This window comes from Ignavibacteriota bacterium (assembly GCA_016713565.1).
Classification (GTDB): Bacteria; Bacteroidota; Ignavibacteria; order Ignavibacteriales; family Melioribacteraceae.
The window spans coordinates 1-57,671 of sequence record JADJOX010000006.1; the positions used below are offsets into that span (position 1 = coordinate 1).

Annotated in this window: 51 protein-coding genes and 2 tRNA genes (1 of these 53 running past the window's edge); 29 read left to right on the forward strand and 24 right to left on the reverse strand. The window is 30.6% G+C overall.

All coding sequences use genetic code 11. The annotated features are described in order from the left end of the window. The first annotated feature begins 439 nt into the window (after positions 1–439). The 3 genes from IPK06_06205 to IPK06_06215 all read left to right on the forward strand — a co-directional run bounded on the left by IPK06_06205 (position 440) and on the right by IPK06_06215 (position 1,264). Entirely contained in the window at positions 440–637 is a 198-nt protein-coding gene (locus IPK06_06205; protein MBK7979586.1) for a hypothetical protein, read from the forward strand. Positions 638–708: 71 nt separating this feature from the next. Next, a complete protein-coding gene (locus tag IPK06_06210) occupies positions 709–900 on the forward strand; it encodes a hypothetical protein (GenBank protein MBK7979587.1) in 192 nt (63 codons plus the stop codon). A gap of 133 nt (positions 901–1,033) precedes the next feature. Further along, positions 1,034–1,264, forward strand: coding sequence for a hypothetical protein (locus IPK06_06215; protein MBK7979588.1), 231 nt, complete (start codon positions 1,034–1,036; stop codon positions 1,262–1,264). Positions 1,265–2,543: 1,279 nt separating this feature from the next. Here IPK06_06215 and IPK06_06220 read toward each other — a convergent pair. The 20 genes from IPK06_06220 to IPK06_06315 form a co-directional block, all read right to left on the reverse strand. Then, positions 2,544–2,792 (reverse strand): hypothetical protein, encoded by a 249-nt coding sequence (locus IPK06_06220; protein ID MBK7979589.1) that lies wholly within the window; start codon positions 2,790–2,792, stop codon positions 2,544–2,546. A 1,095-nt stretch (positions 2,793–3,887) separates the two neighbouring features. Then, positions 3,888–3,976 (reverse strand) — tRNA-Ser (locus tag IPK06_06225). 75 nt (positions 3,977–4,051) lie between these two features. Beyond that, positions 4,052–5,221: an ABC transporter permease gene (locus IPK06_06230; protein MBK7979590.1), complete on the reverse strand. Its 1,170-nt coding sequence runs from the start codon at positions 5,219–5,221 to the stop codon at positions 4,052–4,054. A gap of 54 nt (positions 5,222–5,275) precedes the next feature. Continuing rightward, complete coding sequence (locus IPK06_06235) at positions 5,276–6,433, reverse strand: ABC transporter permease (GenBank protein MBK7979591.1); 1,158 nt, start codon at positions 6,431–6,433, stop codon at positions 5,276–5,278. A gap of 11 nt (positions 6,434–6,444) precedes the next feature. After that, entirely contained in the window at positions 6,445–7,134 is a 690-nt protein-coding gene (locus IPK06_06240) for an ABC transporter ATP-binding protein (protein MBK7979592.1), read from the reverse strand. 19 nt (positions 7,135–7,153) lie between these two features. After that, positions 7,154–8,155, reverse strand: a complete 1,002-nt coding sequence (locus IPK06_06245; GenBank protein MBK7979593.1) for an efflux RND transporter periplasmic adaptor subunit — start codon at positions 8,153–8,155, stop codon at positions 7,154–7,156. Continuing rightward, a complete protein-coding gene (locus IPK06_06250; GenBank protein ID MBK7979594.1) occupies positions 8,065–8,334 on the reverse strand; it encodes a hypothetical protein in 270 nt (89 codons plus the stop codon). Before IPK06_06250 ends, IPK06_06245 begins: the two co-directional genes overlap by 91 nt. Before the next feature lie 241 nt (positions 8,335–8,575). Continuing rightward, a complete protein-coding gene (locus IPK06_06255; protein ID MBK7979595.1) occupies positions 8,576–9,406 on the reverse strand; it encodes a patatin-like phospholipase family protein in 831 nt (276 codons plus the stop codon). Positions 9,407–9,410: 4 nt separating this feature from the next. Next, positions 9,411–9,719 (reverse strand): hypothetical protein, encoded by a 309-nt coding sequence (locus IPK06_06260; GenBank protein MBK7979596.1) that lies wholly within the window; start codon positions 9,717–9,719, stop codon positions 9,411–9,413. Between the two features lie 10 nt (positions 9,720–9,729). Then, positions 9,730–11,289 carry a citrate lyase subunit alpha gene (gene citF, locus IPK06_06265; protein MBK7979597.1) on the reverse strand — a complete coding sequence of 520 codons (1,560 nt, stop codon included), beginning with the start codon at positions 11,287–11,289 and terminating at the stop codon, positions 9,730–9,732. Next, positions 11,276–12,493, reverse strand: a complete 1,218-nt coding sequence (locus tag IPK06_06270; GenBank protein ID MBK7979598.1) for an HpcH/HpaI aldolase/citrate lyase family protein — start codon at positions 12,491–12,493, stop codon at positions 11,276–11,278. Before IPK06_06270 ends, citF begins: the two co-directional genes overlap by 14 nt. A gap of 135 nt (positions 12,494–12,628) precedes the next feature. Further along, positions 12,629–14,062: an MmgE/PrpD family protein gene (locus IPK06_06275; GenBank protein MBK7979599.1), complete on the reverse strand. Its 1,434-nt coding sequence runs from the start codon at positions 14,060–14,062 to the stop codon at positions 12,629–12,631. Positions 14,063–14,380: 318 nt separating this feature from the next. Further along, entirely contained in the window at positions 14,381–15,283 is a 903-nt protein-coding gene (locus IPK06_06280; protein MBK7979600.1) for a metallophosphoesterase, read from the reverse strand. Between the two features lie 20 nt (positions 15,284–15,303). Further along, positions 15,304–17,274: a homoaconitase gene (gene lysF, locus IPK06_06285; GenBank protein MBK7979601.1), complete on the reverse strand. Its 1,971-nt coding sequence runs from the start codon at positions 17,272–17,274 to the stop codon at positions 15,304–15,306. A gap of 107 nt (positions 17,275–17,381) precedes the next feature. Next, on the reverse strand, positions 17,382–17,492 hold the full coding sequence (locus tag IPK06_06290) for a hypothetical protein (protein MBK7979602.1): 111 nt from the start codon (positions 17,490–17,492) through the stop codon (positions 17,382–17,384). 136 nt (positions 17,493–17,628) lie between these two features. Next, entirely contained in the window at positions 17,629–18,174 is a 546-nt protein-coding gene (locus tag IPK06_06295) for an HD domain-containing protein (GenBank protein ID MBK7979603.1), read from the reverse strand. 97 nt (positions 18,175–18,271) lie between these two features. Next, positions 18,272–18,565, reverse strand: coding sequence for a four helix bundle protein (locus tag IPK06_06300; protein MBK7979604.1), 294 nt, complete (start codon positions 18,563–18,565; stop codon positions 18,272–18,274). Between the two features lie 32 nt (positions 18,566–18,597). Continuing rightward, positions 18,598–19,776, reverse strand: coding sequence for an isocitrate/isopropylmalate dehydrogenase family protein (locus tag IPK06_06305; protein MBK7979605.1), 1,179 nt, complete (start codon positions 19,774–19,776; stop codon positions 18,598–18,600). 122 nt (positions 19,777–19,898) lie between these two features. After that, entirely contained in the window at positions 19,899–21,767 is a 1,869-nt protein-coding gene (locus IPK06_06310) for a helix-hairpin-helix domain-containing protein (protein ID MBK7979606.1), read from the reverse strand. Between the two features lie 79 nt (positions 21,768–21,846). Then, positions 21,847–22,644, reverse strand: coding sequence for a hypothetical protein (locus IPK06_06315; protein ID MBK7979607.1), 798 nt, complete (start codon positions 22,642–22,644; stop codon positions 21,847–21,849). A gap of 211 nt (positions 22,645–22,855) precedes the next feature. On the opposite strand from IPK06_06315, the gene IPK06_06320 reads away from it, so the two are divergent. Further along, positions 22,856–23,737 carry a DUF4835 family protein gene (locus IPK06_06320; protein MBK7979608.1) on the forward strand — a complete coding sequence of 294 codons (882 nt, stop codon included), beginning with the start codon at positions 22,856–22,858 and terminating at the stop codon, positions 23,735–23,737. Here the strand turns inward: IPK06_06320 and IPK06_06325 are convergent. Together IPK06_06325 and IPK06_06330 are read right to left on the reverse strand one after the other, a co-directional pair. Beyond that, entirely contained in the window at positions 23,734–24,858 is a 1,125-nt protein-coding gene (locus IPK06_06325) for a GNAT family N-acetyltransferase (GenBank protein MBK7979609.1), read from the reverse strand. The genes IPK06_06320 and IPK06_06325 overlap by 4 nt on opposite strands. Positions 24,859–24,918: 60 nt before the next feature. Next, a complete protein-coding gene (locus IPK06_06330) occupies positions 24,919–26,055 on the reverse strand; it encodes an aminotransferase class I/II-fold pyridoxal phosphate-dependent enzyme (GenBank protein MBK7979610.1) in 1,137 nt (378 codons plus the stop codon). A 155-nt stretch (positions 26,056–26,210) separates the two neighbouring features. Between IPK06_06330 and IPK06_06335 the strand changes: the two genes are divergently transcribed. Continuing rightward, positions 26,211–27,200 carry an NAD-dependent epimerase/dehydratase family protein gene (locus tag IPK06_06335; GenBank protein ID MBK7979611.1) on the forward strand — a complete coding sequence of 330 codons (990 nt, stop codon included), beginning with the start codon at positions 26,211–26,213 and terminating at the stop codon, positions 27,198–27,200. Here IPK06_06335 and IPK06_06340 read toward each other — a convergent pair. Further along, positions 27,131–27,598, reverse strand: a complete 468-nt coding sequence (locus IPK06_06340; GenBank protein ID MBK7979612.1) for a GIY-YIG nuclease family protein — start codon at positions 27,596–27,598, stop codon at positions 27,131–27,133. The two genes, IPK06_06335 and IPK06_06340, sit on opposite strands and share 70 nt — an antisense overlap. Further along, positions 27,573–27,977, reverse strand: a complete 405-nt coding sequence (locus tag IPK06_06345) for a hypothetical protein (protein ID MBK7979613.1) — start codon at positions 27,975–27,977, stop codon at positions 27,573–27,575. Before IPK06_06345 ends, IPK06_06340 begins: the two co-directional genes overlap by 26 nt. A 149-nt stretch (positions 27,978–28,126) precedes the next feature. Here IPK06_06345 and IPK06_06350 point away from each other — a divergent pair, with 149 nt between their 5' ends. The 24 genes from IPK06_06350 to IPK06_06465 form a co-directional block, all read left to right on the forward strand. Further along, positions 28,127–32,617 carry a hypothetical protein gene (locus tag IPK06_06350; protein ID MBK7979614.1) on the forward strand — a complete coding sequence of 1,497 codons (4,491 nt, stop codon included), beginning with the start codon at positions 28,127–28,129 and terminating at the stop codon, positions 32,615–32,617. Positions 32,618–32,672: 55 nt separating this feature from the next. Beyond that, positions 32,673–34,166, forward strand: coding sequence for an OmpA family protein (locus tag IPK06_06355; protein MBK7979615.1), 1,494 nt, complete (start codon positions 32,673–32,675; stop codon positions 34,164–34,166). 3 nt (positions 34,167–34,169) lie between these two features. After that, positions 34,170–35,636, forward strand: coding sequence for a PEGA domain-containing protein (locus IPK06_06360; GenBank protein MBK7979616.1), 1,467 nt, complete (start codon positions 34,170–34,172; stop codon positions 35,634–35,636). A 112-nt stretch (positions 35,637–35,748) separates the two neighbouring features. After that, positions 35,749–35,822: transfer RNA gene (locus tag IPK06_06365), tRNA-Pro, on the forward strand. A 41-nt stretch (positions 35,823–35,863) separates the two neighbouring features. Further along, on the forward strand, positions 35,864–37,342 hold the full coding sequence (locus IPK06_06370; protein MBK7979617.1) for an amidophosphoribosyltransferase: 1,479 nt from the start codon (positions 35,864–35,866) through the stop codon (positions 37,340–37,342). Further along, positions 37,332–37,535 (forward strand): hypothetical protein, encoded by a 204-nt coding sequence (locus tag IPK06_06375; GenBank protein ID MBK7979618.1) that lies wholly within the window; start codon positions 37,332–37,334, stop codon positions 37,533–37,535. Before IPK06_06370 ends, IPK06_06375 begins: the two co-directional genes overlap by 11 nt. Positions 37,536–37,550: 15 nt before the next feature. Further along, positions 37,551–39,368 (forward strand): S8 family serine peptidase, encoded by a 1,818-nt coding sequence (locus IPK06_06380; GenBank protein MBK7979619.1) that lies wholly within the window; start codon positions 37,551–37,553, stop codon positions 39,366–39,368. Positions 39,369–39,375: 7 nt separating this feature from the next. After that, complete coding sequence (locus tag IPK06_06385) at positions 39,376–41,526, forward strand: hypothetical protein (GenBank protein ID MBK7979620.1); 2,151 nt, start codon at positions 39,376–39,378, stop codon at positions 41,524–41,526. Between the two features lies 1 nt (position 41,527). Next, positions 41,528–42,088: a CDP-alcohol phosphatidyltransferase family protein gene (locus tag IPK06_06390; protein ID MBK7979621.1), complete on the forward strand. Its 561-nt coding sequence runs from the start codon at positions 41,528–41,530 to the stop codon at positions 42,086–42,088. Between the two features lies 1 nt (position 42,089). Next, entirely contained in the window at positions 42,090–43,028 is a 939-nt protein-coding gene (gene ftsY / locus IPK06_06395) for a signal recognition particle-docking protein FtsY (GenBank protein ID MBK7979622.1), read from the forward strand. A gap of 375 nt (positions 43,029–43,403) precedes the next feature. Continuing rightward, positions 43,404–43,592 carry a hypothetical protein gene (locus IPK06_06400; protein MBK7979623.1) on the forward strand — a complete coding sequence of 63 codons (189 nt, stop codon included), beginning with the start codon at positions 43,404–43,406 and terminating at the stop codon, positions 43,590–43,592. A 127-nt stretch (positions 43,593–43,719) separates the two neighbouring features. Further along, the gene (gene mnmA, locus IPK06_06405; protein ID MBK7979624.1) at positions 43,720–44,787 is read left to right on the forward strand and encodes a tRNA 2-thiouridine(34) synthase MnmA; all 1,068 of its coding nucleotides are present in this window, start codon (positions 43,720–43,722) and stop codon (positions 44,785–44,787) included. 19 nt (positions 44,788–44,806) lie between these two features. Then, positions 44,807–45,355 (forward strand): HNH endonuclease, encoded by a 549-nt coding sequence (locus tag IPK06_06410; protein ID MBK7979625.1) that lies wholly within the window; start codon positions 44,807–44,809, stop codon positions 45,353–45,355. Positions 45,356–45,487: 132 nt separating this feature from the next. Continuing rightward, a complete protein-coding gene (locus IPK06_06415) occupies positions 45,488–47,644 on the forward strand; it encodes a T9SS type A sorting domain-containing protein (protein MBK7979626.1) in 2,157 nt (718 codons plus the stop codon). Between the two features lie 3 nt (positions 47,645–47,647). Then, entirely contained in the window at positions 47,648–49,240 is a 1,593-nt protein-coding gene (locus tag IPK06_06420) for a cellulase family glycosylhydrolase (protein ID MBK7979627.1), read from the forward strand. 189 nt (positions 49,241–49,429) lie between these two features. Beyond that, the gene (gene trpS, locus IPK06_06425) at positions 49,430–50,383 is read left to right on the forward strand and encodes a tryptophan--tRNA ligase (GenBank protein MBK7979628.1); all 954 of its coding nucleotides are present in this window, start codon (positions 49,430–49,432) and stop codon (positions 50,381–50,383) included. 3 nt (positions 50,384–50,386) lie between these two features. Beyond that, a complete protein-coding gene (locus IPK06_06430) occupies positions 50,387–51,106 on the forward strand; it encodes a segregation/condensation protein A (GenBank protein ID MBK7979629.1) in 720 nt (239 codons plus the stop codon). Beyond that, positions 51,099–51,752 carry an SMC-Scp complex subunit ScpB gene (scpB, locus tag IPK06_06435; GenBank protein ID MBK7979630.1) on the forward strand — a complete coding sequence of 218 codons (654 nt, stop codon included), beginning with the start codon at positions 51,099–51,101 and terminating at the stop codon, positions 51,750–51,752. The genes IPK06_06430 and scpB overlap by 8 nt, the downstream gene beginning before the upstream one ends. Next, entirely contained in the window at positions 51,745–52,440 is a 696-nt protein-coding gene (locus tag IPK06_06440) for an rRNA pseudouridine synthase (GenBank protein MBK7979631.1), read from the forward strand. Before scpB ends, IPK06_06440 begins: the two co-directional genes overlap by 8 nt. A gap of 24 nt (positions 52,441–52,464) precedes the next feature. Beyond that, entirely contained in the window at positions 52,465–53,973 is a 1,509-nt protein-coding gene (lysS, locus tag IPK06_06445) for a lysine--tRNA ligase (GenBank protein MBK7979632.1), read from the forward strand. Positions 53,974–54,096: 123 nt separating this feature from the next. Next, positions 54,097–55,029, forward strand: coding sequence for a DUF2279 domain-containing protein (locus IPK06_06450; GenBank protein ID MBK7979633.1), 933 nt, complete (start codon positions 54,097–54,099; stop codon positions 55,027–55,029). 1 nt (position 55,030) lies between these two features. Then, positions 55,031–55,762 carry a glycosyltransferase gene (locus tag IPK06_06455; protein ID MBK7979634.1) on the forward strand — a complete coding sequence of 244 codons (732 nt, stop codon included), beginning with the start codon at positions 55,031–55,033 and terminating at the stop codon, positions 55,760–55,762. Between the two features lie 12 nt (positions 55,763–55,774). Next, positions 55,775–57,439, forward strand: coding sequence for a hypothetical protein (locus tag IPK06_06460; GenBank protein ID MBK7979635.1), 1,665 nt, complete (start codon positions 55,775–55,777; stop codon positions 57,437–57,439). 13 nt (positions 57,440–57,452) lie between these two features. Beyond that, positions 57,453–57,671: the beginning of a S41 family peptidase gene (locus IPK06_06465; GenBank protein MBK7979636.1), read on the forward strand. Its footprint extends 1,386 nt past the window's final position; only the first 219 of its 1,605 coding nucleotides appear in the window; the start codon lies at positions 57,453–57,455; the stop codon falls past the right edge of the window.

A 57,671-nucleotide genomic window follows, 5' to 3' on the forward strand; every position in this document is an offset into this window, starting at 1 on the left:
TTGTAATTATTCATTAAAAAATTTCCCAAAGGTAGAAAGCAAAGAACCTTGGTTAATCAATGAATATAAAAAGTTACGAGATAATTATTTGGAGTTAAGATTACAAGTTAAAAAGGTAATTAAAGCATTACGAAATTTAATAATTATATCAAAAATAAACTCAATTTTTCAATAAAATTATTTGCAAACATAAATAAAATAACTTATGAAAATCGAAACAAAAAAGATGCATTTGAGAAAACCTAAAAAAATTAGAGATATAAAACAGCTCGAAGATTTTTAGCAAACCTAATTTATGAGTTTCAACAAAATAATATTACTGATCAGAAAGTAAAAACACTAGCTTATTTGTTAATCAAATATGCTGAATTGTACAAAGTTGAATCATTAGAAGATATTGAATTGAGACTTCAGAAATTAGAAGAGGCAAAATAAAATTATGTTAGAAAAATTTAAAAGCAGAATTAACTATTTAGAAAAAAAGAATTCTAAATATTCCGGAGTTATTGTGTTTAGTAATGAATCAGAAAAAGAAAGAAGATTTACTTATTCCATTGATGAAAATTGCAATTACAAATATTATGATAATAAAATACAAATACCGGACTGCGAACTAATACACAAAAATAATTATTGATTCAATTTATTAACAAACATTAGGTTATAAAATGAGCAGAGAATTTCACCCACAAACTAAACAAAATTAAAATGCGTATTCTTAAACATCAAGACAATGTATTTTTCTTCAAAATAGTTGATAAAAATTCAGTCGATTCCGAAATAGGTTTTAAATGCATCAAAGATGAAAGCGGAAAGCTAACATTTTGCAAAAATGGAATTCTAATATCAAACGAGCCGTTAAAAAAATCTATTTACGTAATTGATAACATATTAAATTAATTTATTGTAAATAACGAATAATAACGATTTTTGAAATCAGCAATTAAACTTAATAATTTAAATTATTGTAAATAACGGGTTTTAACGGGTTAATAAAAAACAGAAATTAACACTAAACTAAATGAGTAAAAAAATGAGTAGAGAATTTTATCACAGATTAAGCAAACTTGAAAAGAAAGTAATTAGAAACCAAGACAAAGTATATTTCTTTGAACAAGTTGAAAGAGATTCCACAGCTTTAAGTATTGGTTATAAATGCACAAAAGACGAAAACGGAAACACAGAATTTTTTGAAAATGGAACATCAATTCCGGCGGTTAAGTTAGAAAATTGTATTTGTTTTATCGAAGATGTTACAGAATAAATGATAAAAAATGATAGTTAGGGAAATTTTATATAATTGTTTGTAAAATATTTGTGCAAAATATCTGTAAGTAATTGTTATTAAATATTCGTTCTAGAGAACTTAGGACTTATATAATTTATTTTATTAAATTATTATTAGAAATAAGATAATTAATTATTGAATTTATAAAGATTTTTATAAATTATATGAAATAATAATTGAATTCCTTGAAATTATTTTAATTCCAAAATAATTATTTCTTTAAGAAAATCTGAGGCTTGAAATGGAACCTAAACGAGATGAAGTTTCAGCCGAGCAAAGGTTATAGTTACTTTCTTTATTTTAATTATTGTTATAATAGCATTCTATTTAGCAACTCATGAAAGTAAGGATTGGACAGAAACAAATAATTCATTTGAAGCTTATGTCTCAGCTCAAATGTTTATTGAACCAATGTTAAAAGCACCTTCCACAGTTGATTTCCAACACATTCAAGTATAGAATATAGTATTAAAAGAACGGATTAACATATACTATTGATTCATATTTTGATTCACAAAATGGATTTGGAGCTATGATTAGAACTAATTATGTAGCAATATTAAAACAAAAAAGGAATCAAATTTTGAGTTAGTTGATATTAAATTTTATGAATAATTCTTTCTTTATTCAAAATAAGCATGAATTAAATTATTATTCTAAAATAAGATTTTACAAAATGATAAAAAATGAGAATTTCCAACAATAATTAAATTGATTAGTTATTGATCTTCTCAATTTATTTGCAATTATTTCCTTAGTGCAAATTTGGTTTAAGAAAAATATTTGATAAATTACCGGATTAGAAAAGGTAAATAATCAATAATTGAGTTATCAGTGAAACATAATAATTTAATAATTTTCATTAGTAGAATATTAAATTTTAGGCATGATTTTACTTACATCGGCTTTTAATGCCGCTTCTAATAAAATCTGATCAAATTACCTTTCCGAAAAACAAATCGAAAAAGTTATTTATTGCAAAGAATAGGTAATTTATAATTAAAATTTTACAGTTATTTTTGATAAATATAGTTTATGTTAAATAATATTTTTAGATTTTTTCTCTGATACACTGGTTTTATTTTTGCAACAGTTCTATTTACAGAATATGGTATTTGAAGATTTTAAGTGGAAATCCACTTAGTTTTTCTTTAAAAATTCCTCTAAATTGCAATCGCTTGATCATTCAAATATATATAATTTTCATTCACAGGATCTAATTCATTATTCAAAATATTTAATTCATCCGCAATTTTCAAAACAGAAAAGTTATTTCTTCTACAAGTTTAAAACTAAATAGATTTTTTATTTCAGTTGAATTAAGGATCAAAGTAACAACAAAAACAATTATATTTTCTTCTATACTAATTTTTACATCAATTTTGAAATTTGCTTTGTACTTTATATCTTTAGCAATATTCTTAGTAATTGGATATAGAACTTTAGAATTGAATTCTATAGTTTTAATTGAAGTGACACTAAGCTTTGAAATCAAATTCGACATCTTGAACAACTCCCATGTTCTTTAACTTTTTAGGAATATAATTTTGATTTTCAAAATGTTCTTCCTTTATACGAAATTCTGAATTAAGAGTATTGGCAATATGTATATATTTAGTTGAAAAAATAATTGGCTGCTCTTTTTAACAAATAAAATTTGTGTATCTAAAACCTGTTCAATTTTAGAAATAGTCTTTTTATAGAAAAATTATGATCACCGCTCAGAATTTTGAAATTTCTGACTCATATTTTCCAAGAGCTTCAGCAAAATCTTTTCTTTTCCATTTTTTCTATCTAATTCTGATTTTATTTGATCTACGATTGCCATGCTATGATCAATAAATCGATCAGTTTCATTCAAGGGGGGAGTTTAATATTTCTTCAATTATATTTTTTTTCATATTTACCCTAATTTAATAATCAACATGTAATTCAAATTCTAAATTACCAGAAATATTTTTCTTGTTAACTAAAATTTCACCTTTATTTATTCTATTATCGATTATCATGGAAATATTTTCAAGAACAGACATCTGAGTAATTTAAATTGGATCGTCTTTATAATTTTTTTTTAAATTTAATTCCTCCTCCACCAAGAATAATAAGACATTCATTAAATCTGATACAATATACTCTAAGATTTTCAGTTTCTAAAATGCTGAAAATATTTAACTTTCTTTTATTTTGGAATTTAAAACTTTCTGAGGAGAAGCCATATTTATTTACCATGTTTGTTAGTTTTCTTATAGTCATTCTAACAAGTTCTGGAAATTGTTTGTAAGTGAAATTTAATTCTGGCCGGAAATCTGTTTCATCAGATTCAACCTTTTTTTTCGGAAATTTTTCCTTTTTCCCTTTAATAACACTTTCAACTAAAACTAAATTAAATTTTTTATTTTATTAGAAATAATTGATTTAAAGTTATTTTCAAGGTAATTTAGTAAATAAAAATTTGTTTTTTAGAGAAAAATTAGAAAAATTTTAATTAACCAATTTTAAATCATTATATTAAGAACATTATAAATGATAATATAAATATCAAAAATTTAATTTTTGTGTTAATTTTTGGGGAGTCTGTAAGTTTTTGTTTTTATATGAACGGAGAGGGCGGGATTCGAACCCGCGGTAGAGTTTAACCCCTACGACGGTTTAGCAAACCGTTGGTTTCAGCCACTAACCCACCTCTCCTTAGCTGAATTTCAAATTTTGAATTGAAAATATATAAAATACTATTCTAATTACAAAAAATTATATTAATCTTTTCTATCCGCCTCTTAAAGCTTTAACAATATTTAATCTTGAAGCTCTAACTGCAGGGAAGAATCCTCCGACTAAGCCCATTAAAGCTGCAAATAATAAACATGAAATTATTATCGATGGGTTTAACGCAAATGAAAATGAAAGATCGGCAAATGAATTCCAGTTTAAAGTGGAGATTGTTATTAACTGTAAAAATGACGCGAGGAAAAGTCCCACTGTGGCGCCTATTAAAGAAATTAATAAAGCTTCCGTTACAAAAACCGTTAAAATACTTTTTCTGCTGAAACCAAGTGACCGCATTGTACCGATTTCAATTGTTCTATTGGAAACCGCGGCATACATTGTAATTGCTGCTCCTATTATTGCTCCGAAGCTGAAAATCACTGTTATGAATGTTCCCAATATTCTAATAAACATTGCCAAGATTTCAGACTGCATTTCAAAAAATCTTTTTTCGGACATTACTTCGTATTCGTGTAATCTTTTATCCGCGGCAAATGAGCTCTTAAAGGCATCAAAGCTGTTAATGTTATCTAGTTTAAGAGTTATTGTTGAAACCGTATTGCCGCGATTGAATGCATTTAACAACTGTGAAGCATCGCCCCAAAGTTCCGATTCAAAACCGCTTCCGTCCGCTTCAAATTTTCCAACAACTAACCAATAATCTCCAGCAAATTTAATCTTGCTTCCAACTTCCGCGCCTTCAAATTTATCCGTTATGGATTTACCTACAATTAGTTCCCGTAATAATGGATTGAACATTTTACCTTCTACAATTTTTAACTGCGGTCTCAAATCCAATACAACCGGAGAAACACCTCTAACTGTTATATTGCTGACGCCGCCACCTTTTTTATCTAAATTAATAACTACAACTGGTTCGGCAGAAAATATCGGAGTTCCATTTGCTTCTTTTGCGATGTGGGGAAGTGATTTAATAATATTTTGCGTATCACCATCAATTAAACTCGAAATTTCACCTTGTGAAGATTTTCTTTGTACTTTAACGTTTTCAGGTGATCCGGTTGATATAAGAGTTTTTTCAACTCCATAAGCCATCATTAAAACAGCGGCAAAAACAAACACTACTAACGCGATACCGCCGATAGTAATTATTGTTGTTAGTTTTCGCGTCTTAAAATTTTTGATCATGTATTTATAAGGGACAGCCATTTTTAACTCCATAAAAATTTCATCAAATTCAATTTCGATCTTTGAATTATATAATTAACCGACATATCTAAATCCGTCAACAATTTTTGTGCTTAACGCTCTTTGTATTGGAAAAGCCGCCGATATTAGTCCGACTAAAAGAACAGCGACAACCGCCAAAATTATTGTTACCGGCTCAATAAAAAAATAAGGGAAAAATCCTTTGGGCATTGCTTTTGAAAATCCATCGACAAGAGGGAAGAGCAATAATAAGCCAAGTCCTCCGCCTAAAAATGAAATAAACAAAGACTCTCCTAAAATTAATCCTGTAAGATGTTTTGCGGAAAATCCGAGTGTTTTAAATACTGCGTATTCTCTCGTTCTTTCCCTTGCCGCCATTATCATCGTATTTGCCAAAACCAGCATTATAATTCCAATAATCGCGAAAGACATAAAATTCATTGAGGTAATTATTGCGCTTGACGCCGCTACAAATCCCTGAGTAAATGCGCGTTCGGTTTCAGTTTTTGTTTCCGCTGTGGAGTTCTTAAATAAATTATCTATTTGAGCGGAAATTTTTGCCGAATTTTTAGGTTCGTCAATTTGGATAATGTACCAACCGATTTCATTTTCTCGGCCGGGACTTTCTTGCAGCATTCTTTCATTTAAATATTCATAATGAAATAACATTTGTGTAGCGTCTGTGTTTTGATCTCTTGGAGTGTAAATTCCGGCAACAATAAATTCCCATCTTCCGGGATAAATATCGCCGTCTAAAACAACCTGATCACCAACTTTAATATTATATTGTTTTGCGGTTTCAGCTCCAATTATACACGAATTTCTATTCTTTTTATAAACATCCAATTCATTTTTTGAAATTAAAAATTCCGGATACACTTCAAAATATTTATCATCAACAGCCATTCTGGCAAAGAAATTATTCTTGTCTTTGTAAACTCCGCCGAACCAATTTGCTCCTGAAGTTTTAACTACACCGCTAATGCTTTCAATTTTATTTTGATAAGAAGCAGGCAACGGAAAAATGAATGAAACTGCTTGACGCGTAATTAATCTATTTGCGCTTGCCGCGTCTACACCGGAATTCCAAACTGTAACTACCGTTCTCAGCAATCCAAAAGCAATAATTGCGATCGCAATTCCAATAATAGTTAAGGCGCTTCTTAGTTTGTGCCTTAACGCGTTTTTAAAAATTAATTTGAAAACTTTCATTTCAATTCCTCCTATGAATTTTGTCCGTTGTTTGACAAAACTCCTTTATCAAGATGCAGTAATCTGCTTGCTCTATCAGCCGCGTGAGGATCGTGCGTTACCATAACAATTGTTTTGTTAAATTCTTTATTTAATCTTTCCATTAATGTTAAAATTTCTTCGGCAGAATTTTTATCCAAATCTCCGGTCGGTTCATCTGCAACTAAAAGTGAAGGATCGGTAACTATCGCTCTCGCAATCGCAACTCTTTGTTCTTGACCTCCGGAAAGCTGTTTTGGATAATGATAAATTCTATCTCCGAGTCCAACAATAGTTAATGCCGTTTCAACGTGTTTTTTTCTTTCGGCTTTTGTTAATTTTGTTAACAGAAGCGGAAGTTCAAAATTTTCAAAAGCGGTTAACACCGGAATAAGATTATAAAATTGAAATACAAATCCAATGTTGGATGAACGCCATTTTGCCAACGCGGATTCATTTAATTTCGCTATATCTGTTCCGCCAATTTCCACACTTCCGTTTGTTGGTCTGTCAATTCCGGCAATAATATTCAATAAAGTTGTTTTACCGGAACCGGATGGTCCCATTAATGCTAAGAATTCATTTTCTTTTACGCTAAGCGTTAAATTAGATAAAACCGGTATTTCTAAACTGTTTCTCCAGTATGATTTGGAAAGGTTTTTTACTTGAATTAAGTCTGACATGTGTGATCCTCACATTTCCTTATTTATTAATTTTTACTTTTGTACCTTCTTTAATATCCGAAGTTAAGTTTTCAATAACTTCATCGCCGCTTTGCAATCCGCTTGTAACTTCTATGTAAGTTCCAAAATCTTTACCTGTTGTTATATTAACTTTGTACGCTTTGGTATCTCTAATTTTATATACAGTATTTTCCATAATTGCAGATTTTGGAATTACTAAATTCGGTTTTTTTTCTTCAATTTCAGATTTCATTGCATCTCTCAAAAACAAAACCTTTGCGCTCATTTCCGGCAGCACTTTGTTATCATAATTTTTAAAACCGACTTTTACCATAACCGTTGCTTTACCTCTATCTCCCGTTGGAACAATTTTGGCAACATAACCCGCATAATTTACATTTGGATAAGCATCCAAAGTAATTTGACAGTCTTGGTTTGGTTCAATTTTTTCGATATTTGATTCACTTACATCAGCTTCAACCTGCAACGAAGTCATATCGGCAATTGTAACAACCGCGGATTTAGAATTAACGCTTGCAGCTAATGGCGCAACAATCTCACCGACATCCGCGTTTTTAGTTAAAACCGTTCCATCAAAGGGAGCACGGATAACAGTATTTTCCATTGATACTTCTGCGGATAAAACCGTGGCTTTAGCAACGTCAATTGACGCTAAGACTTTATAATAATTTGCTTGCGCGGCATCCAAAGCGGATTGACTTGATAATCCTGAATTAAATAACTGAGTTTCTCTTTTAAAAGTATTTTCAGCTTCAAGCAGCGATGCTTCGTTTAATTTTAAATTTGCCTTTGCTTGTTCAAGTTGAGCATTGATATCATTATTCTCAAGTCGTGCAATAATTTGATCAGTTTTAACTTTATCACCTTCAACTACACCTAAGTAAACTAATCTTCCGGTTCCTTTTGAAGCTATTGCCGCTTTTCTTTGTGCAACAACATAGCCGCTTGCAGTGAGTACGGCATTGCTTTGAGCATTAGATTGTAAAACAGCCGTTGCAATTTTACTTCAACTTCCGGTGTTGTGAGATTTTTCCATCCAAAGTAAAGCGCCGCAATAATTATAATTACAATTAAGGTATAAATTGTAAAACGTACATTTCTTCCTTTTAATTCGGGATTTACATTTTTTTTTGAACGGTCAATTCTTAATGATGATAAATCGGCTTTGTTTGCTTCCATAAATTTCTCGATAATTAAATATAGTTATAACAGCATGTCTAAAATTTTAAATAATTTATAATAAAAATAAAATTAACGGCAAATAAATCTTAATTGATTTCGGTTAACAGCAATTATTTTTCGGTGAAATTAAGACTTTCCTAAATATTCTTGCCTTTCAGAAATAATTTATAAATGTGAAGGATTTTTTTGACTTTAAGAAGTTAAAATAAACCAAAAGTCGTAACATTTTCAAGTTATATTAATTGTGCTTTAAAAATTTTTCAATTTTGAATTTTAGTTCATCTTTGTATGGAATTGTCTGTTTAAATATATTTTCAGCTTTATAGAATTCATGAACTCTTACGTTTTGTATGTCGATTTTGACTAAAATATCCGGGTGCGACTGCTTTAGTTTTTCATTAACTATTGAATTTTGCATTATCTGAAAGGCCGAAAATAAAATTTCCCAAGCAGGAGGAGCGTAATTATTTGTTTTTACTTTATTTGCCGAAACATCTATCGCGATGGTCAAATCGCAATTATCTTTAATAATATCGTAAGGTAATGGATTTACCATTCCGCCGTCAATGAGTAATTTTTCATTTAAAACCACAGGAGCAAATAATCCTGGAAGTGAATAGCTCGCTCTAACCGCGGGAATAAGTTCACCGCGACGCAATATTACTTGTTTCTTTTGCCAATAATCTGTTGCGACAATTTTTAACGGGATTTTCAAATCCTTAAAATTATCTATCTTAATTGTGTTTGAAATGATTTTAATAAATTTATCACCCTTTAACATTCCTCCGGTCGCAATACTGGGATCTATTAAATTAAACATTTTTGTTATATCGGACTTTTTATGTATTTCCCAAAATCGCGCGTTTTTATGTCTTAGAATATCAAAAACTATTGAATACATTTCTTTTGAGCTTAATCCCGCTGAATAAGCAGCGCCAATTATTGAGCCTATGCTGGATCCTGAAATAATTGATGGTTTTATCCCTAATTCTTCAAAGGCTTGGACCATTAATATATGAGCTAAACCTCTTGCTCCACCTGAGCCGAAAGCGATGCCAATTTTTTTCATTTAATTATATAATTGGTTTAACTTGGTTTGAATCAAGTTGTGAATTGTTTTTAGCTTCTTTTTTCTGTAATGAAGAGTACCTCATACTTACTCTAAAAACAGAGTAAATTAATATTAGAATGGAAATAAATAGTAAAATGAAAATAATATAGCTGGAATAAAGCATATAAACTTCAAAGGTTCCAATTTCAGTATATTCCTTTAGAATTGAAGACACTACCATATAATTTATAAATTGCCAAGTCAGCGCAAGTAACGATAATATTAAAACTACAACCGCTCGACTTTTATTTTTTTTAATTAACTTTTCCATATCAAATTCCTTAATTACCGACTATTTGAAAAACAGAGTCCAAAATTGTTCCATCAACCCATTTAATTACGGCGACAACTTTTTTATTGTTTACCTTTGGTTTAGCCGGAACTCCTCCGCAAATATCATTAACTTCGTTGTAAATTTCTTTTAAAGTCCTTATTGGTAATTTAGTATTCTTTACAGCTTCAATCAAATCTTTTCTTTTAGGATTTATTGCAATACCGCGTTCGGTTACAATTACATCTATTAATTCTCCAGGTCCGCACAAAGTAGTAACTTTATCTACAATAACGGGAATTCTATCTCTAAATGATGGAATTGCCAAAATGGTACATTTTGAAAACAAACAATTTTGCCAGCCTCCGATGCCGTGAAGTAAATATCCATCTGAATGAGTAACAACATTAGCGTTGAAATCGAGATCAACTTCTGTAGCACCCAAAACAACCGCATCTAAAATTGAAGCAAAGTTTCCTTTACCATGATAATTATAGCTTGTAAAAGGCGAAGTGTTAACATGATTTGCGTTTTCATGCATCGATCTGACACCTTCCAGATCAAAAGTTTGACCGTCTAAAATATAATCCGTTAAACCTTCTTCCAACATTTCAACTAAGTACTTTGTACTGCCGCCTCTAATAAATCTTGCTTTAATACTTTTAGCTTTCATTTTTTCTTTTAAGAATAAAGCAAAAGCCAAATTGGTCCCGCCCGCGCCGGCTTGAAATGAAAAACCATCTTTTAAAATACCTGCATCTTCTAAAAATTGTGCAACATATTCGGCAATTAATAATCTATCGGGACTTTTTGTAACTTCTGTAGTACCGGAAACAATTTTTGACGGATCACCCAAAGATTCAGTCTTAACAACAAAATCAACGTTGTTTCCCTGAATTTGCCAAGGTATGCAAGGAAATGGAATTAAGTTGTCTGTTACAACAATTACTCTATCCGCGTATTCAGAATCACCGAGCGCAAATCCTATAAGTCCGCATGCAGATTTTCCTTGATCTCCGGTCGCGTTGCCGAAAGGATCAGCGGTTGGGGCGGCAATAACAGCAATATCAATATGAACTTCTCCGTCTTGAATTGATTGATATCTTCCGCCATGTGAGCGCAAAACTCCTACACCTTTCATTTTACCTTCGGTTGTAAATTTTCCCAAAGGTCCATTCATGCTTCCTTCAATATGATGTATTGTTCCATCTTCCAAATATTGTATCAAATGCTGGTGACAAGGAAATGATGCACTAGGAAACCATCTAATATTTTTGATTCCCATTTTTTTAATTGTATCAAAAAGTTGATTTGTAAGAACATCACCATTTCTTAAATGATGATGTGTGGAAATTGTCATTCCGTCTTTAAGTCCAGCTTTTTTTAATGCTTCTTCCAAACTTGAAACTAATTTATTTCCATCATCGGGATAATCCATACATGTTCTGATTGGCGGTTTGGATTTATATCCTTTTGGTCTGAATTTACCTATTCCCTTAAATGGGGTTTCAGTACGTTTATTAACTGTTGTTGGTACCAATCTGCCGGCAGCGTTTTTAACTAAATTCATTTAATTTCCAATTTTTATCTAACAAATTATTTTCTACCGCAAGTTTAATTGTTTTATCGGCACGTTTAACAACCGGAGCATCAATCATTTTACTGCCCAATGACACAACTCCCAAGCCATTTTGTTTAGCTTCATCAAATGCCAAAACAATTTTTTTAGCTTTCTCAATTTCTTTTTCATCCGGTAAGAAAGATTCATTAATAATTTTTATTTGCCGCGGATGTATGCAGCCTTTTCCTTCGAACCCTAACTGCTTTGCTTCTATAACACTTTTCCGTAATCCATCCATATCATTTACATCAGAAAAAACAGTATCTATCGCTTGAATTTTAGCTGCTTTTGCCGCGTTTAAAATTTGACTTCTTGCATAAAAACTTTCTTTACCATCACTTGTCCGCTGAGTGCCGATATCAGCTGTATAATCTTCCAATCCGACAGCTAAAGCGCAATTATTTATTGAAGCGGAAGCTATTTCATATGATTTTTCAACGCCCAAAGCACTTTCAATTATGGGCATAAAAAATATTTCATTTTTCACTTTAAATTCTTTTTTAAGCGAGTCAACTGATTTTTCAACTTCCAGCACATGTTCCGCAGATTCGCATTTTGGAATTAAAATTACATTAACATTATTTGGAACAATGTATTTTAGATCATCCAAACCTTTGGGTAATTGATTAATCCTCACCATTCTTTCAGCACCGTAAAAATCAACCGTGCGCAACGTGTTTCTTACAAGCAACTGGGCAGTATCTTTTTCAGAAGGAGAAACGCTGTCTTCCAAATCTAAAATAATTCCGTCAGGTAAATGTAATCCGGCATTCGGGTAAAATTTAGGTTCGTTTCCGGGCAAATACAATCTGCTTCTTCTTAACCTGTCTTTTAGTGTTGAATAAAGATTATTTTTATTTATTGGAAAAAGAAATTCGGCGGAAATCTCCGGATAAAATCTTTTTACCGCAGATTCAAATCTTGCGGCAATTGTAAAAGGCAAAGCTCCGGCATCTTCAAATAAAATTTTTGCGTTTTTAATTTTAAAAAATATGCACAAATCATTAAGCAAAGATCTAATAGATTTTCCGTACATGACTTCAACTTTGCTGTTAAGCTCAATAGTAATTCCACCATTATCGGTAATTTCAATTTCAATGTAACAATCTGATCTTACTTTTGGTCCTCTTTGACCGGCGAATGATTTTTGCATAAAGCTCTCATTAAATTGTTGAATTGACAAATTGCTTAATTGTTAAAAGCAATGCCAATCAAATTTATAATTTATTATTTGTAAAACTAACCAAAGAATTTATTGATTTAGGTAATTTTTAAAATTATTAGAATATTAAACAATCAATTTATTCATAAATTCTCTTGCTGATAAATTTTCACAATTAAAAATAACATCTTTTATTTCATTTTGTTTATTTTCGCTTAACCAAGAAGAAGATAATCCGCTAAATTTATTTTGAAGATCATTCATTGTCATTGGTTCTTTTGGATTTCCTTTGGGATATTCTAAATATTCTGAATATTCTTTTCCGTCTTTTGTTTTTATCACAACCTTTGAAGGTTGTTTTGCCGGAAACATTTTTTCAAATTCAATGGAAGGTTCGCCTTTTATTTTATCGATCACTTCATAAATTTTTGGATCTTTTAATTTTTCTTCACTGAAAGAATTTGTCGTTATCTTTTTATCAACAATTGCCGCGGCTAAACAGTAGGGAAGAGAATGATCGGCAGTTTCACGGGATTCCGGTCTGTATTTTGCGGGATCAAAAAGGATATCATAAGCTTGTGCAAAAGCGGTTACCCGAACTTCTTCTATATCTTTATAATCCAAATTAAATTCCGTCATTACTTTTATTGCGCATGATATGTGAGTGTGTGTTAAAGCTTCAGTTGGAAAAGCTTTCATTCCGCATTCTAAAATTTTAAATTCTTTTCCCAAATTTCCTACTAATGCATCAACATCCCAACTCCATTTTGAAATTCCATCTCGTCCTTTCATTTCTGTAGGATTAAGAATTTCTTCTTTAGCGTTCCACCCAATAAACGAGTCCATAAATCCTTCTTTACCTTCAAATACCTTTTCCGTTCCCGAAAATCCTTTCTTCGCCATTAGTGCCGCAAAAACTCCTGACTGCACAGCCATTGGATCAACAGTATTTTTCATCATTGTTAATTTGCCGGCAGTAGGACATCCAATTGTATGATTATGCGAACCGTTAATCCCAATTGCGTTTACCATTTCATCAACGGTTAATCCTAATAATTTACCGGCAACAATTGGTGATACAAATTGTGTTAAAGTGGCATGGTGCCATTTGCGTTCGCGAACCCCCGGTTTTGCAAACAAACATAATCTTTGTTCAAATTCATAAGCTAAAACAATAGCCACAATTACATCTTTCATTGAAGCGTTTACAAGCTCGCCCACAGAAAACGCAGCGGGAATAATATCGGATGGATGTGATGGATCATCTTTCCAATAAATATCGTTAAAATCCAATGCTCTTATCATTAGTGAATTAATTAATGTTGCATTAACCGCTGGTAATTTTTCGCCAAAGCCAATTACAGTAGCTTCTTCTTTACCGCCTATATCGTTGTATATTTCTCTAATAATGTTTACATCTTTTGTATTTTTTGCACCATATGCACATCCTATTGAATCATATATATATCGTTTGACTTCATTTATAACATCTTCAGGTAAATCTACATATTTTAATCCGACAGAATATTCGGATAGTATACGAGAAATGGATTTTCCCATAACTAGAATTCCTTATTTTAAATTTAAAAATTAATTATTTCGCCAGTTAGTTTGATATAACTTTGGGAAGTTGAGATAGGGTAAATAGAAAAATATGCTTTTTGTGATTTTAATTAACATCAGTATACTGGACTTAATTATTAAATAAAAATTACATAATTATTATCGAATAAAACACATAAATTTTTGATTGAAAGAAAAGTGATTTGCAATGTTAAATTTAATATAATAAAAGATGTTGAATGAATAAATTTAAGTATGACAGCTTTTGTTTAAACACAAAAAATCCCCTTAAAAGAGGGGATTTTTATATTTAGCTTATTTTATTTGCCAGTCGTAATCAAAATACTCAGCTTCAATTTTGTCCTTTTTAACTTTTACTAGTAGAAATCCTTCTTCCATTCCTTCATTTGGTCCAAGCCACCATCTGCCGCAAACTGCTCCGCCTGTAATAATATTGAATCTATCCATTAAATTAAGATTTTCATATGCGTGCAAATGTCCTTGTAGAATTAATTTTAAATTATGATCCTTTAATAAATCTAATACAGATTTGGAGTTTTCAACTACAAGTCCGCGATCATTTGCGGCCATTGATCCTATTGCCATTTGTGAGTACATAGTATAAAGAGGAATATGAGTTGAAATTATTATAGGCATAGCTTTATCGATACCGGCAATTTCAGTTTTTAACCATTCAAGCTGTTCATTGTTTATAAATCCGAAATATCCATTTCCTTCGGGAACTTCTTCAATTGAATCAAGAATTATAAATTTTACGCCTTTGTGAACAAATGAATAATAAGTTTTCCCAATTCTATTTTGAAACATTTTTTTGCCAAATTCCGGATGCGTTTTAGCAATATTGCTTTTTTCGTACCAACCCAAAATATCGTGGTTTCCAATTGTATTATGGATTGGCATATTTAATTCTTTACAAGTTTCCATATATAAATTAAACAAACTATCAGCTCTATTATAACTTACACCTAATGCGTCCATTACCAAATCACCGCCGGTAACAACAAAGTCAGGATTAAGCTTATTTATTTCTTCAATTGCTTTCTTAAATCCCTTATCTCCATTTCTTTCTTTTTGAATATGAATATCCGTTGCAAATACGAAAGTAAATTCTTCGGTTTGAGCATTTATAAAATTTGTTAAAATTAAAATGTGAAAAATGAAGAATGCAAAATTAAATTTTCTTAAAATATTTTTCATTTCAGATCCTTAAATAAAATTTATAAATTTTTCTTAATCCAATTTTCTAATCCGCCGGTAACAACTAATTCTTGCGCGGCGGTTCCAATTGGCGCGAATGAATAATTTTTATTATTAAAACACAATTCTGAATTAACAAAATCTATTTGACTAACAATGCCGGTATTAACGGTCAATTTTTTTTGTCCGAATTTATTTTTTAATTCATCGACCAACTCTGGAATTTCAATTACAAGATATCCGTTATTCAATGCGTTTCGTTTATAAGTCTGACTTGCGGAACCAACAATTACCAATTGAATTCCTCTATATTTAAGAGCTGTCGCGGCTTGTTCACGAGAACTTCCGGTTCCAAAATTATATCCGCCGACAAGTATATCCCCAATTTTCGCGATTTGCTGGAATTCGGGATCATAATTTTCCATCGCAACTAAAGCTTGATCTTCAGGCTTGAAATCATCAACATATGTATATTTGCCTGGATAAATTCCATCTGTATTTAAATTATCCTGATAGCAAAACAGCAAATTGCCTTCAATTTTTTCAGGAAACCCTTCAATGATTTTAACTTTTACCGCTTCACGAGTTTTGGGTTTATTTGTTTTAATTTCGGCTTTTATTTCTTTTTGATCATTCCATTCAAAATCTATTTTGCCTTTGAGCGCAGAATAAGCAACTACAGCCGGTGAGGCTAAATAAGCTTGCGCATTTGCCGAACCCATACGTCCTTTAAAATTTCTATTTGTTGCTGAAATTCCAACTTCACCATCTTCAAGCAATCCTGTTCCCAAGCCAATGCATGGTCCGCAACCTGGTGGAAGTGGGATTGCTCCGGCTGCAATCAGCGCTTGCCAATCACCTCGTTTTTCGCTTTCTGCTTGAACTTCACTTGATGCTGCTGCAATATAGAATTTTACTCCTTCCGCAATTTTTTTATTTTTTAAAATATTAGCGGCTTCGGAAATATCATCTAACCTGCTGTTAACACATGAGACCAAATATGCTTTATGAATTTCAACATTTTTCTCGCTTAGTACTGAAGTTGAATTCATTACTTTAACGGAATTAGGACCGGAAACCATTGGCTGAATTGTGCTCAAATCAATAATTAGTTCTTTTGCGTAATAAGCGTTTGAATCTGGTTTTAAATCAGGCATTTGCGATTTTAATTCATCAATTTTTATTTTGTTTAATCTTGGATGTTCACCGTTCCCATCTATATCAGAAGTTACACCGGCTAATCCGCGTTTTTTTATAAACTCTGCTCTATTTTCCAGCCATTTTATTGTAACTTCATCAATAGGGAATACACCGCCAAGCGCGCCCCATTCAGTTGTCATATTTGCAATAGTTAAACGCTGATCAATATTTAATTCTTTTATGCCATCACCGCTAAATTCAATAATAAAATTAAGTACTTCATCGTTATTGAAATATCCGCAAAGCGCGATAATAAGATCTTTGCCTACAACACCTTTATTTAGTTTTCCTTTAAGTTCAACTTTTGCAATAGTAGGAATTTCCCACCATGTTTTTCCCGTTGCCCAAATTCCGGCAGCATCTGTACGCACAACAGGCGTTCCTAAAACTCCAAGTCCGCCGTACATATTCGAATGGCTATCGGAAGCGACCACAACTGTTCCAGGCCAAGCATATCCTTCTTCGCACATAATTTGATGACCAATTCCACGTCCGGCCGGATAAAAATCGGCACCGACAGATTTAGAAAAATCTTCTATCTTTTTATATTTTTCCAAATTTGCTTCTGTTTTGTCTTGGATATTATGATCAAGAGTATGAACCACTTGTCGAGGATTTGATAGTTTTGTCGCACCTATTGATTTAAATTTTGGAATTACAGCTCCGGTGTTATCGTGTGTCATTACGTAAGCCGGTTTTATGGAAAGTATATCGCCACTTTGTACTTTTTGATTTTCTTCCAATCCAACTGCAAATTTTTGAACTATTTTTTCAATTAGATTTTGATTCATAAAAACTCCGTAAAATTGTTAAAACGTTGAGACGTTGAAACGAAAAAATTATTTAAAGGAAAAAGTCAATTTTGAAATTAGTGCAATTGTATGATTTCATAAATCACTTATTTCCCAAATTTCATCTTTTTAATGTAATTCAATTTTATGCAAATTGTAATTTGAGCATCAATTTCAATCAATGAATATCTGGCGATATTTAAAATCTTTTGCTTCATTTTTAGACTTACGAGCATAGCCTAAATCAATGTTTGAGGAAACAGAAATTGTGAATTGTACTTCTTTTCGCAAGTAGTTAAATTATTTTTCTTAATTGTACTATTACTTTTTCAATTTCAGTTTCACATTTCACATCTACACATTCAATCTTTTAGCATCTTGAAATGGCTCGAAACTAACAAAATCAGCATGATGAACTATTATTGATTCTATACTTCTTTTTCCCAAGTCACCTTCTTTTGAATGATATGCAATTATATGCTGAATATCAAAAGGCAATCCAAATCGGTCTGCAATTGAAACTCCGCTAAATGGATGACGTAATAATTTACCATCCCGACTTGTACCTAATTTCCCATCTTTAATTTCATATTCTAAAAGTTTTCCCACATCAATAAGAATTGCTCCGGATATTAAGTAATCCCAATTAATTTTCATTTTAAAATTTTCTTCCATTCGTTTTGCAATATCAATCGATAGATGTACAGCTGTTCGTTTATGATTCATAAATGTAATATCACAATTATCTATCAATAAACTGAAAGGAATTTTTTCAAGATCTTCCGGTTCAAGGGGGGAATTTTCTATTGCATATTCCCAACATTTATATGTTTTTTCTTTTATTTCCTGATCTTTAATAAGTTCGATTTCCGGCCAAATATTTTTAATTTTATCGCGCATAGATTACTCCGTAAAAGTGAAAAGTAAAAAGGCAAAAGTTATTAAAATCACTTTACCATTTTTGATAACATTGCAAAAACTTCATTAAATAACTTATTTAATTCTTCAGAATCGGATTTATAAATCCAAGTGAAAATGCAATTTCAATTTGAGTATCTAATTCAACAAAAGATGAACGGGAAATTTCATAAAATCTTTTTCTATCAAGTTCTGATTTTCTCGAAGCAACTTCAGATAAATTTGAAATAACGGATATAGCTGATCTTCTTATTTGTGAAGTTAAACCATACAATTCTGAATTCGAGAAAAAATTAGTGAGCTGATAAACTAATTTTACCAACTCACTGGATTTTATATAAACTTCAAGTTTATTGTGATTAAGCCTCGACATTGTTTTATTTTTGCCTTTTCACTTTTGAGTTTTTATAGCTTGTTGATTATTTCATTTGTCATTTCTTGCGTTGTGCATGCTCCTTTACCAAATACATCGGCACCTCCGCGTAATTTCATCATATCATATGTTTTAACTTTTCCTTCTTTTATTACTTCAGCAATTGCTTTTCTAATTTTATCGGCAATTTCTTTTTCTCCAATATAATCAAGCATCATACAAGCGCTCAAAAACATTGCTATAGGATTTACAATACTAGGATTTAATTCTTGATATTTAGGAGCAGAACCATGAGTCGGCTCAAAAACTGCGACTTCTTCTCCAAGGTTGGCAGAACAAGCAAAACCTAAGCCACCGACTAATCCTGCAAAACCATCACTTATAATATCACCAAACATATTTTCTGAAACAATTACTCCATAATTTTCGGGATTTTTTGTAAGCCACATCATTTGAGCGTCAATATTTGTATCCCATAATTCAATTCCCGGATATTCTTTAGCTATCTGTTTTCCCAGCTTCATAAACATGCCAGAAGTTTCTCTTAAAACATTTGGTTTTTCACAAATAGTAACATTTTTATAACCGAATTTTTTTGCATATTCAAAACCGGCTCTTATAATTCTTTCGGTATATTTTTTAGTAACTATTCTAGTTGAAATCGCTATCTCTTCACTGGGTACTTCTTTAAAATTCTTCATTTTAGGATGAGTTTCAAGTGCGTCTCTAACTTGTTTTGGAGGATTTGTCCATTCAATACCGCCATACATTCCTTCTGTATTTTGACGGAAAATAACAGTATCAACAATCGGTTCTTCAAAACCACCTTTGCCGTCTTTCCGAATAAAGTTAAGCGGATTTCCTTTAAACGATTGGCATGGACGAATACAAATATCCAAATCAAAATGTTGACGAAGACCAACAATAGGACTGAAATAAACAAAACCTTTTCCTTTAAGCGAAGGATCAAGTTCAGCATCGGCAGCGTCTTTTGGTTTACTTGTTATTGCGCCGAATAATCCGATTTTGTGTTCCTGCAATAAATCTATAGTTCGCTGGGGAAGAGCATTTCCTTCCTTTTGCCAAAATTCCCAACCAATATCACCATGAACATAATTTGCTTTAAAACCTGCCGCTTCCAATAATCTAATTGATTCTGGTAAAACTGTTTTACCAATTCCGTCTCCAGGCATTGATACAATTGTTCTCATGTAATATCCTTTAAAAAATTATTTTAGAAAAAAGTATGTGTAAACTTAGAGAGTCTTATATTATTAAGCAAGAATTGTTGAGGTATGTTGAATAATTGTAAAAATTTTAACAGTATATTTAACTATAAAGTTAAGTCAAACTGCAAGCTTAATTTATTATCAACGTTTCCGATAATTTCCGAATAGCTTGAACCAAGTGATGTTTCGTTCGGCTTAAATGTATCTGAATATTTAATTGAAAGATTTACATTGTGAAAGATTTTATACTGAATTAAAAAGTAAAATCTAAATCCTTCACCAAATAACGCGTTATTGCTAAATACTCCCGATAAATCATTTTCAAATTCATAAATTCTGGAATTGTACGAATCGGTTTGAAAAAAAATATATCTTGAACTTAAAAATAATTTTTCATCCAATTTTAATTTTACGTCCTGATAGATTAAAAATCCGTTTTCTTTATTTGAGAATTCCTTATACTGCATCAGCTCAATTCTGCTCCTGCCATATATTGTTTTCGAAACATTATACTCAAATGACAATCTGTAATTTGTTTTAGAATATTGACCAATGTTTTCTTTGTAATTATTTTCAAATAACATTTCTTTATTTTCAATTTTTAATTTGAAGTTCACCTTTAAAGCGGAAAAGATTTTTCGTTCAAGAGTTAACAATACATCATCACCGGTAGAATTAAAGCCTATTAAATTATTTGAAAAGGGAAATGAAAAAATGTCGTAATAAAAATTTACCTTACCAAATTCCGTATTTGATTTTATCCCGAAATAAAATCCTTTTTCACTATTTGTATTGGAATTCTCTCCGAAACCAGAAGCAAAAAAGCTAAAATATTCTTTGTTATAATTTCTATATGAAACTGATAATTGCAGAGCTTTTGAGAAATTAAAATATATATTGTTTATAAATGCTGCTGCATTTTCAAATTTTGATATTTCTCCAGCAACATTAAGGACGTTAAAAAACAAGTTATAACTTACTGCGGAATATGAAAATTTTTTTCCATTAGGATACGGTCTGTTCTTCATTACTATGTTATTTTCAAAAATATTTCCAAAGTGCAGAAAATCAAGACTTATATTTGAATTTAAATTATAGCTTAGAAATGCCCCGTAATTTTGCAAATTTACATTGTTAAAATTATTAATTTCATTTTCAGTCCTATGATGACCGGATTGCAAAATACTGCTTATGTTTCCCATATTGTCTAGAGATGCATCAATTTTATTATAAGAATAAAAAGCTCCCAATTCCAAAAAATTTAAATTTGAGTGGAAGGCAATTCCTCTTAGAAAATTATTTTCATCTGCCGATAAATGGGGAATAATAAATCTTTGTTTTTTAATATTATTTGATACTTCGGCATTTTTTGAAATTGAATAAGGACTCCATAAGGTAAGACCTTGTCCAAATTCAACCATATAGTCGCCGGCAATGATATGTTTCAATAATCCATTTCCCATAAAAGAAAAGTAACCGGAATAATGATCGGCATAAGAAGTTTCTCCGGCGTCCTTTTCAATAATAATTCCGGTAGAAAAATCATTAAGTTTTGCTTTTAATCTGTTATTGGTTTTAAGTTTATTGCCGATAAATTTATTGTCAGTAAAACCTTTACGTTCCTGCAGTTCATTTAAAATTCTTGATCTAAAAATTAAAGAATGTGAAGTTCTTGCATTTTCTTTTGAAATAATTTTTACAAATAATTTCAGCAGTAAGATTAAATCCGGGTTAACGTTTTTAATAAATTGGAAGTCATTGAATGATGAATATTCTTTTAAAATTTTTCTGGTTTTTAATATTTCCTTTGCGTCTTGCTGAGTTAAAAATGGAATTTGTAAAAGATCTCTTTCTGAAGCTTTATTTATATCAATTTTATCCTGAATAAGGTTTTCCAAAATTTCATAATATTCCAAATCTTCATTTTCATCGGTTAAATTTTCAAGCAAGTCAAAAATATCAGAATCCATCATATCCGAAGTATCTGTTTGCGCTAAGAAAATTTGTGAACTAAATGAAATTATTATTATTAGATAATATTTAAATTTTATATTAAAAATTTATAAGAATTCCTAATTGATGTGTTAGACCCAAATCCTTATGCTGATTTACCGCATAATCAACTTTGAATATTGAATAATTTATTCCGGCTCCGGCGGAATATTTATCCGGATTATTTTGCACTCCAAATCTTAATGAAAAGTATTTTATAATATCGTATTCGATACCTGAACAAACAGATACGGGAAAGTTAAGTTGTTTGAAAATTGAAAAATGCACTACGGAATTTTTCAAAACCATATAAGAAATTCCGCTCCTAACTGATGCCGAGTTTGGGGAATATTCTTTATTTCTTAAAATATCATTTATTGCAAATCCCAAAAACAACTCTTTTGAAAGCGAATAACTGCCTCCGATCGAAATATTGAAGAAATTAACATTACCATAATTTTTAATTGCAATTGATTCATAATATGCTGAGAATCCGTAATAAAATTTTTCGTTATAATTATTACCATAACCTAAGTAGAATTTATTTTCCTTATATAAGTTAAATCCATAGTTCAATAATCCGACCGCAAAACTGCCGAGATCGGTTGTTTGATTGAATGCTAAGTACGCGTTTGCCATTTCTTTAATCCCAAATGGAGAAGGAGAATAATAAATACCAAATTGACTTGAAGGTATTTTGGCTAATCCTGATGGGTTTGTAAACAAAGAAAATACATCGTTGGAGAATGCAATATCGGAATGTGAAAGAGAAATTTGTTTTGCGCCGGGATCTAACTGACCTGAAATAAAATTGTTAAATAAAATTGATGCAAATATTATAATCTTTATTCTATTCATCAAAATATAAAAGATTAAGTAATGGTTACTTTCTAATTGTAATTTTTAAGATATAATTAATTTTTCAATAATAAAAGTCATTTGAAACTTTTTTGGGAAAATATTGTAAGCAGCCTGATCTGTAAATAAATTTATCTATGAATTAAAATATTGATATAGTAAATCCAAATAATTATTTTCAAATAGAAAATTCTTTTTAATGGGTAAAAAAATGAAGAAGTTAACATTTATATTGGCGTTTTTATTCGCCGGGTATATTTCAGCGCAAGAGCTTAACGCAAAAGTTACAATCAATACAGAAAAACTTGAATCGCTTGGCAAAGACAATTTAGAAGATTTTGCGCAAATTCTTCAAGATTATTTGAACAATAATAAATTTACCGGAGACGATTGGCAAGGGGAAAGGATTGAGTGCAATTTTCAACTGTTTTTTACATCTTCCAGTGAAAATACTTATAACGCGCAAGCCGTTATAACAAGCAGCAGAGATGTTTACAATTCGGAAACAAAATCGCTGATGCTCAAAGTGCAGGATAATAACATAAGTTTTAATTATGAAAAAAACCAATCTATGTATTTTAATCCATCTGAGTTTAACCCGTTGGTAAGCTTGTTGGATTATTACGCGTTTTTAATAATTGGTTTAGATATGGATTCTTATCAGCCACTTGCAGGAAATGAATTTTACACCAAAGCTTCAGATATTGCGATTTTAGGTTCAAACAGCACATTTTCAAAAGGATGGGCAATAGAAACTTCAGCGTATAATAAAAGAGGTTTGGTTGATGATTTATTAAGGTCAAATTTTCATCAATTCAGAATAGATTTTTATGATTATCATTATAACGGTCTAGATTTGATGGCAGATGATAAAGCTGAAGGAACCAAGAATATTGTGAAATTAATTAATGATTTGGACGGAATTTACGATAAAATTGGAAGAATGAATTTACTGCTAAAGGTATTTTTTGATACAAAACATAAGGAAATATACGCGAATCTAAAAGATTATCCGGATAAATCAATTTTCAAATTATTGAAAAAGATTGACCCTTCGCATATCTCGACATATGAACAGGGAATAATGGATTAAATTTCTTTTTCGTAAATTCTGTATTTTTTATAGATTCGGCCGTTCATAGTTTCAGCACCGCGGTTCATCATTAGGTTATCTTCAAGAATCCAGCTTGCTTCGCCCTGATAAATACCATTTTTTGCGGCTCTTACTAAGCATTCATAATATAAAAGTCCGTCTATTCCTTTATTTCTGTGTTCTGGAATAACGCCAAGTGTAATAATACGAGCCCAGGTCATTTTCTTCTTTTGAGTATATAACTTCAAAAATTGAAGAGGGAACAAACGACCTTTCATTGTTTTGAATATTTGATTGTAATCCGGCATGGCTAAAACAGCACCAATTGGTTCACCATTTATTTCCGCAAAAAATACAAAATCCGGTTTAATAAGTGGTTTTAAGTCTTTTGCAGCCGCATCAATTTCAGCATCTGACATCGGAACAAATCCCCAATTTGCAGCCCAAGATTTATTATAGACCATTTTAAATATATCTAATTCATGTTGAAAATTTTTCATATCAACCGAACGAATAGTAATGTTATAACGTTTTCTAACAATCTCAGCTACTCTTTTTATTTTTTCATTTTTACTCATTTCGGAATTCTGAATATCATAAGCATAAAGATCTTTAGCTTTTTTTAATCCGTAATTATCAAATAAATCTAAATAATATTTTGGGTTGTAAGTCATTAATAATCTGGGTGTATCATCAAAACCATCAATTAAAAGTCCGTACTCGTCATTTACCGTGGGATTTGCCGGTCCGCGCATTGCGGAAAAACCATTTTTCTTCAGCCAATCTTTAGCAGTATCTAAAAGTTTATTTGCAACTTGCTGATTGTTAATAGATTCAAAAAATCCAAAAAAACCGACATTATCGTTATGAACTTCATTATGGGTTACATTTTTAATTGCGGCAATTCTGCCAACGGGTTCATTATTTATATAGGCAATAAACAATTCCATATCATTATTGCCGTCTTTAAAAAAAGGATTTTTATATTTGTTTAATATTTTCAATTTATCCATGTAAAGAGGCGGAACCCAATTCGGATCGTTTTTATAAATGTTAAAAGCAAGTTTTAAAAAATTTTTAATTTCTTTAACGGTGATTTGCTTTACAATAATTTCGTCCATAACATCCTCTAAAAAAAAAGCATACATCATAATGTATGCTTTTAATGGAAAAACAGTAAATTATACTAAACCTAATTGTTTACCAATCAATTTAAATTTATCAATAATTTGATTTAAATGACTTTCTTCGTGTGTTGCCATATAACTTGTGCGCATCATTTGTCTTCCCGGCGGCACGCCTGGAGAAATAAATGCATTTACAAATATTCCTTCATCATATAACATTCTCCACATTTTAAATGCCAACTCATCGCTGCCAACAATAACAGGTACAATTCCCGTTCTTCCCTCTATAACATTAAATCCGGCATCCAAAAATCCTTTTCTAATATATTGAGCATTCCAAATCAATTTATCGACCAATTCAGGTTGCTCTTCTAAAATATTTAATGCTGCCAAAGCAGCAGCAACTGAAGCAGGGGTTGGAGAGGCACTAAAAATTAAAGCCGGAGCATGGTGTTTAATATAATCGATTACTTTTGCTTCACTTGCCACAAATCCGCCCAAAGAAGCAAAAGTTTTGCTGAAAGTACCCATTGTCATATCAACTTCGTTTACTAAATTAAATTCGCTTGCGGTTCCGCGTCCGCCTTTTCCTATAACGCCAACAGAATGAGCATCATCTATTAATAACTTAGCGTTATTAGACTTTGCCAATTCAACAAGCTTTGGTAATTCAACAATCTCACCGCCTGTGCTGAAAACACCGTCACTAACAATTAGCTTTGCGGCATCTTTTGGTAACTTACTTAAAACTCTTTCAAGATCAACCATATCATTATGTTTGTATCTTAAAAGTTCAACTGTTGCGCCTCTAGCGATTAAATTTCCGGCAACTATACAAGCGTGATTATCCTTATCGGAAATCAAATAATCACCTCGCTGTACTAAAGTCGGTATAATACCTTGTGCAGTTTGATATCCTGTACTAAATAATAAAACTGCTTCTTTCCCTAAAAATTTTGCCAATCGATTTTCTAATTCAATATGTAAATCAATAGTTCCAGTTAAGTATCTTGACCCCGAACATCCAGTACCATATCGGTGAATTGCATCAATTGCCGCTTCCCTTACTTTTGGGTGGCCTGTCAAACCCAAATAATTATTTGAGCCCGCCATAATAATTTTTCTGCCTTCAATAGAAACAATGGGTCCTTCATTTTCTTCTACTGCTCTAAAATAAGGATAAACTCCCATTGCTTTAATTTCATCAGCTCTCGTGAAATCATAACACTTTTTAAAAAGATCCAAAACGAACCTCCAATTGTATTTTCTTTGTATATTTATAAACTATTTTTATTCTAACACAAAAAAGTATAATTATATCTAATTAAAATCAAATTAAAATACGTATGAAAAAAAACATTGCGGTGGTAACAGGCGGAACAGGTTTTGTTGGAAGCCATTTAGTTGATTTACTTTTATCCAAAGATTTTACAGTGCGTTGCATTGTTAGAAAATCAAGTAATTTAAGATGGCTTAATGGAAAAAATGTTGAAATTTATGAATCTGGCTTATATGATAAGGAGAAATTAAAACCAATTTTTCAAGATGCGGATTATATTTATCATGTTGCCGGAGTTGTAAGATCGAAAACAAAAGACGGATTTTACAAAGGGAATGTTGAAACAACAAGAGCAATTTTAGATACTATTAAAGAAAATAAAATTGACATTAAGCGTTTAGTAATTGTAAGCAGTTTAACAGCGTGTGGACCGGCTGATGACGGGAAACCTTGCACCGAAGAAACGTTACCTCATCCATTAACAACTTATGGAAAGAGTAAATTAGCGGAAGAAGAACTGGCAAAAAAATATATGGATTCCATTCCAATTACTATTTGCAGAGCCCCGGCAATTTATGGCGAACGCGAGGAAGATATTTATGCAATGTTTAAAGGTGTAAAAAAAGGTATAATGACGCTTGTTGGATTTGATAATAAAAAATTGAGTTTGATACACGGAAGGGATTTTGTGAATGGGATATATTTGGCATCAATTTCCGAAAAAGCTAAAAATGAAATTTATTTTATAAGTTCCGAAGAAATTTATGATTGGAATCAAGTCAGCGATGAAATGGAAAAGGCGATTGGTAAAAAAGCTTTAAGGATTAAGATTCCGCATTTTATTATTTATATAATTGGTGCGATTTCTCAGTTTGTGAATTATTTTGTGAAAAAACCTGCAACATTTAATTGGGAAAAAGCGACTGATTTTGTTCAAGCAAATTGGACGTGCGACGTTACTAAAGCAAAACGAGATTTCGGCTATACTCAAAATATTTCATTATCAGAAGGAATGAAAAGTACTGTTGATTGGTACAAAGCTAATAATTGGCTTTGATCAATTGGATTCTTCGAAAAAAGCAAATGTGAAAAACACTTACTGCAATCGGAATTCCCGAAATTTTTTATTTTATGCGTAAGCTTAAATTGTTTTTCCAAAATTTGGACTAAATTGCATTCTTCATCTTTACTTTGGTCATTTATTATACAGACTGAATTGGTCTTTACATTCAAATTCGAAGTTATATAATCAATATGCCAGTGAATTTTTTTCTTTTTCTTAAAATGCCGAATGACTCGTTTTGTTAAATTTTTCTGCCCGCTTCCAACATAATAATAATATCCTTTTGGGAAATTCTGTTCGCCAAATTTTTGAATAATAATTTTAGTATTTCTAAAGAATTTGACTTCGAGGATATAAATTCCGGAATTAATTTGCTTTTGCTCCTTCTTCAATCCATGTTTTAATTCCCTGAATCTGATTATCTGTAAGTGGCGGAACCGTTCCAAACGGAGGAGGCATAATTGAACTTCCTGAATTTCCTTCAATAGCCCAAACTAATTTGCTGTTGTTCGGAAATCCCGGAGAAACTATTAAAGGATCTGCAGTAGCTCCTGCCCAAGTTGTTAAATCCAAGTTTGATGCAGCCGTTTCACTTTCGTGACAACCGCTATTTGTACATTTATAATTAAAAACCGGCTGTATGTATTGCGAATAACTTACGTTTTCTGTGGGAATATCAACATTATCTATATCAGTAACTCCGTTTCCGTCGCAATATAATAATGTAAAGATTAAAAGTACCGCAACAAGAAAAATATGTATGTTTTTCATTTTTAAATTCTTTATGTGATTTGAATAATATCTTTTTAAAAATAATTATGTTTTTTAACAATTGGAAATCTCTTTTTGGATAAAGTTTTTATGTTTTCTTAAATAAATTATTTTATTATTTTGAACTTTAATAAATTTTAAGCACAACTATGAAAAATGTTAAAAAATTATTGTTTTTCTTATTATTACTAAACTTTAAGAGTTTTGGACAATTTACATTGCAAATAACTGCCGCAGGAGCTGGAAGCGGTCAAATTTCAGTTAATGGGGTTACACAGAATTCAACATATTCAGCACAATTTACTAGTAATGAAACGGTAAATTTATCAGCAATTGCAAATACCGGAAGTCATTTTTTTGATTGGTCCGGTGATCTTGTTTCTACAAATTCAAATGAAAGTATTTTGATGGATTCTGATAAATCTATTACAATTACATTTGAACTAAACCAATATCAAATAAATTTATCACAGGAACCTCCTGTTGGGGGTACAGTTACAGGCGGCGGTAATTATTTATATGGTGATGAAGCTGTTGTAAGTGCAACAAGTAATTCGAGTTATGATTTTGTTAACTGGACTGAAAACGGAACACAAGTATCTACTTCAGCCACATTTAATTTTACAGTTAATTCTTCAAAAAATCTTGTCGCCAATTTCGCACTAAAAAATTATAATATTAGTGGAAATACGGGTATTGGTTCCGCTACCTTAACTTGGTTGGACGGAACTACAAAAACTGCGACTTCTGCTGTAAATGGAAGTTATACGATAACTGTGCCTTTTGGTTGGAGTGGAACAATTACTCCTTCTAAGACAGGTTATACATTTAACCCTTCGCAAAAGTCATACGTAACCGTTATTTCAAATCAAAGCAATCAAAATTACTCAGCTGAGTTAAATACTTTTACAATTAGCGGAAATACCGGAATTGGCTCAACTACATTAACTTGGATAGACGGAACAACAAAAACCACAACTTCTGGAATTGATGGAAGTTATTCTATTTCTGTTCCTTATGATTGGAGTGGAACAGTAATTCCATCAAAGCCTGGATATACATTTACGCCGATTCAAAAGTCATATTCTAATATTGTATCTAATCAGAGCAATCAAAATTATTCCGCTGAATTAAATACTATTTCAATTAGTGGCAATACCGGAATTGGTTCTGCAACATTAACCTGGGTAGACGGGACAACAAAAAACTCAACATCTGGAAGTGACGGAAGTTATTCTATTTCTGTTCCATATGGCTGGAGCGGAACCGTTACGCCGACAAAGACAGGCTATACTTTTACTCCAACGCAAAAATCATATTCAAATATTATTGCTTCTCAAGTTAATCAAAATTATACAGCAGCAATTAATAATTTTACAATAAGCGGAAATGCTGGAACAGCTTCAGTGACATTAACATGGGTAGACGGAACAACTAAAACAACTACCTCTAACAGCGATGGGAGTTATTCACTTTCTGTTCCATATAGCTGGAGCGGAACTATTACACCAACAAAAATAGGTTTTACTTTTTCACCGACACAAAAAAATTATTCTAATGTAATATCAATACAATCTAATCATGATTATATTGCTTCAATAAATACTTTTACAATTAGTGGAAATGTTGGAACGGCTTCTGCAACATTAACATGGGTAGACGGAACAACAAAATCAGCAACTTCTGGAAGTGACGGAAGTTATTCTATTTCTGTTCCTTATGGCTGGAGCGGAACTGTAGCACCTTCAAAAACCGGATATTCATTTACACCAGCACAAAAGATTTATTCAAATGTAATAGCAAACCAAACTAATCAGAATTATACCGGTTCTATTAATACATATTCTATAAGTGGTAATACTGGAATTGGAACTGTTTTATTAACATGGATAGATGACACTGAACAAACTACTACTTCCGCGGCTAATGGTACATATACAATTACTGTTCCTTATGATTGGAGCGGAACTGTAACACCTACGAAAACCGGATATACATTTGTTCCTCCGCAAAAAACATATTCAAATGTAATAATAAACCAAACTAATCAGAATTATTCGGGGACAATTAATACTTTTACTATAAGTGGTAATACAGGAACAGGTTCGGCAACACTAACTTGGTTTGACGAAACTGAAAAAACTATAAATTCGGCAACGAATGGAAATTATACAATTACAGTTCCTTATGGCTGGAGCGGTACTGTTACACCTTCAAAGATCGGTTATTCTTTTTCTCCTGCACAAAAAACATATTCAAACGTTGTTTCATATCAAGTAAATCAAAACTATAGTGCAGCGTTAAATGCTTATACAATAAGCGGTAATACTGGAGTTGGATTTGTAACATTAACATGGGTCGATCAAATTGAATTAACAACAACCTCAGATCAAAATGGTAATTATTCTATTTCTGTTCCCTTTGGATGGAGTGGGACAATTACGCCTTCAAAATTAGGCTATACTTTTACACCTCAATTAAAAAATTATTCGGATGTTGAAGCAAATTTATCTAATCAAAATTATACAGCAGCGTTAAATAAATTTGGAATTAATTTTACTTTACTGGGTACTGGATCTGGTAAAATTAAAGTAAATGGGACTGTACATAATTTACCATATAGTGAAGAATTCAATTATAATTCAATTGTTGCTATTGAAGGAATTCCATCTGTTGGGTCCAATTTTACAAATTGGAGCGGCGATATTTCAGGCACTACCAATCCAACTTCAGTAAATGTAATTAGTAATAAAAATATTGGAGTAAATTTTTCTATAAAAAAATATTCAATTTATTTGTCAAAAGCTCCAGTTCAAGGTGGAACGGTTACTGGTGCTGGTGATTATGATTATGGAAAAGAAGCTACTGTTATCGCAACTCCAAGTAAAGGTTATAGCTTTACAAACTGGACGGAAAATAATATTACGGTTTCACTAGATTCATTATATAAATTTACAGTTGATACAAGTAGAACCTTAACCGCTAATTTTTCAAGAAGAGTCAGAACAGTTACAGCGTTTGTAAATCCGGAATTAAGCGGAGTTGTTACTGGTGCTGGGAATTATAATGAAGGTGATCTTGTAAATATGATAGCTTTTCCATCAAACGGTTGGCGATTTGTTAATTGGACTGAAAATAATAATGTTTTATCAGCTGACAGTATTTATTCATTTAATATTTTATTTAATAGAGCAATTACAGGTAATTTTACAAAAAAGAAATATGCAATTGTTTTATCAATCAATCCTGAAGGAAGTGGAAATTTAAATGGAGCCGGGGAATATCACCACGGAGATATTGTTACAGTTTCAACTTCAGCAAATGAAGGCTGGGTTTTCAAAAATTGGACTGAAAATGAACAGAATATTTCCTCAAATTCAACTTATTCATTTACAATTTCAAGTCCGAGAAATTTTACTGCTAACTATGAAAAGAAAAAATATACAATAACAACAAGTGCATTTCCTATTGCTGGAGGTACAACAGCAGGAGGGGCAACATATTCACATGGCGATACCGTAACAATTGTCGCAACGCCAAAAAGTTCAGATGGCTATGATTTTATTAATTGGACAGAAAACGGATCTGAAGTTTCCACTAATAATACTTTCACATTTCTTGCTGATAATAATAGGACATTAGTCGCAAATTTTAGGTTAAGAACATATTCAATTGTGCTTTCTGCTTATCCTGCAAATTCAGGGTCTGTTACTGGGGGCAATACATATACACATGGACAAAATGTGGTAGCTCAAGCATCTCCTTCCAGTGGTTGGTTATTTGTCAATTGGACTGAGGATAATGTTAATGTATCAAACAATTCTACATATGGTTTTATAGCAAATAAAAATAGAACACTTACTGCAAATTTTTCGAAGGACATATATTCAATAAGTTCAGTTTCTTCTCCATTAGAAGCAGGAAGTATTTCAGGAACGGGATCTTTTTATTATGGACAAACTGCAACTTTGATAGCTGAAGCTAATCCCGGTTGGAAATTTGTTAACTGGACAAAAAATGGTACTATAGTTTCATCAGATACTGCTTTCATTTTTAATGTGAAAGGTTCTGAAAGTTTTGTTGCAAATTTCAAACTTGCGGATTATTTAATAAATTGTTCAAGTTTGCCAATTGAAGGCGGTTTTACCTCAGGTTGTGGAATTGCTCGATATAACCAGATTATGACTTTAAAAGCAGAAGCTAACGATGGTTATAGATTTATTAATTGGACGGAGAATGGAGTAATTGTTTCAAGCGATGCGCAATATGAATTTACTGTTAAAAAAAGTATAAATGTTATTGCAAATTTTGATTTTATTTCAAGTATTGAAAGAGAAGATTTTGAAAGCATTCCTGACCACTATTTTATGTCTAATGCATATCCTAATCCATTTAATCCTGAAACAAAAATTAAATTTGGTTTACCTGAACAATCAATTGTAAATTTAATTATTGTAGATATTACCGGAAGAATTGTTGATAATGCGATTGATGGTGTAATTTTACCAGCAGGAAATTTTACAAACAATTTTAGTGGAAAGAATTTAGCAAGTGGAATTTATTTTTTCATTTTGAACTCTAAATCGACAATTTCGGAAAAGCATTTTAGAAAAACCGGAAAATTAATTTTATTAAAGTAAAATTTTGTTTACATATTATTTTTCAATTATATATTTAATTGTATATTTTTAGAACATGATAAGAAAATACTTTTTTATTCTGATTATTATAAACTGTTTAACACTTACTACTTTTGCGCAAAGCAGTAAAAACATACATCCTTATTCTAATGATTTATTACTTACATTGGGAGTTGGACCAAATTACGCTTTAACAGATTATGAAAATTCAAATTTTGGTTTATCGTTTGTCGGCGGTTTGGAATATTATTTACCAACTTCTAATAGAAACGTTTTCGGCTTTAAATTGAACTTATCGCAAGAGAATATTTCAGGAGATAAAAATTTTCTCGGACTACCTAATACTTACAATACAGATTTTACATCTGCAGGATTGGGAATTATCTATTCACATTCCTTTACTAATGTTTTTTGTCCTTTCGTTTCTATTGGCGCCGCATATGATTGGTATACTTTTCAAACAGATGGAGTTAAAAGTATTTACTTTAATTATTCTAATGGCGGTGAAAAGAATTCTTTAGTTTATACTGTAAATGGCGGATTTAGGTTTAATGTTTCGAATGGGATTGGAATTTCCGCTGATATTGGTTATAACTATATAGCAAATGACAATTTGGATGCGATTAAAATTGGTGAATTTGAAGACTTTTATTTATGTGCGAACATTGGTATAATCATAAATTTATTTAATGAAGATATTGATAGTGATGGTGACGGAATTGTTGATTCTAAAGATCTTTGTCCAAGCGAAGCCGAAGATATTGATGGATTTCATGACGAAGACGGATGTCCAGACAATGATAATGATGGAGATGGAATTAAAGATGATAATGACCTTTGTCCAAATATCAAAGAAGATTTTGACGGATTTAAGGATGAAGACGGTTGTCCCGACGAAGACAATGATAATGACGGTATAAAAGACGCGGATGATTTATGTCAAAACAATAAAGAAGATTTTGATGGATTTCAAGATGAAGACGGTTGTCCTGATATAGATAATGATAATGATGGAATATTAGATGCCGATGATAAATGTCCAAATGCTCCTGAAACATTTAATGGTTATCAAGATGAAGACGGTTGCCCTGACGAAGCACCAAAACCTGTAATTATTGAAAAAGAAAAACAACCTGAAGTAAAAGAAAAACCTAAAAAAGTTAAAGAAGAAAAGAAAGAATCAGTTGATTTAACTAACGTTCCGAGTATTTTTTCTCTTCAAGGCGAATCAACTTTTTCAGCAAATAACTTACAAATAAAGAGTTCCGCAAATAGCAGATTAAATGAAATTGCTGAACAAATGAAAAAATATCCTTCCGTTAAGTGGAGAATTGAAGTTCATATTGATAAACAGAATTCTGCCGTGGAAGCATCGTCTATAACCAGACAGCAGGCATCTGCAATTTTAAGTTATTTAATATCAAGAGGCGTATCATCCGAAAATCTGCAGGCGGTCGGTCTCGGTGATTCTTCACCTGTTTCAAACAATAATACGGTTTATGGAAGGATGAAAAATAAACGAGTAATAATTAAACGGTTATCAAATTAGATTATGAGAAACTCATTTATTAAAATTCTTGTCTTATTTACGATTTTTATTATTGCAAATTCTTGCGTTGAAGATCATGTAATGCCTAAAATCGGTACTGTTTTTATTACATCGGATCCTATTGGAGCAAAAATATTTCTTGATGATGAAGATCAGAATAAGCAAACTCCTGATTCACTGAACAATCTTCTAGAAGGCGAATATAAAATAACATTGAAATTAAATGAATTTAATGATACAACTTTTAATATCAATGTGAAGAATCATTCGAATATCTCAGAAAATATTTATTTGAATGAATCTAACCCAAAAGGTAAAATAATTTTAAATTCAAGTCCGTCTGGAGCGCAGATTTATCTAGATGGAATTAATACAGGTAAAACAACACCAGATACTTTAAAGAATTTAAGAAGAGGCAGTTACAATATTAAATTAAAATTAAGTCTGTATGATGACTCTGATTTCCAAGTAGAATTGAATAAAGATCAAACAATTAGCAAAAATACACAAATGTTAGTTGCCGGCACTTCTTCAAGTTTAGCCATAACTTCTAATCCGTCAGGAGCAACAATTACCATAAATGATGAAGCAATTAATAAGACAACACCTTATACTTTGAAACCAATTAGTTCAGGCACATATAAAATAAAACTATCATTAGTAAACTATAGAGACACAACAGTAACTGTAAGTGTTTCATCCGGTGAAGCTAAAACGGCAAATATTAACCTTACTCTTTATGAACCAAGAGGAAGTATTTCTCTTACATCAAATCCTACGAATGCTGCAATTTTTATTGATGGAACAAATACTAATTTGTTTACGCCTAATAAATTATCAAAGCTTGAAGCCGGTCAATATGAAATCACATTAAAATATTTGGGATACTATGATACAACATTTACGGTAAACGTAAACAGAGATCAGAATACTACAGTTCCAATAGTCAATATGCAGTTTTTACCTGAAATAGGTGATTTTAAAATAAACTCTGATCCTGTTGGTGCTGATATTTATGTCGATGGTTTAAGCACGGGATTTTCTACTCCTCATACTTTTGTAACATTACTTGTAAAAGAATACAGTGTTACTTTGAAATTGAAAGATTTTGCTGATACGACAATAAATTTTGATTTAATTAAAGATAATGTTGTTGATCTTGGAACTGTTTATTTAAGAGATATCGTTCCAGCAGTTGATGTCATAATTGATTATAAAATAAATTCAAATCAACAATTGGTGTTCTCGTTTATATTTAATCAGGATATTAAATTAACTTCTATTTCCGCCGAAGATCCAAACGGTACTACTTGGCCGCAAAGTTTTAATGAATTGGTGCCAAAAGGCAGAGTTAAAGATATTATTTACCCTGAAAAAATAAACGGTAAATGGAAGTTTACGATTTCAGGTAATAAAACCGGCGGTAGGAAAGCTGATTTTGAGATTAGCGAAGAAGTTACAGTTCAATAATTAAAATTTTGGAAAATATTTTTGCCTAAAAGCAATAAACATATTTATTATTTTTCGGTGAAAAAACATAATCATTAAAAAGAAAATTTAATTTAATGGAATAAAACAAATTCGGAACGTAGCGCAGTCCGGTAGCGTACTTGAATGGGGTTCAAGGGGTCGCGGGTTCAAATCCCGCCGTTCCGACTCATAAACTCTTCATAAAACAAAAACAATTGAGATCAAAATTGAATAACGATAAACCACAATGCCATTGCGGTATTTTTGGAATTTTTGGTATTGAAAACCCGGCTATTTATACTTATTACGGATTGCACGCACTTCAACATAGAGGGCAGGAAGCTTCTGGAATTATTACTGCGTCAACTACTTCAAATCAGAAAACAAAATTCAATATTCATAAAGGTATTGGCTTAGTTTCTGAAGTATTTTCAGATTCTGAAATATTTGAAAAGAAACTAAATGGTTTCGCGGCGGTTGGTCATAATAGATATTCTACGACGGGTGCTTCCGATTCTTTTAAAAATATTCAGCCCTTTACCGTTAATTATCGAATGGGAAACTTGGCAATTGCGCATAACGGTCAATTGACAAATTCTGATAAAATTAGAAGTGAGCTTATTGATGAAGGAGCAATATTTCAAACGACAAGCGATACAGAAGTTATTCTTCATTTAATTGCACGCTGTAAATTAGAATCACAAATTGAACAAGTAATTGAAGCACTTAGAAAAGTTGAAGGAGCTTTTTCGGTAATTATTTTAACGGATGATAAATTAATTGCCGCACGGGATCCAAACGGTTTTAGACCTTTAGCCCTAGGCAAGATAAATGATTCTTTCGTAATTGCTTCGGAAACTTGTGCTTTTGATATTAATGATATAGAATATATTAGAGATGTTGAACCCGGTGAACTTTTGGTAATTGACATTAATACGAAAAATCTAGATGATATAAAATCATATAAACTAAATGAAAAATCGGTAAGTAAAAAACATTGTGTTTTTGAATTTATTTATTTTTCAAGACCTGACAGTAGAATATTCGGTTCTAATGTAGACAAAATTAGAAGAAAATTGGGCAAAGTGCTTGCAAATCATCATCCGGTTTATCCTGATAATCCTGATGAAAAAGTTATTGTGATTAGTGTTCCGGATAGTTCTAATACTGTGGCAATTGGCTATCAAACACAATTAGAAAAAATGGGAATTCGTTCAAAACATGAAATTGGATTGATAAGGAGTCATTATATAGGCAGAACTTTTATTCTACCCGGACAAGGCAAAAGGGAAGTTGGCGTTAGAATTAAATTTAATACCGTAAAAGGTGTGCTTGAAGATAAAAAGGTTGTATTAATTGACGATTCAATTGTTAGAGGAACAACCTCTAAACAATTGATTAAATTGATAAGAGATGCCGGAGCACGCTCAATTCATGTAAGGATTTCTTCGCCACCAATTCTTCATCCTTGTTATTACGGCATGGATTTTCCTTCTGAGGAAGAATTGATCGCTAACAAATTCAACGGGAATATTAAAGAAATAGAAAAATATCTTGGCGTTGAATCATTAAATTATATGTCGTTAGATCAAATGTTGGAAGCAATGGTTGATCATAAACCGGAAGATTTTTGTACTGCTTGCTTTTCAGGTAATTACCCCGTTTCGGTAAATACAAATTTCGAAAAGTCAGCCTATGAAATTTAAAATTATAGTAATAATTGTATTTTCAGTAAATACTATAATTTTTTCGCAGGCAAAGTATTTTATTAAATTTAATAGTAATTTGTCCGTTACCGAATGTGAATCCATTATTGAACAAAAATTTTATGTGAATAGTTTAGCCAAACGTTCAAAGCAGTTTTATTATTCTTTGGCTAAAAATACAACAACCGTCTAATCTAAATTTGATAATATTTTTATTGTAGATTTTTCACCCGATCAAAATAATCTCCTCATTGATTTTCGGAACGATCCTTCTGTAGTATTTCTTCAGCAATCCTTAATTTACAAAATTGACACATTACCTAGCGATTCACTTTTTTCCGAACAATGGGGTTTACAAAATATTGGAGCTGAAAAAGCATGGGATTTAATACCGCAAAATGCTGAAAAAATTATTCTTGCAATTATTGATACCGGAATCGATTATTTTCATCCGGATTTGAAAGATCAGTTTTTTGTTAATCCGCATGAAACCGGTATTGATAATCAAGGCAATGATAAATCTACAAACGGAATTGACGATGACGGTAATGGATTCATTGATGATTTTTCTGGATGGGATTTTGTAAATAAAGTAAATTTAATTTCAAATTCCGCAAATAGTGATTTTTTTGATTGGGATAACGACCCAATTGATGAAAACGGTCATGGAACAAATGTAGCTGGAATTATTGGAGCACGACATAATTCAATAGGAATAGCCGGAGTTAATCAAAATATACAAATATTAAATTTGCGCGCGTTCGATAAAAATGGGAACGGTGACGAAGATGACGTAGCTTCAGCTATTATTTATGCGGTTAATATGGGTGCAAAAATCATCAATATGAGCTGGGGAGATTCAGAATATTCTCAAATTTTAAAAGATGTAATTGACTACGCTGATTCGAAAGGAGTTGTTTTAGTAGCTAGTTCAGGCAACAGTGGTTCTGACCTTCCACATTTTCCATCAGGTTTCAATAATGTAATTAGTGTCGGTGCAATTCAAAAAAATGAAACGCTTGCCGGATTTTCCAACTTTGGCTCTTCAATTGATTTAGTAGCGCCGGGTTCACAGATTATAACAACAGATCTAAACAATTCATACAAAAATGTAAGTGGAACTTCAGCCTCAGCGCCGTTTGTTAGTGCTTCAGCTTCAATCCTATTATCTTACAATAGTTTTTCAAGTGAAGAAGTAAAACAAATTTTAAAGACTACCGCTAAGGATTTGGGAAATTTAGGATGGGATGAAAAATATGGAGCAGGAAACTTAAATCTTAGCAATGCCTTAAGCTTGCTTTTACCTTCTGAGTTTAAGATAAATTTCCCTGAGAATGATTACTGCACAAATTCAAATGAACTTACAATAAACATTACTTGCATTTCACCTTTGTTTAAAAATTACAAAATACAATATGGAATCGGATTTAATCCCTTAAATTGGAATGATATCGATATAGAAAATAATGAATATCAAGTTTTGAATGAAAATATCCATACACTTAACCTTAAAGAACTAATTGATACAGTTTACACAATTAGGCTAATTGTAAATACAAGTAATGAAAGAACTTTCGAAGAACGTTCCAGTTTCGTTATTGATAGAACAAAACCAAAGATCATTTCTTATTTCATTTCTCCGGCATTGTTAAATGATAACGAAACAATACAAGCATCAATAATAACGGATGATAAAACAACCGCGCAGATTTTTTATAGAAAAAAAAACAGTGATGAAAAATTCAATTCAATCTATTTGGATAACTTTTCTTCCGAAATTAAAATAATTTCGCAAAAACATCACGGTTTTCTTCCGAACGATATTATTCAAAATCCATTCGAAATCGAATTTTATTTTGTATTAACCAACCAAGCAGGATTGGAGTATTCTTTATTCAACAACGATAATTATTTTACAATTGAAAGTTCACTTGAAAAAAATACATTACTATTAAATAAAAAACCGTATTCGCTTCCGATAGGTAGAATTTTCCCTGAACAAATTAATTTTTTTGAATATAGATAATAATTATGTGTTCATTAATGAAAATACATCTCCAGCCGATTTAAGTATATATAAGTTTGAAAACGGACAATTTGTAAAAACCAAGACTTTGAAAAACAGAATTCCGGTTTCATTTGGAAATTTCAATAACGATGAAACAAATGATATTTTAAGTCTATTTGTTAAAAACGGTTATATAGAAACACAGACTGAAACAGATAAAATTGAATTTAAAAATGTTTTTGCCGATTCAACACAAAATTTTTGGCCGGCAAATGTCGAAGATTTAGATAAAGATCAAAAAACAGAAATAATTGCGTTTTCAAGCGATTCAACCTTTTCAATATGGGAAGTTCAAAATGATTATAGTATGATTCTTGAAAAAGAACTTAAGATTTTTAATACAAATCAATCGACAATTTCTAACGCAAGTTTTAGAAATAATCAAGCGATAGTTGGAGATTTTGATTCAGATGGAAAAAATGAAATTTTAATTTCGGATAATTTCGGCAGAATGCTTTTTTACGAAATAGCGAATGATAAAAGTTATAAAAATGATTTCATTTTGGAAAATCACTTTAATTTGGAAGCCAACTGTCAAATAGCAAAAGGAGATTTTAACGGAGATGGAATTTTGGATTTCTGCATACATACAAAGTTTGAAGATGATTCTTTTATTAATCCGATTTCCAATTTAACGGTTTATTCAATTATACAAGGCAATTTAGAAATTCTTTTTGAAAAAATGTTAATTACTACCGATGAAATTACAAAAGGAATTTCTGATAAATCATATTCATCATTGAGGCTGAAAGATTTGACCGGAGATAGTAAAGAAGAAATCATAGTTTCTCAAAATCCGAATCTCTATATTTTTGAATATGAAATTGATATGCCAAGGTTACTGTTTTATCAAAATAACGTAAATTCACAGTCAATATTTATTGGTGATCTTGACGGTAATTCCGTAAATGATATTGGAATTCCGAATGAAGGAGAATTATTTTTTAAAGAAATTGAAAACATTTTTACGCTACCAACTCCGGTAATTACGGATTTTTATAATTACGATTCGAGTAAAAACTTTATTCAGTGGCAGAACAATGATTTTATGGTAAAAATTTATAAAGGAAATTCAAATAATGATTTAGTTCTTTATGATTCTACTTCTGCAAACTATTTTATTGATTCTATTAAAACACAAAGTATAAATTATTATGCAGTTGAATATTGGGATAAAAATGACTTTAAAGTTTCTTCAAAAAGTAAAATTATTGAATTAGTTTCGCATGCTCCTGGAGTTCTTGAAAAAATAAATGTTAAAAACAAAAATAGTATTGAGATATTATTTTCACTTCCGTTAAATCAAAATTCGGTTAAATTGAACAACTTGTCAATTGATGATATTTTTCCGAATTCAATTGTTTTCAATTCTGAAAATAGCTTTATAATTTACACAAAAAATGAGCTGCAAAATGGAACTCATAAATTCAAATTTGTAAAAATAAGAGACATTTATAATTCTCCTTTTTATACTGAATCAGAGAACTTTCTAGTAAATTCGGAAAGTATTGAAGAAAACAAATTATTTATTCAAAACTATAAACTTTTGGATAATTTTAATATTTCAATTACATTTAATCTTAATTTAGATACGGTAACTGTTTTAAATAAAAACAATTATAGTATATCTCCTAATAATTTAGTTAATAGTATAAATTTTCAAAAAGGATTGAAAAACTCAATTATTATTACTGTCAAAAAACCCGTTGGAGCCATAGGCAAAGAAAGTATATTAACTTTAACCAATATTTTATCTTCAAAAGAAACGGGAAATATTGGTTTGAAAGAAAATTCCGGCGGTCAAATATTCATTTCCGGTAATGCTGAAAATTTAAACGATGTTTTTGTTTACCCAAACCCAGTTAAACTAAATGATAATAATCAAATAACTTTTGCTAATTTAACTCAAAATACAGAAATTTATGTCTTTTCTTTAAGTGGAGAGCTTCAGATAAAATTGATAAAAGATGATGGCGACGGCGGGATTTCGTGGAATTTAATAAATTTGGAAAATGAAACAATTTCTTCAGGCATATATTTTTACAAAATAATTTCATTTGATTCAGATGGAAATAAAAAAGAAACAAAAATGAATAAATTTGCGGTGATTAAATAAAATGAAAATTGAATTTAATAAAATTCATACTGTTTCAAATTATATAAGTTTTATAAGACTATTCCTCGCGATCCCAATTTTTTATTTTGTCAGCAATATTGATAAAATAAACGGAGCCCGAACTTATTTGATATCTTTGTATTTGTTTGCTTATTTAACAGATATTTTGGATGGATATTTCGCTAGGAAATTAAATGAAATTTCTGAACTAGGAAAGATTATTGATCCTTTCGCGGATAAATTTCTTGTAATAATGATCGTAATATTTTATTATAACTATGATCTGATTCCACAATTATATTTCTGGGTAATTATTTTAAGAGATTTGTTTATTTTTACCGGCGGAATTTTTGTTTCTAAAAAAATTGGATCTGTGTTGCCTTCTAATTATTTAGGAAAATTTACGGTACTTTTAATCGGAATTTTTCTCATTATAGTTACGTTGGGTTACAAATCATCAGATTTATTATATCAAATATTTTACTTTATTACTATTTTACTAAGCATACTATCTGTAATAGTTTATGCTGTAAGAGGTTATAAAGAAATTAATAAGGCTTAAAATGAATTTATTTAAAAACTTAAACTTAGGCAAATTAAAGAATGGATTGACCAAGACCCGGGAAAAAATATTTAACAGTATTTCCGAAACTATCAGCGGAAAAGCAATAATTGATGAAGAAGTATTGGATGAACTTGAAGAAGTTTTGATAACAAGTGATATTGGAATGGATACAGCTGAACGAGTAATTGAAGCCGCAAGAAAATCATTAAAAAGTGAAAAGGAAAGATCGGAAGAAAAAATAATCTCAATCATTAAAAATGAATTAATAAAATCTCTTGATGAACATAATAAATACAAAAGTGAATTTGAACAAATCGAAAAATTCAAGCCTTTTGTGATTTTAATTGTCGGTGTTAACGGAGCAGGTAAAACAACAACTATTGGAAAACTAGCCAGAAATTATAAAAGCGCTGGTTTGCGCGTAGTTATTGGATCTGCTGATACATTTAGAGCCGCCGCAAATGAGCAACTGGAAATTTGGGCAAAAAGAGCCGGCGTTGATTTAATTCAAAGGGAGCACGGTTCAGATCCAAGTGCGGTTGCTTATGATACCTTGATTTCGGCCAAACAAAGTAACGCGGATATTGTAATTATAGATACAGCCGGAAGATTGCATACAAAAACAAACTTAATGGATGAACTTAAAAAAATTAAAAGAGTTTTGACCAAAGTTTTAGATTACGCGCCAAATGAAATCTTCTTGGTAATTGACGGAAATACTGGGCAAAATGGTTTAGTTCAAGCTCAAGAATTTTCAAAAGCAACTGATTTAACCGGCTTGATTATTACTAAACTTGATGGGACCGCAAAAGGAGGCATTGTTTTTCAAATTACATCTGAACAAAAAATCCCTGTAAAATATATTGGAGTAGGTGAAGGAATTGAAGATCTGCAAACTTTTGATTCAAAAGAATTTGTTAACGCTATCTTTGGTTAGATATTAAGTAATCCAAAAATATCTCGTTAATATAAGGCTAATTTTTTATTTCTAACTTTTCCATGACAAACAAAAATAAATCCACTTATTAAACTTTTTAAAGTATCTCACTCCACAAATTTCGTAAATATTTACGATATGGTCTTTACATCTCAAAGAAGATGTTAATTGGAATTTTCCGTTAAGATTTTTCGGTACTGAATTAAGTTATTTACATTCAATTAAATATTCGTTGATAATAAATCAGTTGAAGTTTATGCATTGAATTTTAATATATCACCATTAACCGATTCATATTTTTCGCAATTTGGTATACAGTAATTTATATCGAATGAATATGATTATATCCAAATATTTAATGAAGAGGAAGATATTTTGTATAAAGTCAGTATTTATAATTTTATTTCCGAGATTGAATTAGAAAGGAACGGATATATAAATCTTAGAATTGGCTGTTATGACAAAATTAATAAAGAATTTTACCACGCTTTGGAAATTCCGAATAAAACTGATTTACTTATTTTCATTAAAAACGAAGATGAAAAAATCTACTTCGATAAATAAATATTACATTAACGCATTTATGTTTTGAGATTCCTAATTGTATAGCTTATTTTATCTCAATTTCCTAAATTAGCTTTTAAAATTTTTAGAAAGATTTGTTTTGAACAAAAATAGAGTTATAGTAGCAATGAGCGGAGGAGTAGATTCATCAGTCGCCGCGGCATTATTGAAAAGACAAGGATTTGAAGTAATTGGCATAACAATGAAAACTTGGGGCTTTATGGAAGTTGGTGGAGCGCCAAAACATGAATCAGGCTGTTGTTCGTTAGACGCAATTTTCGACGCAAAAAGTATAGCAACAAAATTCGATTTTCCTCATTATACGGTTGACTTTACAAAAGCATTTGAAGATACTGTTATTAATGATTTTGTTGAAGAATACCTAAACGGTAGAACTCCTAATCCATGTGTAATTTGTAACAGAAAAATTAAATGGGAGGAACTGTTAAGCAAAGCCGATTCACTTGATGCTTATTATATTGCAACAGGACACTACGCAAAAGTTGAATATAATGATCAAACAGATCGTTATTGTTTAAAGTTAGGTACCGATTCACATAAAGATCAAACTTATGCCTTGTGGGGTTTAACTCAGGAAAGTTTAAGTAGGACATTGTTTCCATTAAGTCAATTAACAAAACCTGAAGTTCGTAAAATTGCGGAAGAATTAGGTATTAAAACCGCAAATAAACCTGATAGCCAAGAAATTTGTTTTGTTGCGGATAATAATTATGAAAGATTTTTACGCGAGAGAATACCAGATGTAATTGACAAAATTGAAAAAGGCGATTTAATTTTTGAAGGTGAAAAAATTGGAAATCATAAAGGAATTCCATTTTATACAATTGGTCAAAGAAAAGGTTTGGGCATTTCTTTAGGAAAACCGGTTTATGTGAAAGAAATAAATAAGGAAACAAATTCTGTTGAATTAGGAAACAGCGAAGATCTTTTTGAAGTAAATTTAAAAGCAAACCAAATTAACTATGTGAGTGTGAGTAGTTTAAATGTCGGCAGCATTGTTAAAGCTAAAATTAGATATTCTGATAAAGGAAGTAAGGCTGAAATACTTAAAGCTGATGAAAATGAAATAATTTTAAAATTTACAGAACCCAAAAGGGCAATAACTCCAGGACAATCACTTGCAGTTTATGATGAGCAAGGCTATTTATTGGTTGGAGGAGTAATATTTAAATAAAATTATTTTACTGATTGATATATTTTATGGAGAAAAGTTCGAACATCAAAATTTACATAATGGCGTTTTAAATGCAAGAGTCCTTTTATTAAACCAAAGTTATGAACCGCTTATATTATGCTCGGCTAAAAAAGCTGTTGTCCTAATTTACTTGAGAAAGGCAGAAATAATAAAAGAGAATCCTAAACTTTCTGTAAGATCAGTAACAACCGTACTTCCTTGGCCTAGTGTAATTAGACTTAAAACATATGTAAGAATTCCCCACAGCAATATAAATCTTACCAGAAAAAATATTTTACGAAGAGATAACCATAAATGCGCATATTGTGGAAGAGGTGATTTGGCGTTTACTGTAGATCATATAATTCCTAAAGCGCACGGCGGAAAAGATACCTGGGAAAATTTAGTTACAGCGTGTCTGCCATGTAATAATAGAAAGGGCGATAGAACACCAGATGAAGCTAATATGATTTTAAAAATTAAACCGCATAAACCAAATCATATTATGTTTATCCTAAATTCGATCAGTAGAATTGATGACAACTGGAAACCTTATCTTTTTCAATAACAAATAAAAATTTCGATTATAATGATTAACACTAATATTAATATGACATTAAGGTATTGTTATTCATATTATTATTGAATAGTTTAATTAATATAAAATATGAATTTTAATAAAAATTTTGGATGCAGAAAAATGAAAAACATTAGACTTTTTATAATGATATTTATTTTGTCCTTTAACAATTTATTTTCATACGGCTATCTTTACGTTAATAATCCCAAAGGTTGGTTTTGGGGCCAAGGAACAATTGATGAAGCTATAATTTCAATTCAACCTAAAGGGATGTATGTTGAGTATGGTTTTTATTTAACGTTTTCAGCGAAAAATTATTATGGTCTTACAAACCAAGATACTTTGGAAGCGGTTTATGATTTTGACTTACCCGATAACTCAATTGTTACGGATTCATGGCTTTGGATTGGAGAAGATATTATTAGAGGAAAAATATTAGATAGATGGACTGCCTCTCAGATATATGAAGGAATAGTAAATAGAAGAAGAGATCCTTCCGTGCTTTATAAGCAGTACGAAAATCATTATCAATTAAAAGTTTATCCGTTGCCAGCAAATGAATCGAGAAAAATTAAACTGACTTTTTTAGTACCAGCTGTTTGGAGTTCAAAATTTGTTGAATCTTCAATACCAATTGAACTTTTAAAAGCCGGATATATCGGGTTCAATAATGTTTTTATTATTAATAGAAACAGTAAGGAATGGAAAAATCCTAAATTGCTTGAATTTCCTGAAAAAAACTTTGAGCAAAAATATGATGAAAAGTTAGGTAATTATTTTGAGACAAGTTTTTCGAGCTCAGAGCTACAAAACAAATCTGCAATAAATTTTATTGTAGATGCGCCGTTTAATAATGGTTTGTATTTAAGCAAATTTGAAGGTAAAGATGAAAATCTATATCAATTGGCATATTTACCAGCATCAAATATTTCAATTCAAAATCAAAAAAGAGCCGCTATTCTAGTTGACTTTGATGCTTCAAAAACTTCTTTATCAAAGGAAGAAATTTTGCAAAGTATTAAAACATTGCTTTATAATCAATTTAATGAAAATGATTATTTTAATATTATTTTTTCAAATCTATCAATAAATAGATTGAGCGAAAATTGGATCAAAGCTGACAGCTCAACCATAAATAGTGTCTTTAATAATATTTCATCAAATAATCTTTCAAATTACAGCAATCTGCCGGCACTTCTTTCTAATGGAATAAACTTCATCAATACATCTGAAGGAAATGGTGAAATTATTTTACTTGCAAATTCAGAACAAGTTGGTGAAAGCGAAGTTGCAAATGATTTAATTAAAGATTTATCCGATATGATGGACAAAGAGATTAAAATTAACATTGGTGATTATATTGAAAACAACTACAATTGGTATTACATTAACAATAGAAGTTATAGAGGGAATGAATATTTTTATGAAAATTTATCTAGAATAACCGGAGGTAATTTTAAGCGAGTTGACTATAACTATTCATATAATACAATGGTGAATGAGATATTTGAATCACTTGGAATTTTGATTTCATCTTATGATTTGCATACTTCAATGAGTAATGGATTTTGTTTTGGCAGAATAAATCAAAATGTAGCGGATAAACCGATTTATTTAAATACTCCGATAATCCAAGTTGGTAAATATTCCGGAGATTTTCCTTTTAAAATTGAATTTAACGGATTATATAATAACACACCATTTTCTGAAAAATTTGAGTTTAATGCTGATGAAATTCGAACTGGAGATTCTGTTACCGCCGCTATTTGGGCTGGCAATTTTATAAATAATTTGGAACAAGATAACAATTATTATTATCTGACAAATGATGAAATTAATGAAATTATTGATTTCAGTATAAAGAATAGAGTGTTATCATATTATACGGCATTTCTGTGTTTGGAACCTTCACTTGGTGGCGAAATATTTTATCTCGCGGAAGATGAGTCAGATTTAGTTAACGATATTAAAGTTACCGACGAAACACAAGCGGATACATTGTTTCAGGCTTACCCAAATCCCTTTAACAATGAAACAAATATTAAGATAAGATTAGGCAAAAAAATAGATCCGGAAAGTGCGACATTTAAAATTTATAATGTCCTAGGACAAGTTGTAAAAACATTTCAGCCAAATAACAAATTTGAATCAAATGAATTTGAATTTTTATGGAATGGATTGAACGATAACAACTCAACAATTGCAAGCGGTAATTACTTTTTTGTGATGAATTATAAAGGAAAAGTAAGAACATTGAAATTAGCTTTAGTAAAATAAATAATGAAAATTTTATTTATTTCCTTTTTAATTACGACAAATATATTTTGCCAAAATCATTTTAGCAAAGGAGTAAACCTAACAAATTGGTTTCAAGTAGAAAATTCTGTCCAAATTGATTTTACTAAATTTACAAAGGATGACTTCAAATACCTTAAATCTATTGGGTGCGATGTTGTTCGTATTCCAATAAATTTTCAGGCAATGACAGATAAGAACAATAATTATAATGTTGATAACTATTTACTTTTTCTTTTGGATAATGTTTGCGACTGGGCAGAGGAATTAAATTTAAACATTATTATAGATAATCATCCTTTCAGAAAAGATATAACAAATGAGAATTATGCCGAAATTTTAACTCCTATATGGAAACAGCTAAGTAAACATTTTAAAGATAGATCAAATTTAATTTATTACGAAATTTTAAATGAACCGCATGGAATTGATAATTCCATGTGGAATAAGATTCAGACTAATGTAGTTAGAGAAATTAGAAAAATTGATAATGCTCATACAATTATTATTGGAGCTGCTGAATTTTATAGTTACGATCTTTTAAATTCACTTGAACTTTTAAACGATGAAAATATCATTTATACATTTCATTTTTACGATCCGTTTTTATTTACTCATCAAGGATCCGGCTGGGTTAATCCATCAATGGATAAAATAAAAAATATTCCTTTCCCGTATAGTAAAAGCAACCTGCCGAATTTAGATTTTTCGTATAAGAATACGTGGATCCAAAATATTTATAATCGCTATAATATTGAGGGAAGTGTTGTACATATAAAAAATTTACTTAATAAAATTTCACAATTTGGAAAATCAAAAAATGTAAAGTTATTCTGCGGTGAGTTTGGTGTATTAAATTACAGTGTAAATAATTCAGATAGAAATTTTTGGTATAAAATTGTTTCGGAATCTTTAACAAATGCGGATATCGCTTGGACTGTATGGGATTTTAATGGCGATTTCGGAATGTTTGATCATAACCAAAAAATTAATAAAAATCTTTTTGAATCTTTAAGTTTTAGTCCCAATGAATATAGAATAGTTATTTCGAATGTAAACAAAATAAAAATATTTTCTGATTTTACTGAAAAGGGAATAAAGCCGATAAGATCATCTGATGCAAAAAATTTATTATTTTCGAATACAATTACAGCCGAAGGAAAATATTCTATTCAATGGGAAAATCCGGAAAGATATTCAAATTTAAGTTTTGACTTCTTACCAAATTTAGATTTGGATGATTTTGTTAATAAAGCTGCGCTTGTATTCTCAATTAAATTTACTAATGATTCAAAGATTGACGTACGGTTGATAGATTCAAAAAATAATAATAGAAATGATCACTCATGGCGAAGAAGATTTACAATTACTTCCAATGATTTGAATAAATGGCAAAAAATCAGAATTCCGCTCAATCAATTTGAGGAAAATGGAGCATTTGAGAATGGGAAATGGTTAATGCCCGAAAATAAGTTTGATTGGAAGGATATTGATAAATTAGAATTCGTTGCAGAACATGAATCATTATTTGGTAAAACAATTTATTTGGATGACATTCAAATATTATTAAATGATTAAAACATTTTATTTTTTAATAAATTTATCAAAATCCTCTACTTTCAGCGCATAAAAATGTTGTATTACAAAAAAAGAAGTTCAACACTTTTCTAAAATTTTATTAAACAATTTTTGTAATTTTGGTTCTCTATTTTAATTAATATAAATACCGGAAATTTTGTGGAAATTAAGAAAAGAATTCTAAGCGGAATGAGACCAACAGGAAAATTACATCTTGGTCATTTTGTCGGTGCCTTGGAAAATTGGGTAAAACTTCAAAACGAATATGACAGCTTTCACTTAATTGCTGATCTTCACGTTTTAACAACGCAACTTGAAACGGATCAAATTTACCAAAATACAATAGATATGGTAATTGATTGGCTAGCAGTTGGATTAGATCCTCAAAAAGCTCCAATTTTTAGGCAATCTAAAATAAAAGAGCATTGTGAATTGTTTTTAATTTTTTCTATGTTGGTTACAAAAGCCAGACTAGAACGTAATCCAACTTTAAAAGATCAAGTTAGAGATTTAAATATTGAAAATATTATTTACGGACATTTAGGATATCCGGTTTTACAATCAGCCGATATTTTGCTGTACAAAGGCGAATTTGTTCCTGTTGGCGAAGATCAAGTGCCTCATGTTGAAATTACAAGAGAAATTGCGCGAAAATTCAATAATCAATATGGATTTGTTTTTGAAGAACCCAAGCCATTGCTTACTTCTTTTTCAAGATTAGTTGGTTTGGATGGTGACGCAAAAATGAGTAAATCATTAGGGAACACAATTCTTCTTTCAGATGAACCGCAAGAAGTTATTAACAAATTAAAAAAAGCAAAAACCGATCCCAATAAATTACGAAAAAACGATCCTGGAAACCCTGATATTTGTTTGGTTTTCAGTTATCATAAAAAGTTCAATGAATCGGAAATACCTGAAATTGATGTCGGCTGCAGAAGCGGAGCGTTAGGCTGTGTTGACTGCAAAATGAAATGTGCGGCAAAAATGAACTTATTTTTAAGTCCGATTCTTGAAAAAAGAAAAGAGCTTGAAAATAATATAAGTCAAGTTGAAGAGATAATTAATAATGGTGAATCAAGAGCAAGAGTTGTTGCGCAAAATACAATGCATGAAGTAAGAGAAGCAATGAAGTTGGGATAAAATTTGTATAAAATAAAATTAAATACATTTGAAGGTCCGCTTGATCTTCTATTATTTTTTATACGAAGGGATGAACTGGATATTTATGATATTCCCATTTCTCGGATTACTAAGGAATTTATCGAATATTTAAATCTTTTGGAAAAGTTGGATCTTGAAATTGCGGGTGATTTTTTACTAATGGCGGCAACACTAATGCAAATAAAAGTAAGAATGTTATTACCGCGTGAAATAGATGAAAAAGGTGAAGCAATTGATCCGCGAATGGATTTGGTAAACGCCTTAATTGAGTACAAAAGATATAAGGAAATGTCGGAAGAATTTTCATTTTTAGAAGCAAATCATAGAAAAGTTTCTTATCGCGGAAATTATGATAAAGATGAAGTTGTGCATCAAGGTGAAATTGAAATACTTTTGAAAAATGTAACAATTTATGATTTGATAAAAGCATTCCAAGCTGCAATAATGGAAAAACCCAAACCAGTTTTACATGAAGTTAAAAAACTAAATGTATCTATTGACGAACAAATAGATTTTATTTTGAATAAAGTTAAAAAATTTGGTAAAGTCCACTTTTTAGCTTTAGTTAAAGAAATGAAAGAAAAAATTAGAATAGTTGTTACGTTTATTGCTTTGCTTGAATTGGTTAAAATGGGAAAAATTGGATTGAACGAATCTTCTAAATTTAATGATTTTGAAATTTACGCATTGAACAATGGATAAAATTTATAATTCAATTATAGAAGCACTAATTTTTGCGTCTGACGACCCGATTCCGGCAGATGAAATAATTAAAGCAATAAAAGAAATTGACGGCGATGATATTTCCATCAATATTGCTGATGTTGATAATTGCGCGAACGAATTAAATGAAAAATATAAAGTTGAAGAATCTTCATTCCATATTTTAAAAATAGCCGAGGGATTTGTATTTGGGACAAAGCCGGAATACGCAAAATATGTAGGTTATTTATCTACTGAAAAAAGTAAAAGAAGGTTAAGTCAGGCTGCTTTGGAAACTCTAGCTATTATTGCATACAAACAGCCTATTACAAAACCTGAAATTGAAACAATTAGAGGCGTAAATTCTGATTATATTTTAAATACTCTTTTAGAAAAAAACTTGGTGACAATTAAAGGCAGAGCGGAATCGATGGGAAGACCATTATTATACGGTACAACTGTCGAGTTTTTAAAATATTTCGGATTAAATAAAATAACCGATCTTCCCAAACCAAGAGAAATTGAGGAAATTGTTAAAGACGCCGATTTTATTGAGCAAAAGAGAAAAATTATGATGAATGAAATTGAAGAAAATTTAGAACAAGAAATTTTAAATACGAGCGGAAATGATACAGAGATTGAATAAATATTTATCTGAATGCGGAATCGCATCAAGAAGGAAATCCGATTTGCTGATTCAAGAAGGCAGAGTTAAAGTTAACGGAAAAATTGTTTTTGAACTTGGAATAAAAGTCGATACGGAAAAAGACGAAATTTTAATTGACGGTGAAAAAAGTAAAGCGCAAAGGAAAATTTATTTTTTGCTTAATAAACCCAAAGGTGTTATTACAACAACAAAAGACGAAAAAGATAGAACTACGGTCGTTGATTTGATAAATACTAGAGAGAAGATTTTTCCTGTTGGAAGATTGGATTTTAACACAACCGGACTTTTAATACTTACAAATGACGGCGATTTTTCAAATTATTTAACCCATCCCAGAAATGAAATTGAAAGAGAGTATGAAGTTAAATTAGATAAACCTTTGCTGAAAGAACATAGAGAAGAATTGTTAAAGGGAATTTATATTGAAAAAAGAAAAAGTAAATTTGTAAATATCTCTTTCCCTAAAGAAAATAATTATTTTATTGTTAGAGTAATTACGGTTGAAGGAAGAAATCATTTTGTGAAAAGAATGTTTGATAATTTTCAATATAACGTTGTTGAATTAAGCAGAATTAGATTCGGTAAACTTACTTTGAAAGATTTGCGAAGAGGCGAAAGCAGAATTTTAACAGAAAAAGAAATTAAATTTTTAATGAATAAAAATTAATCTAAAATTTACCGGAGGGGTAATTTGGAAAACCATGAATTTGAACAGGATGTAAATACGCTTATTGCGAGAAGATTTGAGGAACTTGAAGAAATTAAAAAGATGAATGTTCGACCTTATGAATATTCTTATGATGTTGATACTTATTCAAAACAAATAAAAAATCAATTTGAAAATTACGAAGGTAAAACCGTAAAAGTTGCCGGCAGACTAATGGCAATTAGAAAAATGGGTAAAGCTTCATTCGCTCATATTCAAGATAAAGACGGAAGAATACAAATTTATTTAAAGAAAGATGAAATTGGTGAACAATACGACGTTTTTAAATTATTGGATATTGGTGATTTAATAGGAATTGAAGGATTTGTATTCAAAACAAAAACTGAAGAAATTTCAATTCATACAAAATCATTAACTTTATTGGCAAAATCAATTCGACCAATTCCAATTGCGAAAGAAGTAGTTGACGAACAAGGAAATAAAAAAATATTCGATCAATTTGCCGATAAAGAATTACGTTACAGACAAAGATACGTTGATCTTGTTGTTAATCCACATATAAAAGATGTATTTGTTAAACGTTCAAAAATTATAAGTTCTTTGAGAAACTTTTTGGATAAAAACGATTTCCTTGAAGTGGAGACACCGGTTTTACAATCTTTATACGGCGGAGCATCGGCAAAACCGTTTATTACTCACCATAATGCGCTTGATATAACTTTGTATTTAAGAATTGCCGATGAACTTTATCTAAAGAGATTAATTGTAGGCGGACTTGACAGAGTATATGAAATTTCAAAAGATTTCAGAAACGAAGGAATGGATAAAACGCATAATCCTGAATTTACAATGATGGAACTTTATGTTGCGTATAAAGATTATGAATGGATGATGAATTTTGTTGAAGAAATGATTTATAATTTATCAAATGAAGTTTTGGGAACTTCAAAAATTAATATTGAAGGGAATGAAATTGATTTCAAACCGCCTTGGAAGAGAATATCAATGGTTGATGAAATTAAAAAAGAAACAAATATTGATGTTTTGGAAATAGCAAAAGAAGATTTGGCCAAAGAAGTTAAAAAACGCGGAATAAAATTGACCGGCGGCGAAAGCAAGGGAAAATTAATTGATGAATTATTTTCTGCCGTCGTCGAGCCTAGATTAATTCAGCCTACATTCGTAATGGATTATCCGGTTGAACTTTCGCCATTAGCAAAAAAACACAGAACCAGAGAAGGACTAGTTGAAAGATTTGAAGGCTATGTTTTAGGCAGAGAAATTTGCAATGCTTTTAGTGAATTAAACGATCCGATTGATCAAAAAGAAAGATTTGAGGAACAAGTTAGATTTATTGAAGAAGGTGATGAAGAAGCGCATCAAATTGATGAAGATTATGTTAGAGCTTTGGAATATGGAATGCCTCCAACAGCTGGACTTGGCGTTGGAATTGATAGATTAACAATGCTTTTAACAAATCAGCCTTCTATTAGAGATGTAATTCTTTTTCCGCAAATGAGACCGGAAAAATAAAATTCTGAAATGATGATCAATATTAGGTTTAAGAGCAAGCCAAAGAATTCGGCAATAATAAAAATTAATATTTGTAATAATTTATCCGAATTGAATTTTTCAATTTTAGCTTTCGTATTGATCATGTTTTTTTTCTGTCAATCTAATGCGCAGATTATTTCTGATTCCTCAAAAATTAGAACGCCAATAAACTTAATGTCAATAAATTTTATTCAGAAAAATGATCCATTCAAATCTGAAATAAATTATCCGATTTTAGCTGGTGTTGGTTTGAGCTATTCTTATATCATTTATCAAATTAATAATTATTATGAAAATACTTGGTGGAAAAAAGATTCAAACTATATTTATAATAGTAAATTCAATATTGTAAACGACGGTACTTATGCTAGGAATATTGATAAATTTGGACACGCACTTGGAACAGCATTAATTTCACATTTTATTTCTGCGGGATTTGAAGCCGCAAACATTGAAGAAGAAACTTGTGTATGGTTAGGCGCAATTGGCGGGTTGGGAATGCAAATGTACGTTGAAATCAAAGACGGATATTCTCCGATTGATAGAATTTCTGGTAAACCAAAATGGGGATTTAGTCCTGGCGACGCAGTTTCCGATTTTTTGGGAGCAAGTTACTTTGTCGCGCGGTATTATTTTCCCGAATTAAATAATTATCAGTTGCGTTTCAGTTATTTTCCATCTAAGGATATGTTGGATGGTAAAAAACCTGATAATAATTTTTCAGACGATTATGAAGGTCAGAAAATGTGGTTATCATTAAGAATGAAAAATTTGCTGCCTCACAATATTTCCGAATATTGGCCTTCATTTTTAATGTTGTCTTTAGGTTATTTTGTAAGCGGAATTGGAGATTATTCAAGTAAAAAATCTATCGAGACTTATTATTATTTAGCTTTCGATATTGACGCAGAAACTATTCCGCTGTATGGAAAATTTTGGTCATTTGTTAAAAACACTTTAAATTATATTCATTTTCCAATGCCGGGAATTCAATTTTCCAAAAATGGAATTTCTTTGGCACTTATAATATATTAACATGATAAACTACAGCATAATAATTCCTACTTTAAATGAAGAAAAACTTCTTCCAAATTTATTGGAAGTAATTTGTGATCAAAGTTTATTGAAAGAATATAATTATGAAGTTATTATTTCAGATGGCGGAAGCTCGGATTCAACATTAGATATTGCAAGAAAGTTTAATGCAGTAATAGTTGAAAAAAAAATAAATGAAAAACAAAATATCGCAATGGGCAGAAATGCCGGTGCAAAATCTGCAAAAGGCAATGTTTTAATTTTTATTAACGGTGATGTTTATATAAAAAATTTTGAAGTATTTTTATTGAAAATAAAAAATAAATTTCTGCCAAGTGAATTTTTAGCGATGACGTGTAAAGTTGAAGTATTTCCTCATGAACAAAAATTAATTGATTTAATTTTTCATTCTTTTTATAATTTCCATTTTCACGCATTAAATGTAATTGGAATGGGAATGGGAAGAGGCGAATTTCAAACTATAAGAAAAGATGTTTTTGAAAAAGTAAATGGTTTCAATGAAGAACTTGCCGCGGGAGAAGATTTTGATCTGTTCAGACGAATTAGAAAATATGGTAAAATTTTGTTTGCGCGCGATTTAGTAGTGTACGAATCGCCAAGAAGATACAGAAAATTAGGACATTTTAGAATTTTCTTTACTTGGTTAATTAATAGCGTTTATATTATTTTTACAAAAACATCCAAATCATCAGAATGGAAAGAAGTCAGATAATCTGATCATAAAATGAAAAAAATAATCTTCTTACTAATATTAACAATTCCGCTTACGTTATTCAGTCAAGTTGGTTACGTTTCTGTTGAAGATGAAATTTACAATTTTCTTGACAGAATGAATACTTTAAGAATTATTGAAAATTATAATTCGTTTGAAATACCAAAAACTAGAAAAGAAATTTCGGATTTATTAATTCAAATAATAGAGAAACAAGAATTATTAGATAAAATTGACAGGGATAAATTAAATGATTTCATTATGGAATTTGAACTTGAGATATTTTCCAAACTCGAAAAAACTGAATCCTTAATTCCCAATTGGAATTTAAATTATCTCTATTCGGAAAAAGAAAAATTTCTATATAAATATTATGATTCAACACAAACCTCACTATTTGTAAATTTTATTGGTAAACTTGATTATTTAAATAAATCGGAAGATAATAAAAATCTTTCTAGTTTAATTTATAGATTCGGCGGAGAAATAAGAGTTTCTTTATTTAATACATTAGGATTTTCGGTAACTTCTACGAACGGATCTTTCTTAGGAAACAAAGAACTCACTCAGAGTTTTTCCTCATTAAAATATAATTATAAATTCAATCAAGAAAGCGCGTCACAATTAGGCGATAATTATTTTGATGAAACTGTTTCTTATGGATTAGCCGATTTTGACTTTGCAAAAATTAAAATAGGGAATGACAGAAAGTTTATTGGATATGGAATTGAAAAAACTATGATTGGAGATAATGCTCCAAGAATGGAATATATAGAATTGGCGCTCAAGTATAAAAGAATAAATTTCACTTTTTTTCATTCAAAACTTTTAGGAAATAAATCAGTTATACTTGATTCAATTAAAGGCGGAATAAACGTAGTAAATGATAAATATTTGGCATATCATAGATTGGGTTTGGGCTTAGGACAGTATTTACAACTTGGTCTTGGCGAAATGATCATTTATTCAAATCGTAATTTAGATTTTTCATATTTGAACCCGTTTAATTTTTACAAAAGTTCGGAGCATGCTAACCAGGACCGAGATAATTCAATGATATTTTTTGACGCACAAAATAATTCATTTGAAAATGTTAAAATTTACGCAACATTGCTTTTGGATGATATTGATTTTGGAAAAATCGGAACGGGTTGGTACGGAAATCAAACAATGCTCAATTTAGGAGTTTTTTCCACACATTTATATAATATTTTACCCTTAGATGCAGAAATTCAATATATTAGAATTGATCCATATGTTTTTACTCACAGAATATCGGATAATAATTTTACAAGTTCAAATTTTAATTTGGGATCAGCGCTTCAGCCTAATTCTTCAAATTTATTGATGAGTCTAAATTATAGATTAAATTATAGACTTAATTTAAATTTTACATATGAATATTCCGTTCATGGCGCAAATGTTGAATATGAAACTGGTAAAACCGTAAATTTTGGCGGAAACATAAATTTAGGTTATAGGATCGGAGATTCACAAAATGTTTATTTTCGTAAAGGAGATAAAGAAATTTTAAGATCATTTAAGTTTTCAACTCAATTTGAACCGATAAAAAATTGGATATTTTTTCTAAATATAAATTATTTTAATAACTCATTGGCCAAATCACAGCGGTCGCAAAATTTCTTCACTACATTATCCTTATATACTAAAATTTAATGGAGCTAATAATTTGTTCAAATCGTCATCTAGAATCTTAATTGCATTTATAATTTTGATTACCGGTTTTGTTTTAGGTTTCTTTATAAGTGATTTTTTAGTAGATAAAAATGTTACTGAAGGAACTAAAAAATTTAGCGAAGTACTAAATTATACTCAAAAATATTATTATCAGGATGTTAAAACGGATCAGCTCGTAGATGACGCAATTACAGGAATGTTAAACGACCTC

What these genes read in the sequence shown, in the direction of transcription:
- IPK06_06295 (MBK7979603.1), bottom strand. Translation starts at nt 18,174, where the DNA reads ATGCGCGATAAAATTAAAAATATTTGGCCGGAAATCGAACTTATTAAA.
- IPK06_06460 (MBK7979635.1), top strand. Translation starts at nt 55,775, where the DNA reads ATGAAAAAAATAATCTTCTTACTAATATTAACAATTCCGCTTACGTTA.
- IPK06_06290 (MBK7979602.1), bottom strand. Translation starts at nt 17,492, where the DNA reads ATGAAGCAAAAGATTTTAAATATCGCCAGATATTCATTGATTGAAATT.
- IPK06_06375 (MBK7979618.1), top strand. Translation starts at nt 37,332, where the DNA reads ATGAAATTTAAAATTATAGTAATAATTGTATTTTCAGTAAATACTATA.
- IPK06_06420 (MBK7979627.1), top strand. Translation starts at nt 47,648, where the DNA reads ATGAAAATTTTATTTATTTCCTTTTTAATTACGACAAATATATTTTGC.
- IPK06_06360 (MBK7979616.1), top strand. Translation starts at nt 34,170, where the DNA reads ATGAGAAACTCATTTATTAAAATTCTTGTCTTATTTACGATTTTTATT.
- IPK06_06455 (MBK7979634.1), top strand. Translation starts at nt 55,031, where the DNA reads ATGATAAACTACAGCATAATAATTCCTACTTTAAATGAAGAAAAACTT.
- IPK06_06415 (MBK7979626.1), top strand. Translation starts at nt 45,488, where the DNA reads ATGAAAAACATTAGACTTTTTATAATGATATTTATTTTGTCCTTTAAC.
- IPK06_06260 (MBK7979596.1), bottom strand. Translation starts at nt 9,719, where the DNA reads ATGGAAAAGTTAATTAAAAAAAATAAAAGTCGAGCGGTTGTAGTTTTA.
- ftsY (MBK7979622.1), top strand. Translation starts at nt 42,090, where the DNA reads ATGAATTTATTTAAAAACTTAAACTTAGGCAAATTAAAGAATGGATTG.
- IPK06_06205 (MBK7979586.1), top strand. Translation starts at nt 440, where the DNA reads ATGTTAGAAAAATTTAAAAGCAGAATTAACTATTTAGAAAAAAAGAAT.
- IPK06_06335 (MBK7979611.1), top strand. Translation starts at nt 26,211, where the DNA reads ATGAAAAAAAACATTGCGGTGGTAACAGGCGGAACAGGTTTTGTTGGA.
- IPK06_06250 (MBK7979594.1), bottom strand. Translation starts at nt 8,334, where the DNA reads ATGGAAGCAAACAAAGCCGATTTATCATCATTAAGAATTGACCGTTCA.
- IPK06_06270 (MBK7979598.1), bottom strand. Translation starts at nt 12,493, where the DNA reads ATGCAAAAATCATTCGCCGGTCAAAGAGGACCAAAAGTAAGATCAGAT.
- citF (MBK7979597.1), bottom strand. Translation starts at nt 11,289, where the DNA reads ATGAATTTAGTTAAAAACGCTGCCGGCAGATTGGTACCAACAACAGTT.
- IPK06_06325 (MBK7979609.1), bottom strand. Translation starts at nt 24,858, where the DNA reads ATGGACGAAATTATTGTAAAGCAAATCACCGTTAAAGAAATTAAAAAT.
- IPK06_06305 (MBK7979605.1), bottom strand. Translation starts at nt 19,776, where the DNA reads ATGAGAACAATTGTATCAATGCCTGGAGACGGAATTGGTAAAACAGTT.
- IPK06_06215 (MBK7979588.1), top strand. Translation starts at nt 1,034, where the DNA reads ATGAGTAGAGAATTTTATCACAGATTAAGCAAACTTGAAAAGAAAGTA.
- IPK06_06280 (MBK7979600.1), bottom strand. Translation starts at nt 15,283, where the DNA reads ATGAAAAATATTTTAAGAAAATTTAATTTTGCATTCTTCATTTTTCAC.
- lysF (MBK7979601.1), bottom strand. Translation starts at nt 17,274, where the DNA reads ATGAATCAAAATCTAATTGAAAAAATAGTTCAAAAATTTGCAGTTGGA.
- IPK06_06390 (MBK7979621.1), top strand. Translation starts at nt 41,528, where the DNA reads ATGAAAATTGAATTTAATAAAATTCATACTGTTTCAAATTATATAAGT.
- IPK06_06255 (MBK7979595.1), bottom strand. Translation starts at nt 9,406, where the DNA reads ATGAAAAAAATTGGCATCGCTTTCGGCTCAGGTGGAGCAAGAGGTTTA.
- IPK06_06220 (MBK7979589.1), bottom strand. Translation starts at nt 2,792, where the DNA reads ATGTCGAATTTGATTTCAAAGCTTAGTGTCACTTCAATTAAAACTATA.
- IPK06_06315 (MBK7979607.1), bottom strand. Translation starts at nt 22,644, where the DNA reads ATGAATAGAATAAAGATTATAATATTTGCATCAATTTTATTTAACAAT.
- IPK06_06210 (MBK7979587.1), top strand. Translation starts at nt 709, where the DNA reads ATGCGTATTCTTAAACATCAAGACAATGTATTTTTCTTCAAAATAGTT.
- IPK06_06345 (MBK7979613.1), bottom strand. Translation starts at nt 27,977, where the DNA reads ATGAAAAACATACATATTTTTCTTGTTGCGGTACTTTTAATCTTTACA.
- mnmA (MBK7979624.1), top strand. Translation starts at nt 43,720, where the DNA reads ATGAGCGGAGGAGTAGATTCATCAGTCGCCGCGGCATTATTGAAAAGA.
- IPK06_06350 (MBK7979614.1), top strand. Translation starts at nt 28,127, where the DNA reads ATGAAAAATGTTAAAAAATTATTGTTTTTCTTATTATTACTAAACTTT.
- IPK06_06235 (MBK7979591.1), bottom strand. Translation starts at nt 6,433, where the DNA reads ATGAAAGTTTTCAAATTAATTTTTAAAAACGCGTTAAGGCACAAACTA.
- IPK06_06355 (MBK7979615.1), top strand. Translation starts at nt 32,673, where the DNA reads ATGATAAGAAAATACTTTTTTATTCTGATTATTATAAACTGTTTAACA.
- IPK06_06230 (MBK7979590.1), bottom strand. Translation starts at nt 5,221, where the DNA reads ATGGCTGTCCCTTATAAATACATGATCAAAAATTTTAAGACGCGAAAA.
- IPK06_06320 (MBK7979608.1), top strand. Translation starts at nt 22,856, where the DNA reads ATGAAGAAGTTAACATTTATATTGGCGTTTTTATTCGCCGGGTATATT.
- IPK06_06330 (MBK7979610.1), bottom strand. Translation starts at nt 26,055, where the DNA reads ATGGGAGTTTATCCTTATTTTAGAGCAGTAGAAGAAAATGAAGGACCC.
- IPK06_06300 (MBK7979604.1), bottom strand. Translation starts at nt 18,565, where the DNA reads ATGTCGAGGCTTAATCACAATAAACTTGAAGTTTATATAAAATCCAGT.
- trpS (MBK7979628.1), top strand. Translation starts at nt 49,430, where the DNA reads ATGAGACCAACAGGAAAATTACATCTTGGTCATTTTGTCGGTGCCTTG.
- IPK06_06240 (MBK7979592.1), bottom strand. Translation starts at nt 7,134, where the DNA reads ATGTCAGACTTAATTCAAGTAAAAAACCTTTCCAAATCATACTGGAGA.
- IPK06_06275 (MBK7979599.1), bottom strand. Translation starts at nt 14,062, where the DNA reads ATGGGAAAATCCATTTCTCGTATACTATCCGAATATTCTGTCGGATTA.
- IPK06_06450 (MBK7979633.1), top strand. Translation starts at nt 54,097, where the DNA reads ATGTTTTTTTTCTGTCAATCTAATGCGCAGATTATTTCTGATTCCTCA.
- IPK06_06310 (MBK7979606.1), bottom strand. Translation starts at nt 21,767, where the DNA reads ATGATGGATTCTGATATTTTTGACTTGCTTGAAAATTTAACCGATGAA.
- scpB (MBK7979630.1), top strand. Translation starts at nt 51,099, where the DNA reads ATGGATAAAATTTATAATTCAATTATAGAAGCACTAATTTTTGCGTCT.